The sequence below is a fragment of the Pelagibius sp. genome (genome assembly GCF_028281305.1).
Classification (GTDB): Bacteria; Pseudomonadota; Alphaproteobacteria; order Kiloniellales; family Kiloniellaceae; genus Pelagibius.
Window position 1 is genome coordinate 1 of sequence record NZ_JANQKD010000089.1, and the last position, 53,903, is coordinate 53,903.

Consider the following 53,903-nt stretch of genomic DNA (forward strand, 5'->3'; position numbering starts at 1 on the left):
CGGTCGGGCGGGGTGTGGCCGTCGACGAAGGTCTTGATGGAGATGATCACCTTCTCGCCCATGGCCAGGCGCCCCTCGATGGTGGCCGAGCCCATGTGGGGCAGCAGCACCACGTTGTCGAGACGCAGCAGCTTGGGATTGACGGCCGGCTCGTGCTCGAAGACGTCGAGGCCGGCGCCGGCGATCTCCCCGGCCTCCAGCGCGCGGGTCAGGGCGTTCTCGTCCACCACCTCGCCGCGCGAGGTGTTGACGATATAGGCTTCCTCGCGCAGCAGCTTCAGGCGCCGGGCGGAGAGCAGGTGAAAGGTCGCCGGGGTGTGCGGACAGTTGACCGAGATGATGTCCATGCGCGAGAGCATCTGGTCGAGGCTTTCCCAGTAGGTCGCCTCCAGTTCCTCCTCCAGGGAGGGATGCACCCGCCGCCGGTTGTGGTAGTGGATCGACATGCCGAAGCCGCGGGCGCGCCGCGCCACGGCGCTGCCGATGCGGCCCATGCCGATGATGCCCAGGCGCTTGCCGTTGACGCGGTGGCCCAGCATGCCGGTCGGCGCCCAGCCCTGCCAGTCGCCGGAGCGCACCAGGCGCTCACCCTCCGCCAGGCGGCGCGGCACGGAGAGGATCAGCGCCATGGTCATGTCGGCGGTGTCTTCGGTGAGGACGCCGGGCGTGTTGGTGACGGTGATGCCGCGCTGGCGGGCGGTCTTCAGGTCGATGTGGTCGACGCCGGTGCCGAAGGAGGCGATGAGCCGAAGCTGCGGACCGGCCTGGGAGAGCACCGCGGCGTCGATGCGGTCGGTGACCGTCGGCACCAGAATCTCCGCCTCTTTCACCGCCTCGATGAGCTGGGCCTGGGAAAGCGGCTTGTCCTCCAGATTGAGCTGGCAGTCGAAGAGCTCCATCATCCGCGTTTCGATGGCATCCGGCAGGCGGCGGGTGACGATGACGCGGACCTTCTTGTGGGGCATGGCTTCTCACTCGACCTGACTAAATCGACTGGGCTGGACCGACCGGGCTGGAACGGCGCAGAGGAAGGGCTGCCGCCACCCCTGGCGGGCGGCGGGCAGGGCCCGGGTCCTGGCCTTGCCATAGCAGGCGGAGCGCGGGCTTGTCCAGGGCGCGCGGCCATCCCCTACGCCGGCCCCCACGCTGACTGGCAGGGTCCGCCCTGCGGCCGATCAGCGCGCCGCCCCAGAAGAATACTTCCGCTCAGAGGGGGGCGGGCCGGCCTTACGCCCTCAGGCCGTCTTGACCGGACGCGAAGCCGGGCGATAGGAAGGAAGCCATGCGGACTCCGGCCCTGCGACCCTGCGATGCCCATCGGCCCTGCGTGGCCATGACCTGGGCGTCCCTGACCCGACGCTTGGCGGCGGCGCTGGCGCTGGCCGGCCTTGCGACCCTGGCGCCGTCCCTTGCTGCCCCTGCGGCCGCCGAGGACACCACAGCGGTCACGGCGTCACAGGCGGAAGCAGCGCGCCCCAGCCCGCCCGGGCGCACCGGCCTGCCGCTGCCGCGCTTCGTCAGCCTGCGCGCGTCGGAGGTAAATCTGCGCAGCGGACCGGGGACCCGCTACCCCATCGACTGGGTCTACCGCCGCAGCGGCATGCCGGTGGAGATCATCGACGAGTTCGACACCTGGCGGCGCATCCGCGACTGGCAGGGCACCGAGGGCTGGGTCCACCAGTCCATGGTTCAGGGCCGGCGCAGCGTGCTGATCACCGGCCAGCGCCGCACCCTGAAGCGCCGACCGGAGGCCGCGGCCCCTGGCGTGGCCATGCTGGATGCCGGCGTGATCGCGGCGCTGGAGCGCTGCCGCGACGGCTGGTGCGAGGTCTCGGCCGGCGGCTACAGCGGCTGGCTGCCGCGCGACAGCTTCTACGGCCTCTATCCGGACGAAGAGCCCCGGTAAGCGGCGCTCATGCTTCGAGACGCGTGCTCACGCACGCTCCTCAGCATGAGGAACCGTTAGCCTCTACCTCACCCTGAGGAGCGGCCGCAAGGCCGCGTCTCGAAGGGTGCGGCAGCCTTGCCTCAGGCGAAGTCCTGCGCCAGGGCGCTGCGCACGTCCTCCGGCAGGATGGTCATGTGACCGTACTCCGGGTGCGTGAAGCCCAGCACCACGCGCGTGTTCGGCGTCCTGAACTTGGCGATCTGAGCCTCGCTGAAGTGGAAATGGATGAACTGGACGGAGGACGCCTTGCCGTCGGCGGTGGTGCGGTCGACGTCTTCTTCCGGCTTGCCGACGATGCGTTCGCCGTCGACCTCGAAGAAGGCCGTCTCCTCGATGCCGCCGAGCTTCGACAGAAAGTCCTTACGCCGCAGCGGGTCGTCGATCTCGAACATCACCGTCGCCACCAGTTCGCGACCCTGGGGGATCAGCGGATTGTAGGCGCTGAGCTCGTCGGCGATCTGTTCCTCGCCGCCCTTCTCGATATAGAGCATCTCGTGGACCTGGGCCCACATGGTCTCGTAGTTCTCGAAGTAGAAGGTGCAGACGGGCCCGATCTCCTGGCGGCGGAACTTCTTCTTCTCCACCAGGTCGCGGCGCAGCTCGCGCCGCTCCTCGGCATAGGCCTTCATCGGCAGGATGTCGTCGCGGGTGATCTCTCGTTTCATCGCTAGTCCGGCATTCATGGTCGGGGGGTCCTTCTGGTCTATGCCATGGGCTGGTCTACGCCATCGGCAGGTCTCGGCTTTGGCAGGCAGCGCTCAGGCGCCGAAGCCGTAGGCCCTGGCGAAGAGTTCTATGGGGTGATAGCTGCGGTCGAAGCTGGGCTTGTCGTCCATCCTCAAGCGTTCGATGCCCTGCAGGATGTGTTGACCGGCCAGCGGGCATTCAGAGGCGACGTAGGTCTTGCCCGCCTGGGCGGTCTGGCGCGCGGCGGTGCGGCCGACCTTGATGGCGGTGTCGAAGTTCTCCTTCATCACACCCCAGGAGCCGCCGTGGCCGGAGCAGCGCTCCACCACCTTGACGTCCGCGTCCGGGACGAGGCGCAGCATCTCCGCGGCCTTGGCGCCGACGTTCTGGGCACGGGCGTGGCAGGCCATGTGCAGGGCGACGCCGCCTTCCAGGGGCGCCAGGCCCTCGGCCAGGCCTTCTTTTTTGGCGATGTCGACCACGTACTCGGTAACATCGAAGGTGGCTTCCGAGAGCCGCTTGACCGCCGCGTCTTCAGGCAGGATCAACGGCCATTCGAACTTCAGCATCAGGGCGCAGGAAGGCGTCAGGGCAACGATGTCGTAGCCCTCGTCGATCCAGCGGCCAAGCTCTGCAGAGACGCGCTTTGCGGCTTCGGCCACCTTCTCGATGTTGCCCTGTTCCAACTGCGGCATGCCGCAGCAGGAGGGATAGACCACCTCGGTCTCGACGCCGTTCTTGGCCAGCACGGCGCGCGCCGCCTCGCCGATGCGCGGGTTGTTGTAGTTGACGAAGCAGGTGGCATAGAGCGCCACCTTGCGCCCCTTGGCGGGGGCTTCGGCATTGACCTCCGGCGGCGATTCCATGGCGCGCAGGGCAAAGGTCTTGCCGTGGAATTCCGGCAACGCGGCCTCACGGTGGATGCCGGCGGTCTTTTCCAGCACCGGGCGGGTTACTTTGTTTTCGGTGGAACTGGCCCAGTTGCAAAGCGGCGCCGCCAAACCGGCCAGCTTGCCGTTGCGGTCGGTCCGCGTGAGCTGGTCGAGATTGTCGTCGATCTTGCCGCTTTTGCGCTCCGCGGCGCGGTAGCGCAGCATCAGGTGGGGGAAATCGATGTTGAACTCATGGGGCGGCACGTAGGGGCAGCTCACCATGAAGCACATGTCGCAGAGCGTGCAGGCATCGACCACCGGCTTGTAGTCGGCCTTGTCGACGCTGTCGAGCTCGCCGGTTTCCGACTCGTCGATCAGGTCGAAAAGCCGGGGGAAGGAGTCACAGAGGTTGAAGCAGCGGCGGCAGCCGTGACAGACGTCGAAGACGCGCTCCATCTCCGCGTTCAGCTTGTCCCAGTCGTAGAAGTCCGGGTCGTTCCAATCTATGGGATGGCGCACCGGCGCATTCAGACCACCTTCGCTCATTCTTCGTCCCCGCCTTCAAGATCCCCTCTCCGCACCCGGCGCAAAGACTGCGCCGCGCGCGAAGGCATGACAACGGCAGCGGCCGCGCGGGCCGTTCCTGCGGAACGGCCCTGCGGTTCTGCCCGGATTCAGGTGTCTTACGGTCCTGACAATACCGAAATTAGAGCCTGAGCTTCAGGCTCCAAGGGCATGAGCCCCCTGAGCTTACCCGTGAGCTTGGCCTTGGGCTTATCCCTTGGCCTAAAACTCCCTGAGCTTAGCGCAGAGGCTCAAGCCATCGTGTCCAGGGCTTTCTGGAAGCGCCCGGCGTGGCTTTTTTCGGCCTTGGCGAGAGTCTCGAACCAGTCGGCGATCTCGTCGAAGCCTTCTTCGCGCGCCGTGCGCGCCATGCCCGGATACATGTCGGTGTACTCGTGGGTCTCGCCGGCGATGGCGGACTTCAGATTGGCCGTGGTATCGCCGATCGGCTCGCCGGTGGCGGGGTCGCCGACCTCTTCCAGATACTGCAGGTGGCCGTGCGCGTGACCGGTCTCGCCTTCCGCCGTGGAGCGGAAGACCGCCGCAACGTCGTTGTAGCCCTCGATGTCGGCCTTCTGTGCGAAGTAGAGATAGCGGCGATTGGCCTGGCTTTCGCCGGCAAACGCATCCTTGAGGTTCTGTTCCGTCTTCGAGTCCTTAAGCGACATTGATCTCACTCTCCTGTAAACCTGCGGGCTTGTCCGCTCGCCGCCCCGCATGGCCGGCAAGCCGCCCGTCATGGGCTCTACATAGCTCGCGGACTGTTCACTGTCAACAGATTAGAACAGTTCTAATTTGTGATTTAAATCAAGGAGAGAAAAGCGACTTTACTGCGCCGTTTCCTCGTCTTCCGACAAGCGGATGATGACGTCGACGCGGGCGACGCGGGTGCCCTCCGGCGGCGTGGGCAGGCTGTCCATCTGGACCTGCTCGCCGGGAATGTCCTGCAACTGTCCGCGGCCTTCGAGATAGAAGTGGTGATGGTCCGAGACGTTGGTGTCGAAATAGGAGCGGCCGGGCTCGACCACCACCTCGCGGAGCAGGCCCGCCTCGGTGAACTGGTGCAGGCTGTTGTAGACCGTCGCCAGGGAGACCCTGACGGACTCCGACACTGCCTCGGCATGAAGTTGCTCGGCCGTGATGTGACGGTCGCCCCCTGCGGTCGGCTCGAAAAGCAGCTTGGCGAGCGCAAGCCGCTGACGCGTCGGACGAAGCCCGGCGGTCTTCAGGCGCTGCACGAGGGCGCTATAGGGACGGTCTTTGGTCATTTCACTTCCAGATATAGGTCACCACCGCTGGAATTAAAGTGTTCAAAACAGGCGATTGTCAATTTCTTTGGAACCCCTATAAACTTTGCGGAATGACGGGACCGTTAAACCGCCGTTAACCATGAAATGACAGGCTGGACGGGACGCCCAGAGGAAGCCCAGGGGACGCCCAGAGGGACGCAGCGAGGATGCCCGGAGGACGACCGCAAACCGGCGGGCGGCGGCGCGGCGGGGCCAAGCGAAGCTGTTTGACAGTGACCGGCCTGTGCTATAGTCGCCTCAGCGTTGTCTGCGCCGGTAAGGGGTCACGTGGCAACGCTTTTTGTCGTGGCATGCAGATGCCAATCGGCCTATGTAGAGACGGGCTTTGAGCTTCGGTGCCGCAGCGGCAGCCTCTCGGAAACGCAAACTGCGGCGCGGATGGGCAAAGGGCGCGCGGGGTTTGTAGTCACAAGGGCGCGGTCACAAGGGCGCGGCGCACCGCGCCCAGAACTGGCCCCAGAATTGGCCGATGGTTTGGCCGAGAATTGAAAGTGCTGGACTGGGTGGATCGCTTGAGCAAGAGACAGAACAGTTTTCGTTACGAAGAGCTGCTGCGTTGCGCGCACGGAAAGCTCTTCGGCCCTGGCAACGCGCAGCTGCCCCTTCCGCCGATGTTGATGTTCCACCGTATCACCGAGATCTCGGAAGAGGGCGGTGAGCACGGGAAAGGACATATCGTCGCTGAGTTCGACATTGACCCGAAGCTGTGGTTTTTCGAGTGCCACTTCGAGGGCGACCCCGTGATGCCCGGCTGCCTCGGGCTTGATTCGCTCTGGCAGCTGGTCGGCTTCTTCCTCGGCTGGCTCGGCGCCCCCGGCCGCGGCCGCGCGCTGGGCGTCGGTGAGGTGAAGTTTACCGACATGGTGGTGCCGACGGCGAAGCTGGTGAGCTACCACCTGGATCTGAAGCGCGTGCGCATGGGCAAGCTGGTTCTGGGCATCGCCGACGGGATTATGAAAGTCGACGGCAAGCCCATCTACGAGGCCAAGGACCTCAAGGTCGGCCTGTTTCAGCGCGAGCCGCAAACCGCTTAGGACGGGCCCAAATGGCTTCGGAAGGCTTCGGACTGCGATAGACTTCGGACATTGAGAGAACCGATAGTCGACCCAAAGCCAGCCAACCCTAAGCTAGGCGACCCTAAAGCAGAGCGCCGAAGCGGCCCGCGGAGGGCCTTTTGGCCAGAGAACGGATGAAGGAAATGCGCCGAGTCGCTGTCACCGGATTAGGCATCGTCTCCAGTATCGGCAACAACAAGGCCGAGGTGGTCGAGTCACTGCGCCAGGGCCGTTCCGGCGTCGAGTTCTGCGACACCTATGCCGAGATGGGATTCCGGAGCCATGTCCACGGCTCCCTCAACATCGACATCGCCGAGCATGTCGACCGCAAGCTGCGCCGCTTCATGGGCGACGGCGCGGCCTACAACTACATCGCCATGCAGGAAGCCATCGCCGACGCCGGTCTGAGCGAGGCCGAGGTTTCCAACGAGCGCAGCGGCCTGGTCATGGGGTCTGGCGGTCCCTCCACCTCGAACCAGGTGGCGGCGGCGGATCTGGCGCGCGACAAGGGCCCCAAGCGGGTCGGGCCCTACATGGTGCCGCGCTGCATGTCCTCGACCAACTCCGCCAATCTTTCCACGGCCTTCAAGATCAAGGGCCTCAGCTACTCGATCTCCTCGGCCTGCTCGACCTCGGCCCACTGCATCGGCAACGCCTCGGAGCTGATTCAGCTCGGCAAGCAGGACATTGTCTTCGCCGGCGGCGGTGAGGAGCTGCACTGGACCCTCACCGTCCTCTTCGACGCCATGGGTGCGCTTTCCAGCGGCTTCAACGACGAACCGGCCCGCGCCTCGCGCGCCTACGACCGCGACCGCGACGGCTTCGTGATTTCCGGCGGCGGCGGCGTTGTGGTGCTGGAGGATCTGGAGCGCGCGAAAGCCCGCGGCGCCAAGATCTACGGCGAGGTCGCCGCCTACGCCGCCACCTCCGACGGCGCCGACATGGTCGCGCCCTCGGGCGAGGGCGCGCTGCGCTGCATGCGCCTTGCCATGCAGAGCCTCGGCAACACCCCGGTGGACTACATCAACGCCCACGGCACCTCCACCCAGGCCGGCGACATTCCCGAGCTCACAGCCATCCGCGACGCCTTCGGCGCCGACATGCCGCGGATTTCTTCCACAAAGTCGCTGACCGGTCATTCGCAGGGGGCGACCGGGGTCCACGAGGCGATCTACTCCCTGCTCATGATGGACAACAACTTCCTGGCCGCTTCGGCCAACATCGACAATCTCGACCCGGAAGCTGAGGGCATGCCCATCGTCCGCGAGATGGAAGACGGCGTGTCGTTGAACTGTGTCATGTCCAACAGCTTTGGTTTCGGCGGAACCAACGCGAGCCTCGCGTTCAAGCGTTTCGAGGGATAAGGTCGGGGGAATTCGATGGCGGGGCTGATGGCCGGCAAGCGCGGCCTGATCATGGGGGTGGCCAACGACCACTCAATCGCTTGGGGTATCGCAAAGGCGCTGCACGCACAGGGCGCGGAACTGGCTTTCACCTTTCAGGGCAGCGCTTTTGAGCGCCGCGTGCGGCCGCTGGCGGAATCGCTCGGCTCCGACATCGTGCTGCCTTGCGACGTGGAACAGGAGAGCGATGTCGCCGCGACCTTCGACAGCCTGAAGGACCGCTGGGGCAGTGTCGACGTTGTGATCCACGCCATCGCCTACTCCGACAAGGAAGAGCTGAAGGGCCGTTACCTCAACACCAGCCGCGCCAACTTCCGCCGCACGCTGGCGATCTCCTGCTACTCCTTCACCGCCGTGGCCCGCCAGGCGGCCACCATCATGGGACCCGGCGGCAGCCTGGTCACCCTGACCTATCTGGGCGCCGAGCGGGTGACCCCGAACTACAACGTCATGGGGGTGGCCAAGGCGGCGCTGGAGGCCAGCGTCCGTTACCTGGCGGTGGACCTGGGCGAGAACGGGATCCGTGTCAACGCCATCTCCGCCGGACCCATGCGCACCCTGGCCGGCTCCGCCATCGGCGATGCCCGCTTCGTGTTCGGCTGGAACCGCGACCATGCGCCGCTGAAGCGCAACGTACTGCTGGAAGAGGTCGGCTCGGCCGGTCTGTACTTCGCCTCCGACCTGTCCCAGGGCGTGACGGGCGAAGTGCATTACGTCGACGGCGGCTACAATATCGTCGGCATTCCCTCGCCCGGCCGCATGGGAAGCTGACACGCACCCGCAACGACGACCTGCATCAGCCCGACGCCGGATAGCGCCGCAGCAGAGACGACTCCCGCCACTGAAGCGCCAGAAAGGCGGCCAGGCCGATCGGCCGGTGGCCGCGGTCGCGGTTGCAGGCACCGATCTCGTAGAGCAGGCGGAATTGGTCGAAGAGCACCCTGTAGGTCTCGGTCAGGCTCTGGTCCGGATCCCAGATGTGCAGCGCCTCGGCACTGGCGCCGTTCACCTCCATGATCTGAAAACCCTCGCCGCGCCTCAGGGCCTCCACCGATTCAAAACGAACGTCGAAGCGGCCGAAGTGAAACGCCGGCATCCGCCGGCTGATCTCGTCGATGCGCGCCGTCAGGGCCGGCGTCACGTAGTCCTGGCCGTCATAGTAAAAGGCGCCGGTCCTGACGCTGCCGAGGAGAGAGAGGCGCACCATCTCACCGGCCGGCGGCACCTTTGCGAGATGAGGCAGGAATGCCTTGCGGTGCCGGCGCGCCATACGCCGGGTGCGCGGGTCGGTATCGATCAGCGCGCCCAGGGTGGACCTGCCGTCGCCGACCACGTGGGGGAAGCAGCGGAACCCCAGCGAGAAGATCCGCCCCCGCGGTTCGTCCGGCCGCCTTATGTAGAAGACACCGGCCTCTCCCTGCCAATCGATGTAGCGCTGCAGGATGACCGCCTCGCCGCGGGGAAAGCGTGCCAGGTAGCCGGCGAGCGCGCCGGGCGTGGCAACCAGCCGCACGCCGTAACCCTGGGATCCGATGTCCGGCTTTGCCACCAGCGGAAAGCAGAGCCCGGCACGCTTCAGGCTCTCTTGCAGGACACGGAGGTCTTGCCGCCGGTCCGCGTCGGCGCGCAGGACAAAGCGCAGGGAGGGTGCCACCCAGCCCTGCAGGTCGTCCGGAATCTGGTCCAGGTAGGACATCTTCGACTCGCCGCGAAAGCCGCCGCACTCGATGTTGGGGTTCGCAACCGAGGGCAGGGTGAAGCCCCGGTGGCGCCAGGCAAGACGCAGGCAGTGAAGCAGCACGGGAAGATAGAACAGCACCGCGGGACAGCGCCCCGCCAGGGAGATCGTGGTGCGGATACGGCGGGGCGGCATGCCGGCAAGCGCCACCTCCGCACCGCGGCGGTACAGCCGGGCAAGGGCGTTGCGCAAGGGCGCCGACAACCCTATGGACGCAACTGAGGCGCGGTTGCGCGCCATGGTTCTAATGCGGGAGGACAGAGCCCCGGCCGCTGTCCCGAGCTGTCTTCGCGGCGTAACGGCAATCGCCGGCTCGGTATGGTTCATCTCGCCCCCCTGTCCCCGAAAATACTGCCATAAAGATGTTCTAAATCAATTGCTTGAAACGATTCCGACCACTGGCAGCGGCGCCACCAGAGCAAGATGACTACCACATAAGAGTCCCTGTAACGGCGAGCAAATGGGTGACTAGACTTATGCGCGGCAAGGGCGGGAAGAAGGGCACAAAGCCCTCAAGGACGGCCAGCCACCGTCAGGGAGACTGCAGGGAGACATGACCACTCTTTACGACTGGCTGCAGAGTCTGGGTCTGGATCGCCATGCCGCCGCCTTCGCCGAACAGGATATCGACTTCGACATTCTGGCGGATCTGACGGAGCGCGACCTGATCGAGCTGGGCCTGTCGTTCGGTGAGCGCAAGAAGCTGCGGCGCGCCATCGCGCGGTTGTCGGAAGACAACAGCGGAAGCGGCAGCCCATCGCCGGACGCTCCGCAGGAAGCGGTTTCGCGCTCCGGCGCCGAGCAGCGCCACCTGACGGTAATGTTCTGTGACCTCGTCGGATCGACGGAGCTGTCGATCCGCTACGACCCCGACGATCTGCGCACCATCGTGCGCGCCTATCAGGATGCCTGCGCCGGTGTCGTCGCGCGAATGGAAGGTTTCGTGGCGCGCTACATGGGTGACGGCGTTCTTGTTTACTTCGGTTTTCCGCGCGCCCACGAGGACGATGCGGAGCGGGCGATCCGCGCCGGGCTCGAAATCGTCAAGACAGTCGCACGGCTGCGCCCGCAGCCCGATTTGCGCCTGCAGACCCGCGTCGGCATCGGCACCGGCTCGGTGGTGGTGGGCGACCTCGTCGGTGTCGGCCCGGCACAGGAGATCGCTGCCGTCGGCGAGACCCCCAACGTGGCTGCGCGCCTGCAGGCCCTGGCGGAGCCGGACAGTGTCGTGGTCGACAGGGTGACCTGCGACCTCGCCCGCGACGTCTTCGAGCTGGAGAGCCTGGGGCCGAAGAGCCTCAAGGGCATTACCCTGCCGGTCTCGGCCTGGCAGGTGACCGGTCCCCGCCACCTGGACAGGCAGCGCGAAGCGCAGCGGGCCGACGAGCTGGTACCCTTCGTTAACCGCACCGGAGAAATGAACCTGCTGACCGACCGCTGGCAGGCGGCGCGCGGCGGCCAGGGCCAGGTCGTGCTGCTGGCCGGCGAGCCGGGCATCGGCAAGTCACGCCTGGTCCGCGCTTTCATCGAGCGGCTGAGCGCGCAGAAATCGATCACGCTCACCTATCACTGCACCGCATTTCACCAGAACAAACCGCTGCATCCGCTGATCGAGCGCATGCAGCGGCGGGCCGGTCTCTCGGACGATGATCCGCCGATGGTCGCCCTGGCGAAGATTCACGAGCAGTTCAAGAACTCCACCCTGGATGCGGAGGAGGCCGTGCGTCTCTTTGCGCCCCTCCTGTCGGTGAAGCTGGCTGAGGAAGACGGGGTCAGCACGGAACAGCAGCTCGACATGGAGCGCCTGCTTGACGTCATGCTCGCCGAGACCGAAGCGATGGCGGTACACCGCCCGCTGATGATGATCGTCGAAGACCTTCACTGGATCGACCCGACCTCTTTGGAGTTCCTGCAGCGGCTGGCACAACGGATCAGCAACCAAAGGATCATGCTGATCCTCACCCTGCGTCCGGAGGCCGAGGCGCGGATGCGCCCCCTCTTTCCGGGTACCGGCCTGTCCCTCGACCGCCTGCAACGCCCGGAGTGCGAGACCATCATCCGGCACATCGTACAGGACAAGGACTTCCCACAGGACCTCGTGGACACCATCGCAGAGCGAACCGACGGCGTGGCCCTCTTCATCGAGCAGCTCACCAAGGCGGTCCTGGAATCCAATGCGGTCGTCGACCTGGGCGACCGCTATGAGGTCGCAGCGGAGACACCGGCCACGAGCATTCCCACGACCCTGCGCGGATCGCTTCTGGCGCGGCTCGACCGCTATCCTGCAGCACGCGAGGTTGCCCAGATGGGAGCCGTCATCGGGCGTGAGTTCTCTTTCAAGATGCTGGCAACGATCTCCGACTTGTCTGAGCACGACCTGCAGCGCGCGCTGGACCGTTTGGTCGAAGCGCAGCTTCTGTACCAGGCCGGCGCGCCGCCGCGGGCGATCTACCGCTTCAAGCACGCCCTGGTCCAGGAAATGGCCTACAGCAGCCTGCTGAAGAAGAAGCGCCGGCGCGTCCATGCCCAGATCGCCGCCTTTCTGGAAGACCGCAGCCCGCACCTGACGATCACCGAACCCGAGTTGCTGGCCCATCACTATGCGCAAGCCGTACTGCCGCACCGCGCCATCGCCTTTCACCTGAAAGCGGCGGAGCGTGCGATCCTGCGCTCGGCCATGTCGGAAGCGGTGGCGGAGGTCGATCTCGGCCTCGCTCTCCTGCCGTCGATCACAGAGGCGGCGGACAACCGGGCGCTGGAGCTGCGCCTGCGTGTCGCCCAGGCAACAGCGCTGCGCGCGACCATGGGAACCGGGGCGCGGGAGACCGGTGCCGCCTGGGCGCAGGCGCTGAGGCTCTGCGAGAACGAAGCGGACAAGACCCTGCTGTTTCGGGTGCTCTACGGCAGCTTCCTTTTTCATCAAGGCAACGCCAACCTGCAGGAGGCGCGCAACTTCGGCACATCCCTGCTGGACCTGGGCGCGGAGTTGAACGACGACAACGCCCTGCTGCGCGGACACAGCGCCATTGGCCGAACCGCCTTCGGCCAGGGCGACTTCGCCGAAGCGCGGGACAACCTGGAAAAGGCCATCGCCCTGAACGGCCCGGCGCGCCCCGGCAGCGGCAGCGAGATCGGGCGGCCCGAGTCCCCGGTGCTCGATCTCTGCTATCTCTCCTGGACATCCTTCGCGCTCGGCTTTCCGGAGACCGCACTCGCCCAGGCCGGCCGCGCCCTGGCCATCGCGGAGGCCGACGACGAGGCCTATGCCCTCGTGGTCGCCAACGGCAACGCCTGCTATCTGCACCAGTTCTGCCGTGACGACGCCAGCGTCGGGCGTTGCGCCGAGCGGGTGGTCGCGCTGGCGGGCGAGAAGGGCTATCCGCACTGGCGCTCGCTGGGACAGATGTTTCAGGGCTGGCTGAAGGCGCGTGGCGGCGACAGCGCGGCGGGGATCGAGGTCTTTCGCCAGGCCCTGGCCGCCCACCGGGCCACCGGCGAGGTTCTGGAGGTCTGTTACTTCCTCGGGCTGCTGGCCGAGCTTCTGGGGGCCGACGGGGCGCCGGAAGCGGGCCTCGCCCAGATCGACGAGGCGCTGGAGATGGTCGGACAGACCGGGGAACGCTGGTACGAGGCGGAGCTTCATCGTATCCGCGGGGCGCTGCTGCTGTCCGCGGCAGAGCCCGAGCCGGCCAGGGCCGAGGCCGAGTTCCAGCGCGCGCTGGACCTGGCCGGCGCCCAGGACGCCCGGCTCTGGGCTCTGCGGGCCGCCGTCAGCCTTGCGCAGCTTCACCTGGACCATGGCGACGCAGCGGCAGCGCGCCAGGTCCTGGAGCCACGCTACGCCTGGTTCGGGGACCGTGCCGCGACCGCCGGAGACCGGACGGGAGCCGGGCAGCGGGAAGCCTATCGCCAGGGCGAAGACAGCGTCGAATACCGCAAGGCGGCAGGCATCCTGAAAGAACTCACCGCCACTGCGCGGTCCTGAGCCAAGGCACAGCGCAGCGCGACACCGCACCGCGGAGCCCGACGACCTAGTCGGTCAGTCCGGCCAGGAGGCGGTCCGGGCGGTCGGTGATGAGGCAGTCGACCCCCATCTTCACCAGGCGGCGGGCGACGGTGAGTTGGTTCACCGTATAGCTGGCGACGGCATAGCCGGCCGTCTTCACCGCCTGCACCCTGGCCGTGCCGAGATGCCGCCAGTTCACGTGCAGCGAGGCGCAGTCGTAGCGGGTCATGGCGGCCTGCCAGTCCTTGGGGAATTCGTGCGACAGCAACCCGCGGGGCCAGAGCGGAGCCATCTCTCTGGCAACCGTCAGCGCATCCCACTCAAAGGCACTGATCAGCGGCGGCAGGCGGTCTTCAGGCCAGAGCGGCAGCAGCCGCTCCAGGGCGACGGTAGCGGTTTCCTCGGCCAGGCCGGGGGTCGGCTTGATTTCCACATTGGGCGTCAGGCCGAGCGCCAGCAGGCAGGCGACGGTCTCTTCCAGAGTGGGAACACGGCAGTCGTCGCGGCCGCGGAATTCCGCCGCGGCAGCGGCGCCCCGCTTGCGGGCGAAACCGGCGCTGGCGTCCAGCCCGCTGATCACCGAAAGCGGCGTCTCGGCCATGGCGCCGGCCATACCCGTCGTGCGCTTCAGGGTCTTGTCGTGCATCAGGACCGGCTGGCGGTCGCCGGTCAGCATGACGTCGAACTCCACCCAGGTGACTCCCGCCGCGGCCGCGGCTTCGATGGAGGCGAGGGTGTTTTCCGGCGCCAGCGCCAGGGCGCCGCGATGGCCCATGACCCGCGGAAGGCGCAGCGGCGGCACAGAAAAGGCCGGCGGGGAGGTCATGAAAAGACGCCCTCCCTGCCGGCCCGTTCGCTGTCTTCTGGGTGCGGGCCTTAGCTGGCCTCGGCTTCCAGGTCCTCGCCGGTCTCCTGGTTCACCCGTTTCATGGAGAGCTTCACCTTGCCGCGGTCCATGCCGATGCACTTCACCTTGACGGTGTCGCCCTCGTTGACCACGTCGCCAACGGTGGCGACGCGCTGCGGCGCCAGCTCACTGATGTGCACGAGACCGTCGCGGGGTCCGAGGAAGTTCACGAAGGCGCCGAAGTCGACCACCTTCACGACCTTGCCGTCGTAGATCACGCCGACCTCGGGTTCGGCGACGATGGACTTGATCCAGTCGAGCGCCGCCTGCGCCTGATCCTGGTCGACGGCGGCCACCTTCACCGTGCCGTCGTCCTCGATGTCGATCTTGGCGCCGGTCTCCTCGGTGATCTCGCGGATCACCTTGCCACCGGTGCCGATGATGTCGCGGATCTTGTCCTTGGGCACCGTGATCACCGTGATCCGCGGGGCGTTTTCGGAGACGCCTTCGCGTGCGGTGGTCAGGGCCTTGTTCATCTCGCCCAGGATGTGCATGCGGCCGTCCTTGGCCTGGTTCAGGGCGACAGCCATGATCTCCTTGGTGATGGACGTGATCTTGATGTCCATCTGCAGCGAGGTGATGCCCTGCTCGGTGCCGGCCACCTTGAAGTCCATGTCGCCGAGGTGGTCCTCATCGCCCAGGATGTCGGAGAGCACGGCGAAGTCGTCACCCTCCTTGATCAGGCCCATGGCGATACCGGCCACCGGGCGCGCCAGGGGCACGCCGGCATCCATCATCGACAGCGAGGAACCGCAGACCGTGGCCATGGAGGAAGACCCGTTGGACTCGGTGATCTCCGAGACCACGCGAATGGTGTAGGGGAAGTCCTCCTTGCTCGGCAGCAGCGGACGCAGGGCGCGCCAGGCCAGCTTGCCGTGGCCGATTTCGCGGCGGCCCGGGGCCAGGCGGAAGCTGCACTCACCCACCGAGTAAGGGGGGAAGTTGTAGTGCAGCATGAAGTGTTCGCGGTAGCTGCCCTCCAGGGAGTCGATCAGCTGCTCGTCCTGGCCGGTGCCCAGCGTGGTGGTCGCCAGGGCCTGGGTCTCGCCGCGGGTGAAGAGCGCAGAGCCGTGGGTCAGAGGCAGCACGCCGACCTCCGACACGATCGGGCGGATGTCCGTGGTGGTGCGGCCGTCGATGCGCTTGGTCCCCTTCAGGATGTTGCCGCGCACGACATCGCTTTCCAGCGATTTGAAGAGGCCGGAGGCGAACTCCTTCTCCTCGTCGCTCAGCGGCTCCAGCGCCGCTTCGCGCACCGCCGCCAGCTTGGACTGGCGCTCCATCTTGTCGACCTCGGTATAGGCCTCGGCGAGCTTGTCCATGATGCCGCCGGCCAGCAGCTTCTCCTTGACCTCTTCGATCTCGGGGGCCGGCGGAGGCACCTCGCGCGGCTCCTTGGCGCAACGCTCGGCCAGGGCAATGATGCCGTCGATGACCGGCTGCATCTGCTCGTGACCGAAGTTCACCGCGCCCAGCATGACCTCCTCGGAAAGCTCATGCGCCTCGGACTCGACCATCAGCACACCTTCGCGGGTGCCGGCGAGGACCAGGTCAAGAGCCGCGTCCTCCATCTCGTCCATCAGCGGATTCAGCACGTACTCGCCGTCCTTGTAGCCGACCCTTGCGCCGCCGATGGGGCCGAGGAACGGCAGACCGGAGATGGTGAGGGCGGCCGAGGCGCCGACCATGGCCACGATATCGGGATCGTTCTCCAGATCGTGGCTGAGGACGGTACAGATCACCTGGGTCTCGTTCTTGTAGCCCTTGGCGAAAAGCGGCCGGATCGGCCGGTCGATCAGGCGGGAGACCAGCGTCTCCTTTTCAGAGGGGCGTCCCTCGCGCTTGAAAAACCCGCCGGGAATCTTGCCGGCGGCGAAGGTCTTTTCCTGGTAGTTCACGGTGAGCGGGAAGAAATCCATGCCCGGACGCGGCGCAGCCTCACCGACCGCGGTGCAGAGCACCACCGTCTCGCCATAGGTTGCCATGACGGCACCATTGGCCTGGCGCGCGATCTTTCCGGTCTCCAGGGTCAGCGTACGGCCGCCCCACTCGATTTCCTGCTTATGGATATCAAACATTCAAATCAGGTCCTTCCAACCTTACGCCGGTTGGTCATTTGCCAAAAAGCAAAGCGCCGGACCCGCGCAAGGGGCGCCCGGGACCCTGGTGTCCCAGAATCCTGACGCCCCTTACGTCGGCCCGGCCCTCCAAAGAGCCATCGTGCCGGCGTTGTCACGATGTCACATGCAGTCATTCGTACTCTTCGTCCGCGCCTGCGCCGCAGAACTCCGCAACCCTCAGAGGACGGCGGAAACCCGGCGGCGCGCAGCGCGGTCATGGTCGGCCCGCCTTAGCGGCGCAGGCCCAGGCGTTGGATCAGGCCCTCGTAGCGTGCCTTGTCCTTGCCCTTAACGTAGTCCAGCAGGCGCCGGCGCTGGCCAACCATGACCAGCAGGCCGCGACGCGAGTGGAAATCCTTTTTGTGGGTCTTCAGGTGGTCGGTCAGGTTCACAATGCGCTCGGTGAGGATCGCAACCTGAACTTCCGGCGACCCGGTGTCGCCCGTGTGGGTTCCATACTCTTCGATCAGCGCAGTCTTGCGCTCGGCAGTGATCGACATCGTCAGTCTCCATAACTCTAAAGATTCAAAACCCGGACCGGGTGAAGGCCGCCGGCTTCGTAACGGGCCAGGGCCACCGGCTTGCCGCCAGAGGTGGCGAAGACGATGGCTCCGTTCCTGAGGTCACGAATGCGTTCGCGGTGGGCACGTGCCACCATGGACACGGCCTGCCCGCAGCGCAGGCGGTTCGCCTCGGTTTCGGACAAGGCCAGCGCCGGGATGTCGTCCAGCGCGGTCTCAACCGGGAGCACCTGCTCCAAGGCGGCGGGACTATGCCCGATGGATTCCAAAGATTCCAGCGAAATCGCGTCGTCTTCGGTAAACGGACCTACGGTTAATCGCCGAAGCTCGGTGATATGGGCGACGGTGCCGGTGGCGCGCCCCAGGTCGCGGGCGAGCGAACGCATATAGGTGCCCTTGCCGCAGACCACCTCGAAAACGGCGTGGTCGCGATCGGGCATCTCCTTCAGGGTCAGCTTGTACACCGTCACCGTGCGGGCCTTCAGCTCAAAGTCCGCCTGGGCACGGGCCAGGTCGTAGGCGCGCCGACCCCCCACCTTGATGGCCGAATAGAGCGGCGGGATCTGCTCGATCTCGCCGGTGAAATCGGGCAGGACGGCCTCGATCGCCGCAGTCTCCGGACGCTGGTCCGACTCTTCGATCACCGCCCCCTCGGCGTCGTCGGTCTCCGTCGCCTGGCCCCAGCGCAGGGTGAAGCGATAGGACTTTCGTCCATCCATGACATAGGAGACCGTCTTGGTCGCCTCGCCCATGGCGATCGGCAGCAGGCCGGTGGCGAGCGGATCCAGGGTGCCGCCGTGGCCCAGCTTGCGCGGCCGCAGAACGCGGCGCACGCGGCCGACCACCTGGGTCGAGGTGATGCCGAGCGGCTTGTCGACCACCAGCCATCCGTTGACCGCCCGGGCCTGTCCCTTAGCGGCCATCGTCCTCGTCACCGCCGCGCGATCCGCTGGTGCCGGGATCGGACTCACCCGTGTCCGGCTGCTCGATATCGCGGGACACCCGCGGCTTGTGCAGCAGGGCGTTGATCTTCTGCGCCTCGTCGAAGCTGCCGTCGGCCTGAAAGGACAGCCGCGGCACGTGCCGCAGATGGACCTCGCGGCCAAGCTGGCTGCGCAAAAAGGCGCCGGCGCGGTTGAGAGCCTCCAGGGCCTCGGCGCTGTCGCCGCCGCCGAGCGGCACGACGAAGGCGGTGGCGTTCTTCAGGTCGGGGCTGATCCGCACTTCGGTGACCGTGAGGCTGAGATCGCTCAACACCGGGTCGTGCAGCTCGCCCCGCGCAAGGATGCGCGACAGCGCGTGCCGCAGTTCCTCGCCGACCCGAAGCTGGCGTTGGCTGGGTGCGCGTTGCCCGGCCCCGCGTTGCCCGGCCCCGCGTTGATTGGGCGCGCGCTGGCCCGATGACGGAGCGCGGCCGCGCCTGGATTGATGTCGCTGTGCAGCCATGGCCTTTACCGGCTCTTCGCCTGCTGCGGGCCGCCGCCCCTGACCTCAAGGCCAGCAGGCGGCGGAAACGCTAGAGGGCGCGGGCCACCTCTTGGATCTCGTAGCACTCGATCTGATCGCTTACCTGGATGTCGGTGTAGTTCTCGAAGGCCATGCCGCACTCATAACCTTCCTTCACTTCCCGCACCTCGTCCTTGAAGCGCCGCAGGGTCTTCAGCGTGCCGTCGTGGATGACCACGTTGTCGCGCAGCAGGCGCACCTTGGCGCCACGCTTGACCAGGCCCTCGGTGATCATGCAGCCCGCCACCTTGCCGACCTTGGAGTTGGAGAACACCTGACGGATCTCGGCGTAGCCCAGGAACTGCTCCTGCTGCTTGGGCGCAAGCAGGCCGCTGAGGGCCGCCTTCACATCGTCCACCACGTCGTAGATGATCGAGTAGTAGCGGATATCGACGGAATCGCGGCGCGCCAGTTCGCGGGCCTGCGGATTGGCGCGCACGTTGAAGGCGACGATGATGGCCCCGGTCGCCCCGGCCAGCGTGACGTCGGACTCGTTGATGCCGCCGACGCCGCTGTGCAGCACGCGCACCTTGACCTCTTCGTTGCCCAGCTTCTCGAAGCTGCTGACAATCGCTTCCATCGAGCCATGCACGTCGGACTTGACGACGACCGGCAGTTCGCTGGCCTCGCCCTCCTTGATGCGGCTCATCATCTGTTCCAGCGTGCCGCGGCCGGATGCGGTGATCTCGCTCTCGCGCCGGGTGCGCTGACGGTACTCGGCGATTTCGCGGGCGCGGCTCTCGTTCTCCATGACCGTGAAGTCATCGCCCGCAAAGGGGGTGCCGTTCAGGCCGAGCACTTCCACCGGAACCGCCGGGCCGGCTTCCTTGACCTGCTCGCCGCGCTCGTTCACCAGCGCGCGTACACGCCCCCACTCGCTGCCGGCCACGAAGATGTCGCCGACCTGCAGGGTGCCGCGTTGCACCAGGACGGTGGCCACCGATCCGCGGCCGCGCTCCAGCTTGGCCTCAACCACCACACCCTCGGCCACGCGGTCGGGGTTGGCCTTCAGTTCCAGAAGCTCGGCCTGCAGCAGGATGGCTTCCTCGAGCTTGTCGAGGTTGGTTCGCTCCGTGGCGGAAACATCGATGGCCAGGATGTCGCCGCCCATGTCTTCGACGATGAGCTCGTGCTGCAGCAGTTCCTGCTTCACCCGCGCGGAATCGGCGCCCGGCTTGTCGATCTTGTTGATCGCCACGATGATCGGCACCTCGGCGGCCTTGGCGTGGTTGATCGCCTCGACCGTCTGCTCCTTGATGCCGTCGTCGGCGGCAACCACCAGGATCACGATGTCGGTGACGTTGGCACCGCGCGAGCGCATCTCGGTGAAGGCGGCGTGGCCCGGCGTATCGACGAAGGTGATCCGCTCGCCGGAGGCCAGGCGCACCTGATAGGCCCCGATATGCTGGGTGATGCCGCCGGCCTCGCCGGAGACGACGTCGGTCGACCGCAGGGCGTCGAGCAACGATGTCTTGCCGTGGTCGACGTGGCCCATGACGGTGACCACCGGCGGCCGCGCCTGCAGGGCCTCGGGGTCGTCGTCGGCGCCGCGCATGCCGATTTCCACGTCGGAAGCGGAAACGCGCTTGATCTTGTGGCCGAATTCCTCGACCACAAGCTCCGCCGTGTCGGCGTCGATCGACTGGGTGATGGTCGCCATAACCCCCATCTTCATCAATGCTTTCACCACGTCTGCGCCGCGCGCGGCCATGCGGTTGGCCAGCTCCTGCACCGTGATGATTTCCGGCACGACGACCTCGCGGATGACCTTCTGCGGCGGCTGGTGCGGCTGATGGCCGGCACTGGCACGCAGCTGCTTTTCGCGCTGGCGCTTGACCGAAGCCAGGGAGCGCTGGCGCGTCTCCTGGCCGTCCAGGGCCTGGCTGATGGTCAGCTTGCCGGAGCGCCGGCGCTGCTCGCCGCGGCGGCCTGGCGTCGCCTTGGGAGGGGCAGCGGGTTTGCGCTTTACGCGCCCGGCCGCATCGTCGCTTTCACCCGTTTTGGCCTTGGGCGCCGGCTTGGCCGCCGGGGTTGCGGCCGGCGCCGCTGCGGGTTCCGCCGGCGCTGCGGCCGCAGCCTGCTCAGCCGCACGTTCGGCTTCGAGCTCGGCCTGACGCTTTGCCTCTTCGGCAGCCTTGGCGCGCTCGGCCTCTTCCTCGGCCTCGCGGCGCTCCCGCTCCTCAGCGGCCAGCTTGGCCTGCTCGGCGCGGCGTTCCGCCTCTTCAGCCTCGCGCTCGCGCCGGCTGGCCTCTTCCTCCTTGGCAATCTCCAAGGCCCGTGCGCGGCTCGCCCGCTCCTCGGCGGAGAGGTGATGCTTGCTGCTCGGCTTTTCCTCGACCGTCTCGACGGGGGCGGCGTCCGCGGCTTCGGCGAGGACGTTCTCCGCTTCCTTGCCGGACTCGGTGACCTCCTTCATGCGGCCGGAAGAGCCGCGCTCGAAGGTGCGGCTGCGCTTCACCTCAACGGTAACCGCCTTGCTCCGGCCATGGCTGAAGCTCTGGCGCACCTGGCCCGTCTCAACCGTCTTCTTCAGCTGCAGCTTGCCCGGCCGGTTCAGCTTCAACGGCCTCTTGGCTTCGCTTTCCTTGCTTGTCGTCATGTGCTCCAGCGCTCACCTTCGGTTGGGCGCCCAACCCCGTTTCCTCGATCCTGACCGCCCCGCAGACCCGCAAGGCGCTCCACATCCCTCTCCAGGGCCGCCGCAAAGCGGCCCCGCATCACGCCGACATGAACGGCCGCAGACCGCCCCAGGGCAGCGCCCAAAGCCGCAGCGTCGCAGAACGACTGGACGGCCGTTCCTTTGCCCACCGCCTGCGCCAGGGCACGCAGCTTGTCGGTTCCGTCCGCGGCGCCGTCTTCGGCCTGCAGCAACAGCCCGATGCGGTCCGCCTTCAACGCCGCCTTGACCTTCTCATAGCCGACGACAACGGAACCCGCCCGCCGTGCCAGCCCAAGCTGATCGAGACACCGCCGCAAGGCCAAGAGCTCGACTTGCTCGACAAGATCGGAAGGCACACGAAGCTGCCTTTTCGCCGCCCTGGCAAAAAGGTTCTTTTTGCACGCCTTTTCCATCATATCGCGGCGCGGCTGCAACCACAAACCCCTGCCGGGCAGGCGCTCGCCAAGATCGGGAACCACCTGGCCCTCGGGGTCGACGGCAAAGCGCAGCAAGTCCGCCTTGGGCAAGACGGCGCCACTGGCCAGACAGCGCCGCAGCGGTTGCCGCGGCGCCTTGGCGGTGGCGCCCGCGCCGCCCGCGGGGCGGCGGCTGTGCTTGCTTTCGGCGGTCGTTGCCAACATGCCTCCTTCGCTTAACTCCTTCAGCCGCTTAGCTTTCCGGCTGAGTCTCTGCCTGGCTCTCTGCCTAACTCTCTGGCTGACTTTCCGCCTGGGCGGCGTCTTCGCCCTCCGGGGCTGCATCCCCTGGGGCGCCTTCTCGGGCGCCTTCTGCGGCGTCTTCTGGGGCGCCTTCCTCGTCCTCGAACCAGTGGGCGCGGGCGGCCATGATGATGCCGTTCGCCTGGTCCTGGCTCATCGGGCTGCCGGCCAGCACCTCTTCGACTTCCTTCTCGGAAAGCCCGGCCATGCCCTCCAGCGTCGTCTCGCCCCGCAGGCTCGACGAGGCGAAGCGCAACTCGTCCGCCGAGAGATCGGCAAGATCGTCCAGGGTCAGCACGCCCAACTCGCCGAGCGTGACGAGCAGCGAGGGCGACAGGCCCTCCAGTTCCGTCAGCTCGTCGGTCACGCCCAGCTCGCGCCGGCGCTCCTCGTTGATGCGGTCCATTTCCTCGAGATAGGAGCGGGCCCGGGCACGCAGCTCTTCGGCCACCTCCTCGTCGAAGCCTTCGATCTGCGCCAGTTCCTCGACCGGCACGAAGGCCACCTGCTCCAGGGCCGTGAAGCCCTCGGCAACCAAGAGGTGGGCAATCACGTCGTCGACATCAAGGGCGTCGATGAACATCTGGGAGCGGGCGCGGAACTCGTCCTGGCGGCGGCGCGACTCCGTCTCCTCGGTCATGATGTCGATGTCCCAGCCGGTGAGGATGGACGCCAGGCGCACATTCTGACCGCGCCGGCCGATGGCCAGCGAGAGCTGATCGTCGGGCACCACCACCTCGATCCGGCCCTGGTCCTCGTCCAGCACCACCTTGCTCACCTCAGCCGGCGCCAGGGCGTTGACCACGAAGGTCGCGGTGTCTTCCGACCAGGGGATGATGTCGATCTTCTCGCCCTGCAGCTCGCTGACAACGGCCTGGACCCGGCTGCCGCGCATGCCCACGCAGGCGCCCACCGGATCGATAGAGGAATCGTAGGAAATGACGGCGATCTTGGCGCGGCTGCCGGGATCGCGGGCGACGGCCTTCAGTTCGATGATTCCGTCATAGATTTCAGGAACTTCCTGGGCGAAGAGCTTGGCCATGAACTGCGGATGGCTGCGCGAGACGAAGATCTGCGGGCCGCGCTGCTCCTCGCGCACGTCGTAGATGTAGCCGCGCACCCGGTCGCCGGTGCGGAAGGACTCCCGCGGCAGCGTCTCGTCGCGGCGCATCAGCGCCTCGGCGCGGCCGAGGTCGATGGTCACGTTGCCGAACTCGTTGCGCTTGACGATGCCGTTCACCACCTCGCCGACGCGATCCTGGTACTCGTCGTACTGGCGCTTGCGCTCGGCCTCACGGACCTTCTGCACGATGACCTGCTTGGCGGTCTGCGCGGCGATGCGCCCGAGGTCGATCGGCGGCAGTTCCTCGATGATGAAGTCGCCGGGGCCGACACCGTCCTGGCGCGCCTGGGCGTCCTTGGTCAGGATCTGCGTGAACTCGTTCTCGACCTCGTCGGTCACCTCGCGGTAACGCCGCAGGCGAACCTCGCCGGACTTGCGGTCGATCTCGGCGCGGATGTCGTGCTCGTGACCGTACTTGGCCCGGCCCGCCTTGGAGATGGCTTGCTCCATCGCCTCAAGAACTTCGTCCCGCTCGATAGACTTCTCACGGGCCACGGCATCGGCGACCTGAAGAAGTTCGGTTCGTGCAAGAGCGCTGGTATCCATCGCGTTTCTCAATCCCAAGATGTCTTGTCGTCAGTCAGCGGCGCGCCCGCGACAGGGCGGCACCACCGCTAGTTCTTTTCCGCCACGGCCCCCTCGGCCAGCGGCGACTCCGCCGGCACATCCGGGTGCCGGCTGGCCGCGATCAACTCGTCTGTCAGCACCAGCTTCGCCTTTTGCATGGCGGCAAAGGGCAGGGCAATCTCGCCCTCTTCGCAGTCCAGCACCACCGACTCGCCGCGGGTGCCCAAAAGACGGCCGGAGAACCGCCGGCGCCCGTCGATCGGATTGACCATCTCAACCCGGCCTTCGAAGCCGGCAAAGCGGTCGAAATCCACCAGTCGTGTGAGCGGCCGGTCGATCCCGGGAGAGCTCACCTCAAGGGTGTAAGCCGACTCGATCGGGTCTTCGACGTCCAGAATCGCCGCCACCGCGCGGCTGACTTCGGCACAGTCGTCGACGTTCATGCCGCCGTCGGTATGGCGCTCGGCCATGATCTGAAGGCGCAGGCGCTCGCCGCCGGACAGCAGAACCCGGACAATGTCGTAACCCATCGCCTGCAGCGCAGGGGCGATCAGGGCTTCGACTTCCGCAGCCTTGCCTTCGCTGGTCTTGGCCAGCCCTGAGGAGGCCGGTTCCAAGGCCTGGGGCACTGCCCACTCTCCCATCGACGTGATGCTCGAACAAAAAAGGGCGGGCCAGAGGCCCACCGCTCGGTAGCCCGACGATCCCTGTTACTCCGGTATCGCCACTTTGACAGAGCCGGACTTTACGCCTGCAACCCGCAGCCCGCAAGGCATTTCTCTGGATTCCGTGCCCCGCCAAACCCCCCGCCAAACCCCCTGCCAAACCCCCTGCCGGGAGCCCTGTCGGCTGCCCTGCCAGACGCTCTGACGGCCGCCCGCCCGCAAGCGCTTAACGGCCGGTCTCTGCCTCCCGGCGGGGCCGGCGCCGAAAACGCAGAAAGGCCGGCCTGCGTCCGGCCGCAAGAGCCTTCTGTTCGTAGCGGGTCGCCGGCCAGTCATCCGGGCGCTGGCGCCAATCGCCAGGCCGCCGCGCCTGCCACTGCAGGGCCGGGTGGGCGGTCAGGCGCTGCAGCGCCCAGGCGAGATAGCCGGGGTCATCGCTGGCAAACCGCAGCTCGCCGCCGTCTTTCAGGAGCCGGGCCAGAAGGTCGACCGTGGCCGCCTGGATCAGGCGGCGCTTGTGGTGACGGCGCTTCGGCCAGGGATCAGGAAAGAGGATGAAAATCTTATCGAACAGAGCATCCGGCAGGCACTCCATGAGGTCCCGCGCATCGCCGATGTAGAGCCGCAGGTGCGGCGGCGGCTCGGCCGGCAGCTGGTCGAGCAGACTGGCCACGCCGGTGATGAAGTATTCGGCCGCTATAAAGCCGGCGTCGGGATGCCGCCCCATCTGCCAGGCCAGATGCTCACCGCCGCCAAAACCGATCTCCAGAAACAGGCGGTCCGGCAAGGGATCGAAGAGGGCCCCGGCAGCCAGCCGGCCCGGCGGATCGGGAAGCCCGACCTGCAGGTCCGGAAGGCGCGCTTCCAGAAGCGCCCGCCGGCCGGCACGCAAGGGGCGCCCCTGCCGACGGCCATAGAGGTTGCGCCGCTGACCGTCGCGCGCCATCGACGCCCTCAAACCCTCGGAAGGGAGCGCCCGCAGAAACCGCTACAGGCCGACGGCGCTGCGCAGCGGATCGACGAGATCGGTACGCTCCCAGGAGAAGCCGCCGTCGGCGTCCGGCGCGCGCCCGAAATGGCCGTAGGCGGCGGTGCGGGCATAGATCGGTCGCGACAGCGAGAGGTGTTCGCGAATACCGCGCGGCGAAAGGTCCATCAGATCTTGCAGAGCCTTTGAGAGCTTCGCTTCGTCAACCCTGGCCGTGCCCTGGCCGTCGACATAGACCGACAGCGGTTTGGAAACGCCGATGGCGTAGGAGAGCTGGATCACGCAGCGGTCGGCGAGGTCGGCGGCGACCACGTTCTTGGCCAGATAGCGCGCAGCATAGGCCGCCGAACGATCCACCTTGGTGGGATCCTTGCCCGAGAAGGCGCCGCCGCCATGCGGCGCGGCGCCGCCGTAGGTATCGACGATAATCTTGCGGCCGGTCAGGCCCGCATCGCCGTCCGGTCCGCCGATCACGAAGCGGCCCGTCGGATTGACGTAGAAGTCTTCCTCCGCACACATCCAGCCGTCCGGCAGCACGTTGACCACGTGAGGCCGCACGATCTCGCGCACCTCGTCCTGATCCAGGTCACCGCTGTGCTGCGTGGACACCACAATGGAGGTGGCCCGCACCGGCTTGCCGTCGACGTACTCCAGAGTGACCTGGCTCTTGGAGTCCGGCAGCAGCCCCGGCTCGGCGCCGGAGTGGCGCGCCTCGGCCAGGGATCGCAGGATGTTGTGGGAGAGATAGATCGGGGCGGGCATCAACTCTTCGGTTTCACGGCAGGCATAACCGAACATGATGCCCTGGTCGCCGGCGCCTTCATCCTTGTTGCCGGCGGCATCGACGCCCTGGGCGATGTCGGCCGACTGTTCGTGGATGAAGTTTTCCACCGTCATGCGGTCCCAGTGGAAGCCCTCCTGCTCGTAACCGATTTCCTTGACCGCATGGCGGGCGACCTGCTCGATCAGGTCGCTGGTGACCGCGGCGGGACCGCGCACCTCACCCGCAAGGACGATGCGATTTGTCGTGGACAGTGTTTCAACGGCGACGCGAGAAAACGGATCGTGGGTGAGGAAGGTGTCGACAATGGCATCGGAGACCCGGTCGCAGACCTTGTCGGGGTGACCTTCCGAAACCGATTCACTGGTGAAGAGATAGCTGCCGTTACGCACTGTTTTGCTCCCGCTCGTTCGGGCCCTAAGACCATTACAGCCCGCTGGGAATAGCGATGCCGTCAGGCAATTGCAAGAAACAAGCTGAAGAGCATTGCAAGGAACGCACCCGATACGGGTCGGGCGGCCGCCAAAGGATGCCGGGCGGCCTCAGCGACACCGAAGCATCGCAGGCCGAAAAAGACAGTGGTTCTGCTTTGTACCGAAAGACCTTTACGCAAGCGCCGTGGGAAAGGGGCGCTACTCGTCTTCTTTGGCGGAGTCCTTGCTGGCGGCAGCGGCCAGGGCCTTCGTCATCTCGAAAAGGCGTTTGCGCACACTGGGATCTTCGATCTTGTAGTAGGCCCTGACCAGCTCCAGGGTCTCCCGCTTCACGAGAGGATCGAGTTCCTGCTCGGGAGGTTGGGTCACACCCGGACGCTGCGCCGGCGAACTCGCGGCGACGTCGCTGGGCATCTCATCGAAGAAGAAACCCACCGGCACGTCGAGCACACGCGACAGATCGAAGAGGCGGCTCGCGCCCACACGGTTCGCGCCCCGCTCGTATTTTTGAACCTGCTGGAATGTCAGCCCGATCGCTTCGCCGAGCTTCTCCTGACTCATGCCAAGGAGTGTCCGCCTCAAGCGAACCCGGCCCCCCACATGCACATCGACCGGATTTGGCCCGCCTGTCCGGCGGTCACCCAGCGCCGCACCCTGTCGCGCCATTCGCACCTTACCTTAGTTTCAGGAATCAACAGAACCGTAGGACTTTAGGCATACACCTGTATGCCAACAGCCGGTTGATTCGTCAAGGGCTCTATGTCTTAGTCGGTTAAACGAAACGCCGCAACACAAATATAACACAAGTAGATAGAAACAATTCTACCAAGTAGAGCCAATTACCCGCATGGGAATAAATGGTTCGACCTGTAGCAGCCTCGGGTAGTTCTGTATCAATAATACCTCGATCATTGAGATTAATTTGATCGAGAATTCGACCGTAAGAGTCCACCACTGCCGAAATTCCGTTATTGGCAACACGAATGAGAGGTATTCCTTCTTCAACTGCACGCATTCGCGCAGAGGCGAAGTGTTGATAGGGACCGCTGGAGTCGCCGAACCAGGCATCGTTAGTCACATTGAGCAGCCAGCGCGGCGCGGCCCTGTCCCCCTCTGCACCCCCCTCTGCACCCCCCTTTGCGCGCCCCTGTGCGGTCGGGGCGGTGACCTTGCCCGGAAAGATGATCTCGTAACAGATCAGCGGACTGAAGGCCGGCAGCCCGGGCAGGTCGATGGTCTGCAAACCCGGGCCGGGTGAGAAGTCGCGGCTGCCGGCGGTAAGCTTGGCGAGGCCCAGGAGATCGCGCAGCGGGGTGTACTCTCCGAAGGGCACCAGGTGCACCTTGTCGAAGGTCGCCGCGATCCGCCCGCTGTCGTCGAGCGCGTAGAGGGAGTTCCAGATCCGTCCTTCCGGCTTGTCCGGCTCGACCCGGGGCGCACCGGCAATGAGAAAGCCGCCCGGCGGAACCACGGCGGTGAGTTCGCGCTGCAGCACCGGCTCGGCAGACAGCAGGTAAGGGATCGCGGTCTCCGCCCAGATGATATGGGTGCGGTTCTCGAAGCCAGGGGCCAGCGACATGCGCATCTGGGTGCGGACATGCTCGGCGCGCAGATCGCGGCGCCACTTCAGCGCCTGAGGAATGCTCGGCTGCACGAGGCGCAGGCGCACCTCCTCCACCATCGCCGTCCCGGCTGCCGGCGCGCCAGCCAGGCGCCAGGCCCCGTAGCCCCAGGAGAGCGCGGGCAGCAGCAGCGCCACGGCGACAAAGCCGCGGATACGGTGGCGGCGCCCCGGCCGCCCGGCCAGCAGGGCCGGCGCCGTCGCCGCGGTCACCGTGATCAGGCTGAGCAGCCAGACGCCCCCCAAAGCGGTGAGCTGTATCGTCTCGGACGAAAAGGCCCAGACCGACCCCATCAGGTTCCAGGGAAAGCCGGTGAGCACCCAGCTGCGCAGACCTTCGCCCAGCAGCCAGGCGGTCGCGAAACAGACGACGCGGGCCGGCCCCGTCAATCTGCTGCGCGCGGTGATCCAGAAGGCCAGGGCGGGAAAAAGCGCCAGACCGGCCGCCAGGCCGCCAACCGCGAAGGGCATGGCAAAGCCGAAACGCTCCGCATCCACCAGAAAGGCGTGACCCACCCAGTAGAGGCCGACGGCGAAATGACCGGTGCCGAAAGCCCAGCCGGTGAGCGCCGCCTGACGCCCCGTCCTTGCGCCATCGAGGAGCCAGAACGCACCCACGAAAGCCGGCACCAGGAGCGGCAGGAGATAGAGCGGCGGCATCGCCAGGGACGCAAGTCCGCCGCAGACCGCGGCCAGGCCCAGGCGGCGCCATCCGCTGAGCGCGGCCAGGCGCTGCGGCCAGGCCCGGGCTTCGCCCTGCGGGCCGCCGGCGCCGGTCTCAGCCGTCATTGCCGTGACGGGCAAGACGGTCAGCGACATTGTGAACGCGCAGACGCTTCACCCGGCGCGGATCGGCCTCCAGAACCTCGAAGCTGACACCGCTGCTTTCGTGTTCGACCAACTCGCCACGGCCGGGCACACGCCCGGCCAGAGAGAACAGCAACCCACCCAGGGTGTCGATGTCCTCTTCGCGTTCCTCCTCCGACAGCACCGGACCGATCTTGGCCTCGAATTCCTCGATGGTGGCCCGGGCGTCGGCCAGCAGACTGCCGTCCGCGCGTTCGATCAGCTTCGGCCCTTCGGCGACGTCGTGCTCGTCTTCGATTTCGCCGACGATCTCCTCGACCAGGTCTTCGATGGTCACCAGCCCGTCGATCCCGCCGAACTCATCCACCACCAGCGCCATGTGAACGCGCGAGAGGCGCATCTCCAAGAGCAGGTCGAGCACGCGCATGGAGGGGGCGACGACGAGAATGCGGCGCACGAGGTCGACCAGATCGAAGGTGCGCTCGCCCTTCATGTAGGTCAGCACGTCCTTGATGTGGACGATGCCGACCACCTCGTCCAGGGTCTCGCGGTAGACCGGCAGGCGCGAGTGTCCGGCCTCGCTCATCACATCGATGAGCGCCTCGATAGGCGTGTCGAGATCGACCGCGACGATATCGGCGCGCGGCACCATGACGTCATAGGCGGTGAGGTGGCGCAGCCGCAGGATGTTGGAGAGCATGACCCGCTCGTCGCTGCTGATCGGCGCAACGACCTCCTCCTCGCCCTCGACCTCCTTGATCTCGTCGATGATCTCTTCAAGGGTTTCGCGCAGCTGGGCTTCGCTCTGCCGCGACTTCACCAGCCCGCGCAGACGCTGCCAGAGCCCTATGCCGTTCTGGCCGTTGCCCCGGGGACTTCGTCCGTTGCCGGAAGGTTCGGCCATGGCTCAGCTCCCGCCGCCAGAGACAGAACGACCGGAGGCGGAATGCGCAGGGATATCGTTACCGTGGACGTCTTGACCGGGGACATCCTGACCGGGGACATCCTGACCCGCCGGGCCCCCGCCCGGCCCGTCCGGCGCCTGCAGGTCCGCGGGGGTGTAAGGGTCGGCGGGGGTGTAAGGGTCGGCGGGGGTGTAAGGGTCTGCGGGGGTGTAAGGGTCGGCCACCCCCAGGCCGGCCAGCACTGCCACCTCCAGGGACTCCATGATGTCGGCTTCCGCGTCGGTGGTGTGATCGTAGCCGAGTAGATGCAGAAAGCCGTGCACGAGCAGATGCGTGCTGTGATCGGCGATACTCTTGCGCTGCTCCGCGGCTTCGCGCAGCACCGTTTCACGGGCCAGGACGATATCGCCCAGCAGGCGCGGCGGCGCGCCCGCTGGGTCCCGGGCCGGCGGGGCCTCTCCCATCATGGTCGGGGCCCCGTCCATGTTCGGAAAAGACAGAACGTTGGTCGGGCCTTCGCGCCCGCGGTAGCCCTTGTTCAGGGCGGCGACAGCGTCGTCGTCGGCGAAGACCAGGCTCACTTCGAGCCGCTCGCCAGCCGTATGGCCGGGGTCGCGCCGCGCCGCGCCCTGCAGCCCCGCCTCGATCGACCGCCGGGCGATCGCCTCCAGTCCGGCGACATGCTCTTTCCACGCCTCGTCCTGGACGATGATGGCGATCTCCAGCCGGCCCGTTCCGGTTAAGGCGTTCCCAGATGCGTCGTTGCCAGATGTTTCGTTCATTGTCTCGGCCATCGGTTCCGGCGGCGGCAGCCCCTGATCCCAGTGCCCCAGATGAGGTCCCGGGGAGGGCCAGTCCTATCGCTGCGGACCGAAAAGATCTCCCTCCCCGGATCTGCTGGCGTCGTAGGCGGCATAGGCACGCACGATGCGTGTCACCAGGGAATGGCGCACGACATCTGCTGCCGTGAACTGGACAAAGGCGACCCCTTCCATATCGGCCAGGATGCCGGCGGCCTCGCGAAGGCCCGAGGGCGCACCCCTGGGCAGGTCGATCTGCGAGAGATCGCCGGTGATCACCATGCGGCTGTTCTCGCCCAAACGGGTCAGGGCCATCTTCATCTGCACCGGCGTGGTGTTCTGCGCCTCGTCAAGAATGATGAAGGCGTTGGAGAGTGTGCGGCCCCGCATGAAGGCAAGCGGCGCCACTTCGATCTCACCGTTCGACAGGCGGCTGGCGACCTGGGTGGCGGGCAGCATGTCGTAGAGCGCGTCGTAGAGCGGCCGCAGATAGGGATCCACCTTTTCGGTCAGATCGCCGGGCAGGAAGCCAAGCCGCTCGCCGGCTTCGACGGCCGGGCGCGAGAGGATGATCCGCTCGACCACGCCGTCGATCAGCATCGAGATCGCCATCGCCGCGGCCAGATAGGTCTTGCCGGTGCCGGCCGGCCCGATGCCGAAGACCATCTCGTGGCTGCGCAGGGCCTGAACGTAGGCCTTCTGCCCCGGCGACCGCGGCGTCAGGCGCCGCTTGCGGGTCACAATCGCCAGCTCGTCGGAATGCACCGCCGCCGCGGCATGATGGCCGCTTTCGTGGTCAGGCGCCTGGACCGCCATGCGGATCACCGCATCGACCTCGCCGTCGCCGACGTCGAGACCCTTGCGCAGCCGTTCGTAAAGCGCGGTGAGGGCGGCGTTGGCGGCCTCTACGGAATCCGCCGGACCGGTGATCGCCAGGCGGTTGCCGCGCGAGGCAAGGCTCACGCCGAGCTGTTGCTCGATGCGCAGCAGGTTCTGATCGTGCTCGCCGTAGAGCAGCGGCAGAAGACTGTTGTCATCGAACTGCAGGAAGATCGGCTCACCCTTGCGGCCCTCGGCCGCGCCGCTGAGACTGTCTGAGCTCAAGCTGAGATCCTTGCGCTTGCCGGGGCCTGTGCGGGGCCTTCTGCCAGAGAGTCGACCGCAGCGGCAACGGCTTTGGAAGCACGGCGGTCCTCGGCGATCAGGTCCTCGGCCATGACCAGGCGGCCGGAGAGGGAGTTGGCGGTGGCACCCTCGATGGCGACGTCGAGCAGCGCGCCGGTCAAGCGGCCCTGGCCGACGGAAGAGACCGGCACGTGGACGGATTGCATGTAGGGGCTGCGGCCGACCAACTGGCCGGCCTTGCGCCCCGGCCTCTCGAGCAGCACCGGAAGCGTCTTGCCGACGCAGGCCCGGTTGAAGGCCATGGCCTGAGCGCCGAGCAGTTGCTGCAAAGCCGCCAGGCGTTCGGTCTTGACCTCTTCGGGCACCTGATCGGCCTCGACCGCCGCCGGAGTGCCCGGGCGCGGGCTGTATTTGAAGGAGTAGGCCTGGGCGTAGCCGACCTCGGTGACCAGGCGCAGGGTTGCGGCAAAGTCGGCATCGGTTTCGCCGGGAAAGCCGACGATGAAGTCCGACGACAGGGCGATGTCGGGCCGTGCCAGCCGCAACCGGTCGACGATGCGCAGATAGTCGTCGGCGCTGTGCTGGCGGTTCATGGCGGCCAGCACCCGGTCGGAGCCCGATTGCACCGGCAGATGCAGATAGGGCATGACCTTGGGGTCTTCGCCGTGGGCGGCGATCAGTGCATCGTCCATGTCACGCGGGTGCGAGGTGGTGTACCGCAGGCGGGTGACGCCCTCGATCTCTGCGACCGCCCGCAGCAGCCGGCCGAGACCCCAGGTTCCGCCGTCGGCGGCCTCGCCGTGATAGGCATTGACGTTCTGGCCGAGCAGCGTGATCTCCTGCGCGCCGGCAGCGGCGAGACGCCGGGCCTCAGCCAGCACCGCGGCGACCGGCCGCGAGAACTCCGCCCCGCGGGTATAGGGAACCACGCAGAAGCTGCAGAATTTGTCGCAGCCCTCCTGGATCGACAGAAAGGCGGCGGCCCCGGGATCGGCGCTTTCTTCCGGCAGGTGATCGAACTTCGACTCCACGGGAAAGTCGATATCCAGATGGCCGCCGGCGCGCGCGGCCCGGACTACCATCTCGGGCAGGCGGTGATAGGTCTGCGGACCGAAGACCAGATCCACCTGGGGCGCGCGGCGCAGGATCTCATCGCCCTCGGCCTGGGCCACGCAACCGGCGACCGCCAGCACCATCTCGCCACCTGCGGCGCGGCGCTCCTCCTTGAAGGCACGCAGACGGCCCAGTTCGGAGAACACCTTTTCCGAGGCTTTCTCGCGGATGTGGCAGGTGTTGAGGATCACCATGTCGGCGCCGCGCGGACTGTCGGCCGGCGCATAGCCGAGCGGCGCCAGGACGTCTGCCATCCTCGCGGAATCGTAGACGTTCATCTGACAGCCGTAGGTCTTGATGAAGAGGCGTTTTTTGCGGTTCTGCTTCACACTCGTCCTAATCTGGCGTCCTGTATCCGGCCCGACCCTGCAGATCGTCGGCGCCGCCCGGAAACTGCGGCCCACGATGCGCGGCCTGAGCCGATACCCCTCTCTCCGACAACCCTTTCTATAGTACCATATTTCGCCCCGGCGAACCCCCGCCTAAAGCGGCGCAAGCCCGCGCTCATCCCGCCTCCAGCAGGCCCGCAGGGCGCTGCGGGCGCCCGGACAGCGCCGAAGCCACACCGCCGGACACCACGGCATGACAGTGGTCGCAGAGCGCCTTGCGGGAGCCGAAGCCCTCAATGGTCACCGGCTCATGATACTCCACAACCACCGTTACATAGCCGAGGCTCAGCGCGTGCCAGAGATGGGGGCCCAGCTCCATATCGCCGTACCAGGCAAAAAACGGCCTTAGATAGCGCCCCAGAGGCACGCCGTCGAGTCTCGTATAGCTGATGGAAACCGGCTGGATGGTAAGGGCCTGCCCGCGCGGACGGCGCTCGGCAACCGAGAAGAGGGCGCTCTTGAACGGCAGAATACCGTTGCCGTCGCCGGAAGTGCCTTCGGCGAAGAGCACCAGATCGTCGCCCTCCTCCAGCCGCCGGGCGATTTCATCGCGGTGCTCGGCGGTGCGCTGGGCGCGGCGTTCGACGAAGACGGTCTCCTGCAGCCTGGCGAGCCAGGAGAAGAAGGGCCATGTGGCGACCTCCGCCTTGGCGACGAAGGAAACCTTGGAGAGCGCCCCCAGGATCTCCACGTCGAGGTAGGAGACATGATTGGCGACGAAGAGCGTCGGATGCGCCTGGGAGACCTCGCCGCGCGCCTCGATCCGAATGCCCAGAATCCGGCAGGAGTGGCGGTGGTACCAGTGCGGCAGTGTCTTGCGCAGCGGCCAGCGCAGGCTTACCGCCAACCACTGCACCGGCATTACGGCTGCGGTAAAGGTGAAGTAGACCAGCATGCGGCCGACGGCGGTCGTCGGCGAGCCGAAGTTCGGGGCAGTCATAGGCTGAGAGGCGTCATGGGCTAGGAGGCCGTCTTGGAACCAGAGAGATCCTAGCGGGCGCTTCCGGGGCCCTGCCCAGCGCCGGAGGACACGCCCTGTGCCAGGGCGCCGGCCGACGAACCGGGCTCCTCGCGCTTATAGTGGCGCAGGTACTTTTCGGTGACCCAGTCGGTCTTCACGACGATGCAGACATCGGTGGTGCCGAAGTCGTGGTCGACCACCGCGCCATCGCCGACGAAGCCGCCGAGCCGCAGGTATCCTTTGATCAGCGGCGGCAGGGCCTGCCGCGCCTCGGAAATCTGGACCTCTTCGATGGGTAGCAGATCCATGGCCACCCGCCGGTCGTCCACCGCCCGGGCCCGCAGCGCCGGCGGCGCCAGGTGGTGATGGTAGAGATAGGACAGCGGCAGTTTCAGTTGCTGCGGGTCGGTACCCGGCAGGCTGGCGCAGCCGAACATGATGCTGATGTTGTAGTAGAAGACATACTCCGCAATGCCGCGCCAGAGCAGTTGCATGGCCGCACCGCTGCGGCAGGTGGGATCGACGCAGGACCGCCCGAGTTCCAGGATCTCGCCGGGATAGGACTCGATTGCGGCGATGTCGTACTCGTCGACCGAATAGAACTGTCCGCGCCGGGTCGCACCCTCGCGGCGCATCACCCGGTAGGTCCCGACCACCGACTCCGGCCCGCTGCCGCGCTCTTCGTCGAACACCAGAAGATGATCACAGAAATCGTCGAAGGAATCGAAGTCGCGCCGGGCCGCGCGCATTTCCGCTGTCGGCTGGGCCGCCATCTGCTCGTAGAAGATACGGTATCGCAAGGCCTGCGCCGCAAGGATCTCGGCAGGGTCTTCCGCCAGGCGGATACGCAGATTGCCGACGGCGACGTCGACCGGGCGATCGGCTTTTGATTCCGCAAGGCTCATGCAACATCCATACAACTATGCGTTAACACTGGCAAAGACTCATCCGCCTGTGCCGCGCGATGCAGCTTCCGCCGAGGTCTCGACGCAGCCCCTAGCCCTTGGACCCGGACGATTTGGGAGCGTCTTTCTCCTCTTCGCGGCTCAGGCGCACGCCATAGAGTTCAAGACGGTGGTCCACCAGCCGATAGCCCAGCGCCTTGGCAACCTCGTTCTGCAGGCGCTCGATCTCCTCATTGGTGAACTCGACGACCTCGCCGGTTTTCACATCGATCAGATGGTCATGATGCTCGTCCGGACGCTCTTCGTAGCGCGCACGCCCGTCGCCGAAATCGTGGCGCTCCAGGATACTCGCTTCCTCGAACAGCTTGACGGTGCGGTAGACCGTCGCGATGGAGATCCGCGGGTCGCGCTCCACGGCCCGCTGGTAGACCATTTCCACATCCGGATGGTCGGTCGATTCCGACAGCACACGCGCTATCACGCGCCGCTGCTCGGTCATCTTCAGACCCTTTTCAATACACAGTTTTTCCAGGCGATCCGGCATACTTTCCCCAACCCATAATCGGCCACCAAGCGTCGCAGAGCCCGGCGGCCGCTCGCTCCACGGTCCGCAGCGCCGTTTGACGGAACACCCTCACTTGCGCACCCGAGCCCTGTCCCTAACCGACCAGTATAACGGAAGAGACGCCACCCACCTAATAGGCGGAGGCGCCTTCTTTCATAGAGATATCCAATTGGGAAGACCGCTTCGGCGCCCGGCAGCGCCGCGCAGTGCAGCGAAGCCGAACCGCCCCGGACACTGCGCCTACTTCCGGCGCGCGCGCGTACCCAAGCCAATCTGCTTGGCCAGCTTGCTGCGCTGCTTGGCATAGTTGGGCGCGACCATGGGATAGTCGGCCGGCAAGCCCCAGCGCTCGCGGTAGTCCTCCGGCGACATGTCGTAGGCGGTCTTCAGATGCCGCTTCAGCATCTTGAGCTTCTTGCCGTCTTCGAGGCAGACGATATGGTCCGGCGTCACCGACTTCTTGATCGGCACGGCCGGCGACGGCCGTTCCGGTTCACGCTCCCGCGCGGTCCCGACGTTCGACAGCGTCTCGTAGACGTCACGAATGATCATCGGCAGGTCGGTAACCGCAACCGAGTTGTTGGAGACGTGCGCAGCGACGATGTTCGTCGTCAAGGAAAGCAATTCGCTTTGCTTCGCTTGCTCAGACATTGACCTCTTGAACTCCTCCACATTGCTGTGGCCTATATAAAAATTCTTCGAAAGAGAATCAACAATTATTCAATACGAAAATAATAAATAACCGAACTGGCAAGGCGTTGACTTCTCTTTTCCAAATGACCCAGAAGATATACATCAAAGACGCGCCAATTGCGCCAAGACCGGCGGGTTCCAGGCCGGGCGCTGCAGAGTTGCGCCCGATAAGGGCCCCGGCGCCGCAGCAGGCGGCAGACTGCAGGCGCAATCGTAGGACTCCTGGGGTTTAGGCGAGGGGTTTCCGCAGAATCAGCGCATCCACGGCCTTGCCATCGCCCAGCCCATAGTAGGCGGAACGACGCCCGACCAAAGAAAAACCGGCTGAAACGTAAAAGTTCTGCGCGCGGCGGTTGTTCTCTGCGACTTCTAGCTGAATCCGCTCTGCGCCCTGACGTTGTGCAACCGCAAGTCCCTCGGCCAGCAGCCGCCGCCCGTAACCGCGGCGGCGGCACAGGGGGACGACGCCGAAGCTGAGCAGCTCGCCGTCCGCAAAGAGCACCTGTGCGAGAAAAAACCCTATCGGCTCATCCTCTGCGTTGTGGCCCCCTGCGTTGGGAGTCGGCCCCGCCCGGGCCGCCAGCAGGGCGAAGCTGCCCGGCATCGCCAGGACCTCAGCCCAGGAGCGCAGGCTCCAGGCCGCCCCGATGTGGCCCGTTTCCTGGGGCCCCTCTTGTGATCCCACGGCACTTTCGGCGGCGCCGTCAGGCCGAAAACAGGCCGCCTGCAAGGCCGACAGCAGGGCCACATCGCAGGCCGTTGCCGGGCGAATCGAAAGGTCTGTCATCGCCGGCGCCGCGGCTGGGTGCCGTCCGCAGAGTTGCCGCTTGGGGACCTGCGGGCAGCGGCGGGGCCGGAGACGGGGCCGGAGACGGGGCCGGAGACGGATCCGGGCGGCGTGACATCGGGTGCACGCAGATAGAGCGGCTGGGCCGAATCGGCCTCCACCGCGCCCGCCACAAGCCGCTGCGCCGCCCGCGCCGCCAGGACCCCGGCATCGCCCGGCCCGGCTGCGGCCGCCACGGCAACATCGCCGCGCCCGGCGGCAGCCAGCGCGGCGGCGGCCTGGGCCGCCGCATCGCCGGCCAGCAACAGGGGACCTGCGGGCAGCGCGGCGGACAGGCGCTCCAGGCTCAGTTCGCGCGGCCCGTCCTGCGGCTCGAGCGCCGAATCGAAACACTGCAGAAAGACGTCCGCGCGCTTGGAGTCGATGAGACTCGCCACCACACGGCCGGAGCGTTCCGCCTCGGTCGCGGCGGCGGCGGCCACTTCAAAGGACGACAGGCCCAGCAGCGGCAGACGCCGCGCCAGCGCCAGACCGCGCGCGGTCGCCAGGCCGATTCGCACGCCGGTGAAACCGCCAGGCCCCGTTGTCACGGCGATGGCATCCAGCGCGGAAAAGCCGCCGTCCCACGCGGCCATCACCTCGGCGATCATGGGCACCAGATGTTCCGACTGACCGCGCAGCATGGGGGCAAAGCGCCGCGCGGCAACCCGACCGCCGGACCAGATCGCCGCCGAACAGGCGGCGCCCGCCGCCTCCACGGCAAGCAGGTGGGGCGCGGCGACTTTCACCGCCACCCCTGCCGGCCTACCGGCGATACGAAAGCCGTGCTACCAAGGGCCCTTCTGATTAAAACCCGCCTGCCAAAACCCAGCCTGCCCAAAACCAGCCTGCCCAAAACCAGCCTGCCGAGACCCAGCCCGCCATGAGCCTGATCGCGATCGCTCCGCCCGCCTTCGATGTCGACATTGATCTGGCCTACGCCACTACGGAGAACTTCACCGGAGAACCGATCTACGGACGGGCGGTTGCGCAGCTGCACCCTGAAGCCGCCACCACCCTGACGCGCGCGATCGGGCTGGCTGCCGCCCTGGGCCTGCGCTTCAGGGTTTTCGACGCCTTCCGGCCGGTCGAGGCGCAGTGGCGGCTCTGGGAGGCCTATCCCGACCCGGAGTTCATCGCCGATCCGCAGCGTGGCTCCAACCATTCCCGCGGGATCGCCGTCGATCTGACGCTGATCGATGGGGCAAGCGGGGCGGCGCTGGATATGGGCACGCCCTTCGACGACTTTGCACCTGCTGCCCACCATGGTCATCCCGACCTCTCGGCCGAGGTCCAGCGTAACCGGGCGATCCTGCTGGGGCTGATGACTGCCGCCGGGTGGGATTGGTATCGCTATGAATGGTGGCACTACCAGCTCTTCGATTCGCGGCGCTATCCGCTGCTGTGCGACGCCGCGGCGCCGCTGCCAATGATGACGCCGGCGCCGGATCGCGAAGCCGCGGCCCAATAGGCCAACTGCCGCCTCACAGCAGCTGACAGGCCTCATCGAATTCAAGCCGCGGCGAACGCGGGAACAGCGTGTCGGGATCGCCGTGGCCGAGGTTGCACAGAAAGTTCGAGCGCCAGGGCTTGCCGGCAAAAAACTCGGCGTCGACCTTGGCCCGGTCGAAGCCCGACATCGGTCCGCAGTCCAGCCCCAGGGCGCGGGCGGCGACGATGAAGTAGGCGCCCTGCAGGCTGCCGTTGCGCCAGGCCGTCTCTTCGATCTTGGCCGCGTTGCCGGCGAACCAGGCCCGCGCGTCGGCGTGGGGAAAGAGCTTCGGCAGATGCTCGTAAAACTCCAGGTCGTAGGCGATGATCGCCGTCGCCGGGGCCGCCATGGTCTTGTCCACATTGCCCTTGTCGAGCGCCGGCCGCAGACGTTCCTTGGCTTCCGCACTCCGAAGGAATAAAACCCGCATCGGGCTGCAATTTGCGCTTGTAGGCCCCATCTTGGCGAGGTCGTAGATGGCCTCCAGCAGCACATCGCTGATTTCCGCGTCCTTCCAGGCCGAATGGGTTCTGGCGCTACGGAAGATTTGGTCCAGGCCCGCATCGCTCAAGATTTCATTCACGGCTTATCCCTTTCTTAAGCTCCGAGCGCCACCCTCTACCCTTGCGGGAACCGCCCCCGCGGACGCGTCGGGCCATACCTTGGCCTCTGGGCGTCATGGGGGCAAGTCCATGGGACAGCGGTGGCTGCCGCGAGGCGGCCGAGGCCCCAGATCCGGGATGCGGAACGCCGCAGCCGCCAGCTTGCCGACCCAGACACCTTGGAAACCCCGCAAGCGTTCCCCGGCCGGCAAGGCGCCCGCCGGGGAGAGCATTAGGAGGATGCTGTCATGGTGGATGACATGGTGATCGCGAGAAAAGCCCAGTCGGATCCCGGCTTGCGGCCGCTGAGAACGCTGCGCGCGGCCGGCGGCCGGATGGCGCTGACCGCCGCCCTGCTTGGCATCGGCTTGCTTGCTATCGGCGTGGTGGGCGCCGCCAGCGCCCAGGAAGCCAAGCCGGCACGCGACACGAACCTGAGCGGCATCACCCGCAGCGCCGACGGCGGGGCGGTTATCCTGATGTACCACCGCTTCGGCGAGGATCATCTGCCCTCCACCAGTGTCCGGCTGAGCCAGTTCGAAGCCCACCTCGACGAGCTGGTGAACGGCGGCTACCGCGTGCTGCCACTGCCGGAGATCGTCAGCGCCCTGCGCGAGGGGCGCGCGCTGCCGGACCGCAGCGTCGCCATCACCATCGATGACGGCGTGCGTTCGGTCTACGAGGAGGCCTGGCCGCGCCTGCGGGACCGCAATCTGCCGTTCACCATCTTCATCTCCACCGCGCCCCTGGACCGGGGGCTGCCCGGCTATGTCTCCTGGGACGAACTGCGCGAGATGGTGCAGGGCGGCGGCGTGACGATCGGCAATCACGGCCACCGCCATTCCCACATGGTGCGCCTGAGCGCCGAGGAGCAGCGCGCCAACATCGACAAGGCCGCCGTCCGGCTGTTTGCCGAGCTGGGGGCCGCGCCGGAGATCTTCGCCTATCCCTACGGCGAGATCTCGGCCGAGTTGCGGTCTGCGGTGCGCGATGCCGGCTTCGAGGCGGCTTTCGGGCAGCACTCCGGCGCTGCCGGGCCGATGGGCGACCACCTCGCCCTGCCGCGCTTCCCCATCAACGAGGCCTATGGCGACATGGAGCGCTTCCGCCTGGTCGCCAACACCCTGCCGCTGCCGGTGCGCGAGGTGACGCCGAACGACCTTTTCCTGCGCACGGCTTCGCAAAACCCGCCGAGCTTCGGTTTCACCGTTGCCGGTCCGATCGAGGATCTGCGCAACCTGAACTGCTTTGCCCGCGGCGACGAGCCGGCGATCACGCTGCTGGACAACCGCATCGAGCTGCGGCTGTCCCGGCCCCTGGCCGCCGGCCGGGCGCGCATCAACTGCACGCTCAGGGCCGACAACGGGCGCTGGCGCTGGTTCGGGACACAGTTCGTGGTAAGCAGCGAGGCCGCGATCGCGCCGCCGGCCCCGACGGCGGGCCCTGCTGCCGCCCCCGCTGCCGCACCTGCGACCGCTACGAGCGAGTAAGCCGCTCCAGCCGCAGCCCGTCGAGGGCGCGCAGGTCGTTACGGGAGATGAGGCGCCGCAGCGCCGCCACGTAATCCGCCCCTTCCTCCGAGTACTGGGAGAGTGAGCCGGCCAGATCGATGGCATCGGCGCGCCGTCCGCCGGCGCGGGATTGCGCGCGCAGCTCGCGGAAGCGCTGGTAGGCGCGGTGGCTGTTGAGGTTGTGCAGGTAGGACCGCACACCGGTCATCAAATCGGGAAAAGCACGCACACGGAAGTTCGCCTCGTCCACCTCCTTGGGTGCCAGGCCCGGCTGGTGCTCGCTCCAGACCCTCTGGCCGAACAGCGCATTGGCATCGCGGGCGAAGCGCGAGCGGCCCCAGCCGCTCTCCTGCGCCGCCTGGGCGAGGGCGAGGCTGGGCGGGACCTGATCGATACGGCTCAACAGGTCGGCGGCATCGCCGGGCGCCGCGCCATACCAGTCGGCCACGTGCTCCAGCCACACCGCGTCGGTGGCGCCCAGCCGGCCGGCCGCCTTGGCATCCAGCGCCGCAATCACCTGGCCGCGGATGCGGGCGATTTCGGCATTGGCCTGCAGGACCAGCGGCAGAAGGCTGCGCAGAAACAGCGCCTTGCGCCGGTCGCTGTCCGCCACGTCATCCATGTCCCGCGGCAGGCGGGCCACCGCCAGGCGTGGCACCGCCGCGCCACTTTGCAGGCGCGCCAGGGTGTAGCCGTTGGAGTCGAAGAAGGCGGCGAGATCGTCTGCGTTGCGCGGCGGCAAGCGGCGCAGGGCCGGCCCCTCCGCCAGCAGACCCAGTTCCTGCCAGGCCGAGGGCGGCAGCGGCTGCGCACCCTGCCAGAGCCCGAGCACCAGAAAGACCCCAAGCGCAGCGCCCAGGACCGTCGTCCGGCCCAGCAGGCTGCGATTCACGCGCGCGCCGTGATGGAGCAGCCCAGGCTGCCATCTGCGCCAGTGCCGCAGGATCGTATCAGGCATTCGTGCCACCATTGCCTCAAGGCCTCCCGATAGAGTGCAACGTAGCCCCGACGGCGGTGAAGATAGCGGCGCCTTCCCCAAGAATTCGTTATCGCCGGCCCGCAGGCGGCGCCGGCCAGGAAATGACACAGAGCCGGAAAGCGACGAAGCTTTCCGGCTCTGTGCGTCTGGAGAAAATGAGATCCGGCGCTGGCGCCTCTGCGGCCGTCAGGTCATCGTCAGACGACCGGGGTCAGACGACCGGGCGCACCTCGACGACTTCGGGGATGTAATGCCGCAGCATGTTCTCGATGCCCATCTTCAGGGTCGCCGTCGAGCTGGGGCAGCCGGAGCAGGCGCCCTGCATGTGCAGGTAGACCACACCCTTGTCGAAACCGCGGAACACGATGTCGCCGCCGTCTTGAGCCACCGCCGGGCGCACACGGGTATCCAGCAGTTCCTTGATCTGGCTGACGACCTCGTTGTCCTCGGCATCGCCGCTGTGACCCTCGTCACCGGCGCCGGCATCGGCATTGAGCACCGGACGGCCCGCGGTGAAGTGTTCCATGATGACGCCGAGGATCGCCGGCTTCATAAGATACCACTCGCGCTGGTCTTCCTTGGTGACGGAGACGAAATCGGTGCCGAAGAACACGCCGACGACGCCCTCGACCTCGAAGAGGCGCTCAGCCAGGGGCGAGCGGCCGGCCGAGGCAGCGTCGGGGAAATTCGCGGTTCCGCTTTCCAGCACCGCGCGCCCGGGCAGGAACTTCAAGGTCGCCGGGTTCGGCGTCTGTTCGGTTTGGATGAACATCGCAGATCACTCCTTGGTCTTCGCCCCAAGGCCGCGGCCATCACCATGGCCCTGCTAAACCTGTGGGTATCTGGGAGGTTTTCTCCCAATCTTGGGTTTCCGGTCTTGGCTTCAATGTGGCGCCCTCGGCCCCGGCCTTCAAGCGCTATCCACCAAATCTGACCAAATTACTCAGGTTTTGCTTACCCTGATCGACCGGCTCTGGCAAGGGCCGGCGTTTTTGGCCCGATCCGCCCTAGGTCACCGCGTCGATTTCCTCGACGGTCATGGAGTCCGGGACAACGGTTACGGGAATGTGCAGACGCCCCAGGAACTTGCCGGTCATGGCGGAAACCAGGGGTCCGGGTCCGCGCTTCTGCGTGGCGGCACCCAGAACCAGGATGGAGATGTTGGGCTCCTCGTCCAGCAGGGCCAGGAGTTCGTCCCGGCGGTCGCCTTCGCGGACATAGAGGATCGGCAGGGAGCCCGAGAGCTCGCTGACCTCGGCGGCCATGCGTTGCAGCACCTGTTCGGCCTCGGTGCGCGCCTCCTCGCGCATGATATCGCCGACCGCCATCCAGTGCTGGAACTCAGAGGGTTCCACCACGTAGAGCATGGCCACCTTGCCCCCGGTACGCCGGGCGCGGAGAGCCGCAAAACGCAGCGCCACGCGCATCTCCTCGGTCTCGTCGACCACGACCAGAAAGACCCGGTTGCTCGCTTCCCGCGATTCCTCCTGGCCCGATGTCTCCTGGCCCGGTGTTTCCTGACCCTGTGTTTCCTGCGCCTCAGACATGGCAGATCCCTCTCGCGCGGTGCCGGCACCGGGGCGCGGCCAGGCGGTCCTCGACCTGCCCGCAGCCCTCCGCGGCCCCGATCACCTGAACCCTGCCACTACCCGGCTGGGCCACGCAATCGCCGCATTTTTCCCACGATTTGGGGGAGAATTCGTCCCACTGCGCCCAGGGCCGCCTCAGAACCGCCTTAGGGCCGCAGAAACCCGACGATGTCATAGACCTCGGCCAGGACCGGATCGGCCAGGGCACGGGCCCGCTCGGCGCCCTCGCGCAGCACCGAATCGACGTAGCCGGGATCATCGACCATGCGCTTCATTTCCGCGCCCATGTGGCCGAGACCGGCCACGGCCACCTCGGTCATGGCCTGTTTGAAGTCGGCGAAGCCCTTGCCCTCGAATTCCGTCACCACCTCGGCCAGGTCCCGGTTGGTGAGGGCGGCGAAGATGGTCAGCAGGTTGGCCGCCTCCGGACGTGCCTCCCGGAATGCCGCGGTGAACTGGCCCTCCGCACCGACCACAGAGGCATCGGGCAGCAGCTCGGAATCGCTGGTTGCGCGGCGGACCTTCTTGGCCACCGCATCGGCATCGTCGGTCATGTTGATACGCGCCGCGTCCGAAGGATCGGAGCTGCTCATCTTCTTGGTTCCGTCGCGTAGCGACATGACCCGTGTAGCAGTGCCCTGGATCAGCGGCTCGACGATGGGAAAGAATTCGACGCCGAAGTCGTTGTTGAACTTCTGGGCGATGTCGCGGGTCAGCTCCAGGTGCTGCTTCTGGTCCTCGCCGACCGGCACGTGGGTGCCCTTGTAGGCCAGGATGTCAGCGGCCATGAGGTTGGGATAGACGTAAAGCCCGGAGGACGCCTTTTCCCGGTTCTTGCCGGCCTTGTCCTTGAACTGGGTCATGCGGTTCAGCCAGCCCAGGCGGGTCACGCAGTTGAAGACCCAGGCCAGCTCCGCATGGGCGGCGACCTGCGACTGGTTGAAGATGATCGACTTCTCCGGATCGATGCCGGCGGCAAGATAGCCGGCGGTCACCTCGCGCGTGCGCCGCCGCAACTCCGCCGGGTCCTGCCAGACCGTGATGGCATGCAGGTCGACGACGCAGTAGATGCAGTCGTTGTCGCTCTGCAGATCCACGAACCTGCGGATCGCCCCGAGGTAGTTGCCGAGGTGAAGGTTGCCGGAGGGCTGGACGCCGGAAAAGATGCGTTTCATCGCGATGGGTCTGTTCAGAAATGCCGTTCTGGAGGTGAGGCGCGGTTATCGCTGGAGCGCCGCCGGGGGTCAAGCCCGCCGAAGATGATGCGGAGCGTTCCCGACTTGTCGCGGATCGGCACCGGCCCGCTAATCGCCAGAGACCTGGATCAGTCGGCCGTCTCGCCGCCCTTGGGCCGGCGGCGCAGCGCGGCGCGCAGCTCGCTACGGGACACGGCCCCCAGTGCGAAGGCAGCGGCGGCATAGACCGCAAGCCCTGCGGCCACCAGAACCACCAGCGCCAGCACCCGCTCGGAGAAACCGCCGCCCAGCCAGCCGGCGAGCAGGGTCTGCAGCCCCCAAAGGACGAGCGCCATGACGACGGCCGCGGCGGCGATACGCGGCAGGCGCCGGCGAAAGCGGTCATCCAGCGCCCAGAAGCCGCGCCGCCGGAGCGAGACCACCAGCAGCAGGGTGTTCAGCCAGGCCGCCAGCGCCGTCGCCAGCGCGATCCCGACATGGGCGAGGGTCAGGAACAGCAGCAGACTGAGCACGATGTTGGCGACCACCGAGACGACGGAGAAGCGGAAGGGCGTCACCGTGTCTTCGCGCGCGTAAAAGGCGGGCTGCAGGATCTTCACCAGCACGTAGGCCGGCAGGCCGCCGGCGAAGGCGGCCAGCGCGGCGGCGGTTGCGGCCGCGTCGTCGGGGCCGAAGGCGCCGTGCTGGAACAGCCCGCCGACGATGGCGCCGGGAATGACCAGCAGTGCGAGGGTCGCCGGCAGGGTCAGCAGCAGCGCGAATTCCAGGCCGCGGTTGAGGCTCTGCATCGCCGCGGCCTCGGCGCCGCCGCGCAGCTTGCGCGCCATGTCCGGCAGCAGGACGATGCCGATGGCGATGCCGATCAGCCCCAGGGGCAGCTGATAGACCCGGTCGGCGTAGTAGAGGTAGGAAAAGGCGCCTTCCTGCCAGCTGGCGATGGAGGAGCCGACGAAGATGTTGATCTGCAGCGCGCCGGCGGAGAGCACCCCGGGCACCAGCAGCACCAGGAGGCGGCGCACCCCGGGGGTGAGGCGCGGGCGCGGCAGGCGCAGCGCCATGCCGGCGCGCGCGGCGGCCACCGCCAGGAAGATCATCTGCGCAGCCCCGGCCAGGCAGACCGTCCAGGCCATCAGATAGCCGGGCGCGCCTGTGAAGGGCAGCACCACGACCAGCGCCAGGATGAAAAGGATGTTCAGCAGGATCGGCGCGGCCGCGGCCGCCGCAAAGCGGTAGAGCGAATTGAGCACGCCGGAGAGCAGGGCCACGACCCCCATGAAAAGGAGATAGGGGAAGGTGATGCGCGACAGCTCCACGGCCAGGGCCAGCTTCTCCGGGTCCTGGGAGAAGCCGGAACCGATCACGTAGATGAACCACGGCATGCCGGCCATGGCCGCGGCGGAGAACACCAGGAGGCCGGTAATCAGCATCGAGAGCGCCTGCTCCGCAAAGCGCCGGGCGGCGGCCTCCCCCTCCTGCTCCAGGCGGCGGGCGAAGAGCGGCACGAAGGCGGCGTTGAAGGCACCCTCGGCGAAGAGCCGGCGGAACAGGTTGGGCAGGCGGAAGGCGGCGAAGAAGGCGTCGGCCACCGGGCTGGCGCCGACCACGTTGGCGATCAGAATATCGCGGAGAAAGCCGAGGACCCGGCTGATGCCGGTGTAGCCCCCGACGGTCGCAACGGAACGAACAAGGCTCATGCCCGTCCCTTCTAGAGAATTGCGGCGGGCTTAGGAAGCCTTGGGGTCCCGGCGGGAGTAGGCTCCGGGGCTGTCCGGGAACCTACTTTCGCGCTTCCTTGCCGGCTTTGACCGTTTTGGCGGGGAGCTTGGCGGCGGCCTTGGCCTTTGTCTTGGCCTCGGCGCCTTTCGCCGGCTTCTTTTCGGCCGGCTTCTTTTCTGCAGGCTTCCGGGCGAGGCTGCAGTCGCCGTCCTGCAAGGCGGCGATCAGCTTTTTCTCGATGTTGCGCAGCTTCACCTTGTTCTCGATCTTGCCGCCGAGGGCGTCCTGCACATAAAAGACGTCGACCGCCCGCTCGCCGAAGGTGGCGATGCGCGCCGACTTGATGATCAGGTTGAGGCGGGTGAGCGCCTGGGTCACCTGATACAGCAGCCCGGGCCGGTCGCGCCCGTTCACCTCGACCACGGTGTGGTTGCGGCTCGCCTTGTTGTCGATCAGCACCTGGGGCGAGACCTTGAACACCCTGAGGCGGCTGGGAATGGGCGACTTCTGCGCCTCCAGTTCCTGCAGCGGCTTCATCCGCCCGGCAAGACTCTGCTCGATCGCCGCCGAGAGGCGCGCCAGCTTGCCCGGCTGGTCGAAGGGGCCGCCGGTGGCGTCCTCCACATAAAAGGAGTCCAGCGCCATGCCGTTGCGCAGGGTGAAGATCCGCGCTGCGGTGATGGAGGCGCCGGCGACGGCCATGGCCCCGGCGATGCGGCTGAAAAGCCCGGGGTGGTCGGCGGCATAGACCGTCACCTCCGTTGCTTCGCGGTAGCGGTCGACCCGGGTGTCGATAGTCAGCGGCCGCCCGCTCTGGTCGGCCTCGCGCAGCAGGCTGGCGTGGCGCATGTGCGTGTCGGCGTCCAGGCCGGTCCAATAGGGCGGATAGCCGCGGCGCAGATGGGCGGTGATCGCCTTGGCGCTCCAGCCGGCCTGCTGCAGCCGCTCGCGCAGCCCGGCCTTGGCCGCCTTGACCCGCGCGTCGCGGCTGTCGGCGGCCAGCCCGCCGGACAGCAGGGCCTCGGTTCCCCAGTAGAGGTCGCGCAGCAGCGCCGCCTTCCAGGCCGTCCAGACCCCCGGACCGACGGCACGGATGTCGGCCACGGTGAGAACCAGCAGCAGGCGCAGGCGCTCCGGCGACTGCACCAGGTCGGCGAAGTCCTGCAGGGTCTTGGGGTCGTTGATGTCGCGCTTGAACGCGGTATCGCTCATCGCCAGGTGGTGCAGCACCAGCCAGGCCACGGTCTCGGTCTCCGCCTCGCTGAAACCGAAGCGCGGGCAGACCTTCTCGGCCACCTTCGCGCCGAGGACGGAGTGATCGCCCTGGCGGCCCTTGGCGATGTCGTGCAGCAGCACCGCCATGAAGAGCACGCGCCGGGACAGCACCTTGTGCACCACGTCGCTGGCAATCGGCGCCTCGGTGGCCAGCCGCCCCTCCTCGATGGCATGCAGCACGCCGATGGCAAAGATGGTGTGCTCATCCACCGTGTAGTGGTGGTACATGTTGTACTGCATCTGCGCGACGACGCGCCCGAAGTCCGGCAGGAAACGCCCGAAGACCCCGGCTTCGTTGAGGCGCCTGAGCGTCGTCTCCGGGTCGTGCTTGGAGGTCAGCATCTCCATGAAGAGCTCGTTCGCGCGCTCATCGGCGTGCAGCGCCTTGTTCACCCGCTTCAGGTTGCGGGTGATCCAGCGCAGCGCATCGGGGTGGATATCCAGTTCATGTTTCTGGGCGACCCGGAAGATGCGCAGCATCTCCACCGGGTCCTCGGCGAAGACTTCGCCGGAGGGGACGCTGAGGCGGTCGCCCTCCAGCGCGAAGCCCTCGACCTTGCGGCGGCGGCGCAGGCTGGGCAGGCGAAAGCGCGAACGCCGGTCGTGCTCGGCCTCGATGGCCGAGCAGAAGATCCGTGTCAGGTCGCCCACCTCCTTGGCGACCAGGAAGTAGCGCTTCATGAAGCGCTCGACATCCATCAGCCCGGCGTGGGCGGTGAAGCCCATCAGCGGCGCGAGCTGCTTCTGCATGTCGAAGGTCAGGCGCTCCTCGGCGCGGCCGGAGCTGTAGTGCATGTAGCAGCGCAGCGTCCAAAGATAGTTCTGCGCCTTTTCGAAGCGCCGCACCTCGGCCGCGGTAAAGACCTTGCGCTCCACAAGCTTGGCGATGTCGTCGACGTTGTAGAGATACTTTGCGATCCAGAACAGCGTGTGCAGGTCGCGCAGCCCGCCCTTGCCTTCCTTGATGTTGGGCTCCAGCGTGTAGCGCGAGCCGCCGAAACGCCTGTGGCGGCCGGACCGTTCCTTTAGCTTGGCCTCGATGAATTTGGCCCCGCCGCCGTTCTGCACGTCCTTTGCGAAACGCCGGCGCAGTTCGCGGTAGAGCTCCTGATCGCCCCACAGCCAGCGCGCCTCCAGCAGCGCCGTGCAGATCGTGATGTCGTCCTTGGCAAGGCGCAGGCATTCGCGCACCGAGCGGGTCGCATGGCCGACCTTGAAGCCGAGGTCCCAGAGAAGATAGAGCATCTCCTCGACCACCTGCTCGCTGCGCGGGGTCAGCTTGTAGGGCAGCAGGAACAGCAGATCGATGTCGGAGTGCGGCGCCAGTTCGCCGCGGCCGTAGCCGCCGAGCGCGACCAGGCAGAGACGCTCGCCGGTGGAGGGGTTGGCCAGGGGGTAGAGCCGCTGGCCGACGTGGTCGTAGATCACGCGCAGGACCTGGTCGACCAGATAGGACTCGGCACGCACCGTCGCCGTGCCCGAGGCACCGGCCTCCAGCCGCCGGCGCACCTCGGCCCGGCCGTCCTTCAGCGCCTGTTTCAGAAGGTCGAGCACCGCGGCCCGCAGGGCCGGGCCCGGAGCCTGCCGCTCCGCCAGGTCGTCGATCGCCGCCAGCAAGCGGCGGCGGGAGACGATGGCGCGGCGGTCCTCGACCCGCAGATCGTCCTCGAACCCCCCCTCTTCGAGGCCCGGGCCCGAGGCTTTCGGCGCTGTCTTGCCCGGCTTTGCGGCCTTTCCGGGCACGGTTATGTCAAGGCTTGCAGGCATGCTATCCTTCACATCGCCTTTTGCGGCGGCCCTGTCCAGTCCCTGGGTCTGATTCACCGGCCCGAGCCCCGGCCCCATCCCGAAGAGAACAGAGGGCCAAGAGCGAGAGTATGGCACGAATCCTTGGCACGGTCCTAAAGACCGTCTGTGTACTGGCGATCCTCGGCGCCTGCGCCAGCCCGGTCGAGCCGCCGCTGATGCGCGCCAGCGCGAGCGCCGAGGCCGAGACGCTGAAGCTCCGGGTTGACGACATTCCGCCGGGGCGCCAAATCCTGGCGCTGGTGCTGGTCGACCCCCAGGGCGGCGAAACCCCGGCCCGCGACCGCGAGGTCGTCACCCGCCAGACCGGCAGCGGCGGCGCCGCCGGCCCCGGCATCGGGGTGGGCGCCACCGGCGGGTCCTCCAGCGGCATCAGGCCGTACATCTCCCTCGGTTACCTCTTCCGCGGCAGCCGCGAAGAACGGCGCAGCCAGTATCTGACGGCCGAGATTCCCGTGGCCGAGCCGGAGCGTTACCGCAGCGGCTACCGCGACTGGCGTATCGAGGTGCGCTACCGCGACCCGGAAGGCCGCGACGGCCTGCTCACCCTGGCGGCACCGCCGCTTTAGGACTCGTCCGGGTCCGACAGCTCCTTCAGGCGATAGATCAGCTCCAGCGCCTCCCGCGGACTGAGGCTGTCCGGCTCGACCTCCGACAGCGCCGTTTCGACGGGGGAGGGCTCGGGCCCGGCGGCCGGCTGGCTGAGCGTCGCCGCGAAGAGCGGCAAATCGTCGGCCAGGCGCGAAAGCGCACCGGCCTGCTCGCCCTGCTCCAGGGTCGCCAGGACCGCCTCGGCCCGGTCGATGGCCGCCTTGGGCAGGCCAGCCAGCTTGCCGACATGGATCCCGTAGGACCGGTCGGCAGCCCCGGCCACCACCTCGTGCAGAAACACCACGTCGTCCTGCCACTCCTTCACCCGCATGGCATGGCAGGAGAGGGAGTCCAGTTTCGCGGCCAGCGCGGTCAGCTCGTGGTAGTGGGTGGCGAAGAGGGCGCGGCAGCGGTTCACCTGATCCAGGTGTTCGATGCAGGCCCAGGCGATGGAGAGTCCGTCGAAGGTGGCCGTGCCGCGGCCGATCTCGTCCAGGATCACCAGCGCGCGCGGCCCCGCCTGATTGAGGATGGCGGCGGTTTCCACCATCTCCACCATGAAGGTCGAGCGGCCCCGGGCCAGATCGTCGGCGGCCCCGACGCGGCTGAACAGGCGGTCGACCAGCCCGATGTGGGCGGCGGCGGCGGGCACATAGCTGCCCATCTGGGCGAGCACGGCGATCAGCGCGTTCTGGCGCAGGAAGGTGCTCTTGCCCGCCATGTTGGGGCCGGTGATCAGCCAGATGCGGCCGACACCCGAGTCGGGATCGGGGTCGTCCTCAAGGCGGCAGTCGTTGGCGACGAAGCCGCCTTCCTGCGCGCTCGCCAGCGCGGCCTCCACCACCGGGTGGCGCCCCTCGCGGATGTCGAAGGCCGCGCTGTCGTCGATGCGCGGGCGGCACCAGCGCTGTTCCACCGCCAGCTCGGCGAGGCCGGCGGCAACATCCAGTGCCGCCAGCACCCGGGCGCTGCGCGCAACGGCTTCGGCCTGGCCCAGAACCTCGGTCACCAGGCGCTGAAAGATCTCCAGCTCCAGCGCCAGGGCGCGCTCCGCCGCCGAGGCGATCTTCTGTTCCAGCTCGGACAGCTCCACCGTGGTGAAGCGCATGGCCGAGGCGAGGGTCTGGCGATGGATGAAAGGTCCCTCGGCGCCGGTCCTGATCTTGCCGGCGTGGGTCGGCGTCACCTCGATGAAGTAGCCGAGCACGTTGTTGTGTTTGACCTTGAGGCTGGGCACGCCGGCCTCTTCGGCGTAGCGGCTCTGCAGCCCGGCCATCAGCTTGCGGCTGTCGTCGCGCAGGCTGCGCAGTTCGTCGAGAGCGGCGTCGTAGCCGGCGGCGATGCAGCCGCCGTCGCGGGCCTGAAACGGCGGTTCCGCCGCCAGGGACGCGTCCAGGGACGCAACGAGGTCCGCATGGGCGCCGAGACTTTCCAGATCGCCCGCCGCCAGGCTCGGCGGCGCAAGACCGGCGCGGGCGACGATGAGCCGCGCCAGATCCCCCGCCACAGAGAGGGCACCACGCACGGCGGCGAGGTCGCGCGGCCCGCCGCGCCCGAGACTGAGGCGGGAGAGGGCCCGCTCAATGTCCGGGCAACGCCGCAGCGCCGCCCGCAGGTCGGCCCGCAGCCCGCCGTCTTCGATGAGCCAGGCAAGCTGGTCGTGGCGCGCGGCGATGGCCGCCGGATCGGTCAGCGGTGCGGCAAGACGGGTCGCCAGCAGCCGGGCCCCGGCGCCGGTGACGCTGCGGTCGATGGTGGCGAGCAAAGTGCCGTCGCGCCCGCCGGAGAGGGACTCGGTCAGTTCCAGGTTGCGCCGCGTGGCGGCGTCGATCTCCATCACCGCGCCCCCGGCCAGCCGCCGCGGCGGCTGCAGGCGGGGCATCTTCCCTTTCTGGGTAAGCGCCAGGTAATCGATCAGCGCGCCCGCCGCGGCCAGTTCGGCGCGGCCGAAGGTGCCGAAGGCGTCGAGGGCCTTGACCTGAAAGACCTCCTCCAGACGGCGGCGGGCGTTGCCGCTGTCGAAGCGGGGGGCCGGCAGCGGGCTCAGCCGCTCCCGCAGGTCGGCCAGGACCTCCGCGGCGGCAGGCTGGGCCAGCAGGCTTTCCGGCAGGATGATCTCGCCGGGATCGAGGCGCGCCAGTGCCGCCGCCATATCCCCGGTGCCAAGCGCCTGGGTCTGGAAGTCGCCGGTCGAGATGTCGAGCCAGGCCAGCGCCAGTCCGCCGCCGGCGCTCGCCAGCGCGGCCAGGTAGTTGTGGGCGCGCGCGTCCAGCAACGCGTCTTCGGTGAGGGTGCCCGGCGTGACGATGCGCACCACCGCCCGGCGCACCACCGACTTGCTGCCGCGCTTCTTGGCCTCCGCCGGGTCCTCCGTCTGTTCGCAGACCGCGACCTTGAAGCCCTTGCGGATCAGGCGCGCGAGATAGCCGTCCGCGGAGTGCACCGGCACGCCGCACATGGGAATGTCGGTGCCCTGGTGCTGGCCGCGTTTGGTCAGCGCGATGTCCAGGGCTGCGGAAGCCTGTTGCGCGTCCTCGAAGAACAGTTCGTAGAAATCCCCCATGCGATAGAACAGCAGGACGCCCGGATGCTCAGCCTTGATCTCCAGGTATTGGGCCATCATCGGAGTTACGGCAGCCGCCTTGGCGGGCTGGGCCGAGCGGGTCGCCTGGACCGCCGGGGCAGGCTGGGCCGCAGCGGTCTGCGGATCCTGGTCCTGCTGGTTCTGGTCCTGCTGGTTCTGGTCCTGCTGGGGGGCGGGTTTTGCGGTCATCGATCCAAGACGCGAATGCGGGCGCGCAGGTTATCACAGGCGACCCGACCGGGGGCAAGCCGGGCGATCGGGCGCGGCAGCAAATGAACCACGGGTCTGGGCAAGCCGCGCCGCAGCGGTCAAAATGGGAAAAAGGGAGAACGGAATGCAGGACCGGAGTTCAGAGAGCGGCGTCTTCGCCGCCGGCCAGCCCGTCGAGGTGGTCGGACGCTTTTCCCAACGCGTCGCCTTTACCGAAGCGGTCGAGGCGCTGCTGGCGGAGGGCTTTGCCCGCGACGATCTTTCCGTGCTCGATACCCACGAATCGCTCAGCGCCAGCGGCTCGCCCGGGGAGGCCTGGCAGGAGTCCCTCGCCGGTCTCGTCGGCGAAATCAACTACGTCGGCCCGCTGACCGCTGCCGGCCTGATCGCCATTGCGACCGGCCCGGTGGGCGCGGCGGTGGCCGGCGCGCTGGCCGCCGGCACCAGCGTCGCCGCCGTGGTGGAGCTGCTGGAGAAACTCCGCGCCACCCCCCATACCGAGGCTTTCGCCCGCGCCCTGGAGGCCGGGGCGATCCTGCTGTGGGTGCGGGTCGCAGATCCGGCCGCGGCGGAGCGGGCGGAGGAAATCCTCAGCAAGGCCGGAGGCGCCGACGTCCACCGTCATGTGCGAACGCAGTGAGGGTCAGGCCGCGTCGCGCCCAGTCGTAAGCCCGGGTCCTCAGCCCCGGTCCTTTGCCATGATCTTTGACGCTTGCAGGACGTCTCTCTAAGATTTCCGGAAAAACAAGGCCCTAAGCCAACTGTGCCGAGGGAAAGCGGAGGGTCCGCCGCTCCGCCCCAGGGTACCCCGGCGTTTTGGGCGAGACCGTAATGCAGGCGCCCGAGACACGTGCCCAAGGGGAGGACAGCATGGACAGAACCCGCATCACCGAAGAAGAGGCGCTGGATCTGCATGCCTCCGGCCGGCCCGGCAAGTTCGAGATCCAGGCCACCAAGCCGCTGACCACCCAGCGCGACCTCTCGCTGGCCTACTCCCCCGGCGTCGCCGTCCCCTGCCTGAAGATCGCCGCCGACGAGGCCAAGGCCTACGACTACACCGCCAAGGGCA

At 67.1% G+C, this 53,903-nt stretch carries 46 protein-coding genes and 1 pseudogene; 10 read left to right on the top strand and 37 right to left on the bottom strand.

Annotated elements, in window-relative coordinates:
• Positions 1–965, bottom strand: a 965-nt coding sequence (locus Q0982_RS17470; protein ID WP_299397617.1) for a D-glycerate dehydrogenase, incomplete at its 3' end; no start/stop codon positions are given.
• Between the two features lie 317 nt (positions 966–1,282).
• On the opposite strand from Q0982_RS17470, the gene Q0982_RS17475 reads away from it, so the two are divergent.
• Complete coding sequence (locus Q0982_RS17475; RefSeq protein WP_299397619.1) at positions 1,283–1,906, top strand: SH3 domain-containing protein; 624 nt, start codon at positions 1,283–1,285, stop codon at positions 1,904–1,906.
• 122 nt (positions 1,907–2,028) lie between these two features.
• Here the strand turns inward: Q0982_RS17475 and Q0982_RS17480 are convergent, their stop codons facing one another.
• The 4 genes from Q0982_RS17480 to irrA all read right to left on the bottom strand — a co-directional run bounded on the left by Q0982_RS17480 (position 2,029) and on the right by irrA (position 5,339).
• Positions 2,029–2,631, bottom strand: coding sequence for a DUF3501 family protein (locus Q0982_RS17480; RefSeq protein ID WP_299397620.1), 603 nt, complete (start codon positions 2,629–2,631; stop codon positions 2,029–2,031).
• Between the two features lie 75 nt (positions 2,632–2,706).
• Positions 2,707–4,053: a heterodisulfide reductase-related iron-sulfur binding cluster gene (locus tag Q0982_RS17485; RefSeq protein WP_299397622.1), complete on the bottom strand. Its 1,347-nt coding sequence runs from the start codon at positions 4,051–4,053 to the stop codon at positions 2,707–2,709.
• A 269-nt stretch (positions 4,054–4,322) separates the two neighbouring features.
• Complete coding sequence (locus Q0982_RS17490; RefSeq protein ID WP_299397623.1) at positions 4,323–4,739, bottom strand: rubrerythrin family protein; 417 nt, start codon at positions 4,737–4,739, stop codon at positions 4,323–4,325.
• A 159-nt stretch (positions 4,740–4,898) separates the two neighbouring features.
• A complete protein-coding gene (gene irrA, locus Q0982_RS17495) occupies positions 4,899–5,339 on the bottom strand; it encodes an iron response transcriptional regulator IrrA (protein WP_299397625.1) in 441 nt (146 codons plus the stop codon).
• Between the two features lie 554 nt (positions 5,340–5,893).
• Here irrA and fabA point away from each other — a divergent pair.
• From fabA to Q0982_RS17510, 3 genes are all read left to right on the top strand, one after another.
• The gene (gene fabA, locus Q0982_RS17500; RefSeq protein ID WP_299397679.1) at positions 5,894–6,415 is read left to right on the top strand and encodes a 3-hydroxyacyl-[acyl-carrier-protein] dehydratase FabA; all 522 of its coding nucleotides are present in this window, start codon (positions 5,894–5,896) and stop codon (positions 6,413–6,415) included.
• Positions 6,416–6,579: 164 nt separating this feature from the next.
• Positions 6,580–7,800 carry a beta-ketoacyl-ACP synthase I gene (gene fabB / locus Q0982_RS17505; RefSeq protein WP_299397626.1) on the top strand — a complete coding sequence of 407 codons (1,221 nt, stop codon included), beginning with the start codon at positions 6,580–6,582 and terminating at the stop codon, positions 7,798–7,800.
• 15 nt (positions 7,801–7,815) lie between these two features.
• On the top strand, positions 7,816–8,610 hold the full coding sequence (locus tag Q0982_RS17510; protein WP_299397628.1) for an enoyl-ACP reductase: 795 nt from the start codon (positions 7,816–7,818) through the stop codon (positions 8,608–8,610).
• A gap of 25 nt (positions 8,611–8,635) precedes the next feature.
• Here the strand turns inward: Q0982_RS17510 and Q0982_RS17515 are convergent, their stop codons facing one another.
• The gene (locus tag Q0982_RS17515; protein WP_299397630.1) at positions 8,636–9,904 is read right to left on the bottom strand and encodes a hypothetical protein; all 1,269 of its coding nucleotides are present in this window, start codon (positions 9,902–9,904) and stop codon (positions 8,636–8,638) included.
• A gap of 226 nt (positions 9,905–10,130) precedes the next feature.
• On the opposite strand from Q0982_RS17515, the gene Q0982_RS17520 reads away from it, so the two are divergent.
• Positions 10,131–13,562, top strand: coding sequence for an AAA family ATPase (locus Q0982_RS17520; protein ID WP_299397631.1), 3,432 nt, complete (start codon positions 10,131–10,133; stop codon positions 13,560–13,562).
• A 46-nt stretch (positions 13,563–13,608) separates the two neighbouring features.
• Here the strand turns inward: Q0982_RS17520 and Q0982_RS17525 are convergent, their stop codons facing one another.
• The 23 genes from Q0982_RS17525 to tsaB form a co-directional block, all read right to left on the bottom strand.
• Positions 13,609–14,409: a glycerophosphodiester phosphodiesterase family protein gene (locus Q0982_RS17525; protein WP_299397632.1), complete on the bottom strand. Its 801-nt coding sequence runs from the start codon at positions 14,407–14,409 to the stop codon at positions 13,609–13,611.
• Positions 14,410–14,459: 50 nt separating this feature from the next.
• Complete coding sequence (gene pnp, locus Q0982_RS17530) at positions 14,460–16,568, bottom strand: polyribonucleotide nucleotidyltransferase (protein ID WP_299397634.1); 2,109 nt, start codon at positions 16,566–16,568, stop codon at positions 14,460–14,462.
• Positions 16,569–16,840: 272 nt separating this feature from the next.
• Complete coding sequence (gene rpsO / locus Q0982_RS17535) at positions 16,841–17,110, bottom strand: 30S ribosomal protein S15 (RefSeq protein ID WP_299397635.1); 270 nt, start codon at positions 17,108–17,110, stop codon at positions 16,841–16,843.
• 17 nt (positions 17,111–17,127) lie between these two features.
• Positions 17,128–18,054 (bottom strand): tRNA pseudouridine(55) synthase TruB, encoded by a 927-nt coding sequence (gene truB, locus Q0982_RS17540; RefSeq protein WP_299397637.1) that lies wholly within the window; start codon positions 18,052–18,054, stop codon positions 17,128–17,130.
• Positions 18,044–18,577 carry a 30S ribosome-binding factor RbfA gene (gene rbfA / locus Q0982_RS17545; protein WP_299397638.1) on the bottom strand — a complete coding sequence of 178 codons (534 nt, stop codon included), beginning with the start codon at positions 18,575–18,577 and terminating at the stop codon, positions 18,044–18,046. The genes truB and rbfA overlap by 11 nt, the downstream gene beginning before the upstream one ends.
• Positions 18,578–18,647: 70 nt before the next feature.
• On the bottom strand, positions 18,648–21,236 hold the full coding sequence (gene infB / locus Q0982_RS17550) for a translation initiation factor IF-2 (protein ID WP_299397639.1): 2,589 nt from the start codon (positions 21,234–21,236) through the stop codon (positions 18,648–18,650).
• The gene (locus Q0982_RS17555; RefSeq protein ID WP_299397640.1) at positions 21,233–21,937 is read right to left on the bottom strand and encodes an RNA-binding protein; all 705 of its coding nucleotides are present in this window, start codon (positions 21,935–21,937) and stop codon (positions 21,233–21,235) included. Before Q0982_RS17555 ends, infB begins: the two co-directional genes overlap by 4 nt.
• Before the next feature lie 64 nt (positions 21,938–22,001).
• Positions 22,002–23,684 (bottom strand): transcription termination factor NusA, encoded by a 1,683-nt coding sequence (gene nusA, locus Q0982_RS17560; RefSeq protein WP_299397641.1) that lies wholly within the window; start codon positions 23,682–23,684, stop codon positions 22,002–22,004.
• Between the two features lie 68 nt (positions 23,685–23,752).
• Positions 23,753–24,334 carry a ribosome maturation factor RimP gene (gene rimP / locus Q0982_RS17565; RefSeq protein WP_299397642.1) on the bottom strand — a complete coding sequence of 194 codons (582 nt, stop codon included), beginning with the start codon at positions 24,332–24,334 and terminating at the stop codon, positions 23,753–23,755.
• A 262-nt stretch (positions 24,335–24,596) separates the two neighbouring features.
• Positions 24,597–25,316, bottom strand: a complete 720-nt coding sequence (locus Q0982_RS17570; RefSeq protein ID WP_299397651.1) for a tRNA (guanosine(46)-N(7))-methyltransferase TrmB — start codon at positions 25,314–25,316, stop codon at positions 24,597–24,599.
• A 42-nt stretch (positions 25,317–25,358) separates the two neighbouring features.
• Positions 25,359–26,531, bottom strand: a complete 1,173-nt coding sequence (gene metK / locus Q0982_RS17575; protein WP_299397653.1) for a methionine adenosyltransferase — start codon at positions 26,529–26,531, stop codon at positions 25,359–25,361.
• A 240-nt stretch (positions 26,532–26,771) separates the two neighbouring features.
• Positions 26,772–27,239: a helix-turn-helix domain-containing protein gene (locus tag Q0982_RS17580; RefSeq protein ID WP_299397654.1), complete on the bottom strand. Its 468-nt coding sequence runs from the start codon at positions 27,237–27,239 to the stop codon at positions 26,772–26,774.
• Positions 27,240–27,345: 106 nt separating this feature from the next.
• Positions 27,346–29,013 (bottom strand): apolipoprotein N-acyltransferase, encoded by a 1,668-nt coding sequence (lnt, locus tag Q0982_RS17585; protein ID WP_299397656.1) that lies wholly within the window; start codon positions 29,011–29,013, stop codon positions 27,346–27,348.
• Complete coding sequence (locus tag Q0982_RS17590) at positions 28,973–29,905, bottom strand: hemolysin family protein (protein ID WP_299397657.1); 933 nt, start codon at positions 29,903–29,905, stop codon at positions 28,973–28,975. The genes lnt and Q0982_RS17590 overlap by 41 nt, the downstream gene beginning before the upstream one ends.
• 3 nt (positions 29,906–29,908) lie before the next feature.
• The gene (ybeY, locus tag Q0982_RS17595; protein WP_299397658.1) at positions 29,909–30,688 is read right to left on the bottom strand and encodes an rRNA maturation RNase YbeY; all 780 of its coding nucleotides are present in this window, start codon (positions 30,686–30,688) and stop codon (positions 29,909–29,911) included.
• 75 nt (positions 30,689–30,763) lie between these two features.
• Positions 30,764–31,810 (bottom strand): PhoH family protein, encoded by a 1,047-nt coding sequence (locus tag Q0982_RS17600; protein WP_299397659.1) that lies wholly within the window; start codon positions 31,808–31,810, stop codon positions 30,764–30,766.
• On the bottom strand, positions 31,807–33,273 hold the full coding sequence (gene miaB / locus Q0982_RS17605; protein WP_299397660.1) for a tRNA (N6-isopentenyl adenosine(37)-C2)-methylthiotransferase MiaB: 1,467 nt from the start codon (positions 33,271–33,273) through the stop codon (positions 31,807–31,809). Before miaB ends, Q0982_RS17600 begins: the two co-directional genes overlap by 4 nt.
• A 175-nt stretch (positions 33,274–33,448) precedes the next feature.
• Positions 33,449–34,273, bottom strand: a complete 825-nt coding sequence (locus Q0982_RS17610; RefSeq protein ID WP_299397661.1) for a 1-acyl-sn-glycerol-3-phosphate acyltransferase — start codon at positions 34,271–34,273, stop codon at positions 33,449–33,451.
• Between the two features lie 50 nt (positions 34,274–34,323).
• Entirely contained in the window at positions 34,324–35,199 is an 876-nt protein-coding gene (locus Q0982_RS17615; protein WP_299397662.1) for a GNAT family N-acetyltransferase, read from the bottom strand.
• A gap of 91 nt (positions 35,200–35,290) precedes the next feature.
• Entirely contained in the window at positions 35,291–35,743 is a 453-nt protein-coding gene (locus tag Q0982_RS17620) for a Fur family transcriptional regulator (RefSeq protein ID WP_299397663.1), read from the bottom strand.
• 261 nt (positions 35,744–36,004) lie between these two features.
• Positions 36,005–36,415 (bottom strand): MucR family transcriptional regulator, encoded by a 411-nt coding sequence (locus Q0982_RS17625; protein WP_299397664.1) that lies wholly within the window; start codon positions 36,413–36,415, stop codon positions 36,005–36,007.
• Between the two features lie 271 nt (positions 36,416–36,686).
• Complete coding sequence (locus Q0982_RS17630) at positions 36,687–37,061, bottom strand: GNAT family N-acetyltransferase (RefSeq protein ID WP_299397665.1); 375 nt, start codon at positions 37,059–37,061, stop codon at positions 36,687–36,689.
• Between the two features lie 179 nt (positions 37,062–37,240).
• A complete protein-coding gene (gene tsaB / locus Q0982_RS17635; RefSeq protein ID WP_299397666.1) occupies positions 37,241–38,038 on the bottom strand; it encodes a tRNA (adenosine(37)-N6)-threonylcarbamoyltransferase complex dimerization subunit type 1 TsaB in 798 nt (265 codons plus the stop codon).
• Positions 38,039–38,166: 128 nt separating this feature from the next.
• Between tsaB and ddpX the strand changes: the two genes are divergently transcribed.
• Complete coding sequence (ddpX, locus tag Q0982_RS17640) at positions 38,167–38,754, top strand: D-alanyl-D-alanine dipeptidase (protein WP_299397667.1); 588 nt, start codon at positions 38,167–38,169, stop codon at positions 38,752–38,754.
• 13 nt (positions 38,755–38,767) lie between these two features.
• Here ddpX and Q0982_RS17645 read toward each other — a convergent pair whose 3' ends face one another.
• Positions 38,768–39,349 carry a malonic semialdehyde reductase gene (locus Q0982_RS17645; protein ID WP_322097058.1) on the bottom strand — a complete coding sequence of 194 codons (582 nt, stop codon included), beginning with the start codon at positions 39,347–39,349 and terminating at the stop codon, positions 38,768–38,770.
• 276 nt (positions 39,350–39,625) lie between these two features.
• Here Q0982_RS17645 and Q0982_RS17650 point away from each other — a divergent pair, with 276 nt between their 5' ends.
• Positions 39,626–40,867: a polysaccharide deacetylase family protein gene (locus Q0982_RS17650; RefSeq protein ID WP_299397669.1), complete on the top strand. Its 1,242-nt coding sequence runs from the start codon at positions 39,626–39,628 to the stop codon at positions 40,865–40,867.
• On the opposite strand, the gene Q0982_RS17655 is transcribed toward Q0982_RS17650, so the two are convergent.
• From Q0982_RS17655 to Q0982_RS17680, 6 genes are all read right to left on the bottom strand, one after another.
• Positions 40,854–41,846: a glucosaminidase domain-containing protein gene (locus Q0982_RS17655; protein ID WP_299397670.1), complete on the bottom strand. Its 993-nt coding sequence runs from the start codon at positions 41,844–41,846 to the stop codon at positions 40,854–40,856. The two genes, Q0982_RS17650 and Q0982_RS17655, sit on opposite strands and share 14 nt — an antisense overlap.
• Positions 41,847–42,078: 232 nt before the next feature.
• On the bottom strand, positions 42,079–42,639 hold the full coding sequence (locus Q0982_RS17660; protein WP_299397671.1) for a NifU family protein: 561 nt from the start codon (positions 42,637–42,639) through the stop codon (positions 42,079–42,081).
• A 235-nt stretch (positions 42,640–42,874) separates the two neighbouring features.
• Positions 42,875–43,414, bottom strand: a complete 540-nt coding sequence (locus tag Q0982_RS17665; RefSeq protein ID WP_299397672.1) for a universal stress protein — start codon at positions 43,412–43,414, stop codon at positions 42,875–42,877.
• A 188-nt stretch (positions 43,415–43,602) separates the two neighbouring features.
• A complete protein-coding gene (gene trpS / locus Q0982_RS17670) occupies positions 43,603–44,631 on the bottom strand; it encodes a tryptophan--tRNA ligase (protein ID WP_299397673.1) in 1,029 nt (342 codons plus the stop codon).
• Positions 44,632–44,780: 149 nt separating this feature from the next.
• Positions 44,781–46,346, bottom strand: a complete 1,566-nt coding sequence (gene murJ / locus Q0982_RS17675) for a murein biosynthesis integral membrane protein MurJ (protein ID WP_299397674.1) — start codon at positions 46,344–46,346, stop codon at positions 44,781–44,783.
• An 82-nt stretch (positions 46,347–46,428) separates the two neighbouring features.
• Positions 46,429–49,410, bottom strand: a complete 2,982-nt coding sequence (locus Q0982_RS17680; RefSeq protein ID WP_299397675.1) for a [protein-PII] uridylyltransferase — start codon at positions 49,408–49,410, stop codon at positions 46,429–46,431.
• Positions 49,411–49,520: 110 nt separating this feature from the next.
• On the opposite strand from Q0982_RS17680, the gene Q0982_RS17685 reads away from it, so the two are divergent.
• Positions 49,521–50,018, top strand: a complete 498-nt coding sequence (locus Q0982_RS17685; RefSeq protein ID WP_299397676.1) for a hypothetical protein — start codon at positions 49,521–49,523, stop codon at positions 50,016–50,018.
• Here Q0982_RS17685 and mutS read toward each other — a convergent pair.
• Positions 50,015–52,663 carry a DNA mismatch repair protein MutS gene (gene mutS / locus Q0982_RS17690; protein WP_322097059.1) on the bottom strand — a complete coding sequence of 883 codons (2,649 nt, stop codon included), beginning with the start codon at positions 52,661–52,663 and terminating at the stop codon, positions 50,015–50,017. The two genes, Q0982_RS17685 and mutS, sit on opposite strands and share 4 nt — an antisense overlap.
• Positions 52,664–52,958: 295 nt before the next feature.
• Here mutS and Q0982_RS17695 point away from each other — a divergent pair, with 295 nt between their 5' ends.
• Together Q0982_RS17695 and Q0982_RS17700 are read left to right on the top strand one after the other, a co-directional pair.
• Positions 52,959–53,474 carry a hypothetical protein gene (locus Q0982_RS17695; protein ID WP_299397678.1) on the top strand — a complete coding sequence of 172 codons (516 nt, stop codon included), beginning with the start codon at positions 52,959–52,961 and terminating at the stop codon, positions 53,472–53,474.
• A gap of 230 nt (positions 53,475–53,704) precedes the next feature.
• A pseudogene (locus Q0982_RS17700) lies at positions 53,705–53,903 on the top strand (hypothetical protein); the annotation flags it as partial.

Coding starts and splice junctions, on each gene's coding strand:
- Q0982_RS17475 (WP_299397619.1), top strand. CDS start 1,283: ATGCGGACTCCGGCCCTGCGACCCTGCGATGCCCATCGGCCCTGCGTG.
- Q0982_RS17480 (WP_299397620.1), bottom strand. CDS start 2,631: ATGAATGCCGGACTAGCGATGAAACGAGAGATCACCCGCGACGACATC.
- Q0982_RS17485 (WP_299397622.1), bottom strand. CDS start 4,053: ATGAGCGAAGGTGGTCTGAATGCGCCGGTGCGCCATCCCATAGATTGG.
- Q0982_RS17490 (WP_299397623.1), bottom strand. CDS start 4,739: ATGTCGCTTAAGGACTCGAAGACGGAACAGAACCTCAAGGATGCGTTT.
- irrA (WP_299397625.1), bottom strand. CDS start 5,339: ATGACCAAAGACCGTCCCTATAGCGCCCTCGTGCAGCGCCTGAAGACC.
- fabB (WP_299397626.1), top strand. CDS start 6,580: ATGCGCCGAGTCGCTGTCACCGGATTAGGCATCGTCTCCAGTATCGGC.
- Q0982_RS17510 (WP_299397628.1), top strand. CDS start 7,816: ATGGCGGGGCTGATGGCCGGCAAGCGCGGCCTGATCATGGGGGTGGCC.
- Q0982_RS17515 (WP_299397630.1), bottom strand. CDS start 9,904: ATGAACCATACCGAGCCGGCGATTGCCGTTACGCCGCGAAGACAGCTC.
- Q0982_RS17520 (WP_299397631.1), top strand. CDS start 10,131: ATGACCACTCTTTACGACTGGCTGCAGAGTCTGGGTCTGGATCGCCAT.
- Q0982_RS17525 (WP_299397632.1), bottom strand. CDS start 14,409: ATGACCTCCCCGCCGGCCTTTTCTGTGCCGCCGCTGCGCCTTCCGCGG.
- pnp (WP_299397634.1), bottom strand. CDS start 16,568: ATGTTTGATATCCATAAGCAGGAAATCGAGTGGGGCGGCCGTACGCTG.
- rpsO (WP_299397635.1), bottom strand. CDS start 17,110: ATGTCGATCACTGCCGAGCGCAAGACTGCGCTGATCGAAGAGTATGGA.
- truB (WP_299397637.1), bottom strand. CDS start 18,054: ATGGCCGCTAAGGGACAGGCCCGGGCGGTCAACGGATGGCTGGTGGTC.
- rbfA (WP_299397638.1), bottom strand. CDS start 18,577: ATGGCTGCACAGCGACATCAATCCAGGCGCGGCCGCGCTCCGTCATCG.
- infB (WP_299397639.1), bottom strand. CDS start 21,236: ATGACGACAAGCAAGGAAAGCGAAGCCAAGAGGCCGTTGAAGCTGAAC.
- Q0982_RS17555 (WP_299397640.1), bottom strand. CDS start 21,937: ATGTTGGCAACGACCGCCGAAAGCAAGCACAGCCGCCGCCCCGCGGGC.
- nusA (WP_299397641.1), bottom strand. CDS start 23,684: ATGGATACCAGCGCTCTTGCACGAACCGAACTTCTTCAGGTCGCCGAT.
- Q0982_RS17570 (WP_299397651.1), bottom strand. CDS start 25,316: ATGGCGCGCGACGGTCAGCGGCGCAACCTCTATGGCCGTCGGCAGGGG.
- Q0982_RS17580 (WP_299397654.1), bottom strand. CDS start 27,239: ATGGCGCGACAGGGTGCGGCGCTGGGTGACCGCCGGACAGGCGGGCCA.
- lnt (WP_299397656.1), bottom strand. CDS start 29,013: ATGTCGCTGACCGTCTTGCCCGTCACGGCAATGACGGCTGAGACCGGC.
- Q0982_RS17590 (WP_299397657.1), bottom strand. CDS start 29,905: ATGGCCGAACCTTCCGGCAACGGACGAAGTCCCCGGGGCAACGGCCAG.
- ybeY (WP_299397658.1), bottom strand. CDS start 30,688: ATGAACGAAACATCTGGCAACGACGCATCTGGGAACGCCTTAACCGGA.
- Q0982_RS17610 (WP_299397661.1), bottom strand. CDS start 34,273: ATGACTGCCCCGAACTTCGGCTCGCCGACGACCGCCGTCGGCCGCATG.
- Q0982_RS17615 (WP_299397662.1), bottom strand. CDS start 35,199: ATGAGCCTTGCGGAATCAAAAGCCGATCGCCCGGTCGACGTCGCCGTC.
- Q0982_RS17620 (WP_299397663.1), bottom strand. CDS start 35,743: ATGCCGGATCGCCTGGAAAAACTGTGTATTGAAAAGGGTCTGAAGATG.
- Q0982_RS17625 (WP_299397664.1), bottom strand. CDS start 36,415: ATGTCTGAGCAAGCGAAGCAAAGCGAATTGCTTTCCTTGACGACGAAC.
- Q0982_RS17630 (WP_299397665.1), bottom strand. CDS start 37,061: ATGCCGGGCAGCTTCGCCCTGCTGGCGGCCCGGGCGGGGCCGACTCCC.
- ddpX (WP_299397667.1), top strand. CDS start 38,167: ATGAGCCTGATCGCGATCGCTCCGCCCGCCTTCGATGTCGACATTGAT.
- Q0982_RS17650 (WP_299397669.1), top strand. CDS start 39,626: ATGGTGGATGACATGGTGATCGCGAGAAAAGCCCAGTCGGATCCCGGC.
- Q0982_RS17655 (WP_299397670.1), bottom strand. CDS start 41,846: ATGCCTGATACGATCCTGCGGCACTGGCGCAGATGGCAGCCTGGGCTG.
- Q0982_RS17660 (WP_299397671.1), bottom strand. CDS start 42,639: ATGTTCATCCAAACCGAACAGACGCCGAACCCGGCGACCTTGAAGTTC.
- Q0982_RS17665 (WP_299397672.1), bottom strand. CDS start 43,414: ATGTCTGAGGCGCAGGAAACACAGGGTCAGGAAACACCGGGCCAGGAG.
- trpS (WP_299397673.1), bottom strand. CDS start 44,631: ATGAAACGCATCTTTTCCGGCGTCCAGCCCTCCGGCAACCTTCACCTC.
- murJ (WP_299397674.1), bottom strand. CDS start 46,346: ATGAGCCTTGTTCGTTCCGTTGCGACCGTCGGGGGCTACACCGGCATC.
- Q0982_RS17680 (WP_299397675.1), bottom strand. CDS start 49,410: ATGCCTGCAAGCCTTGACATAACCGTGCCCGGAAAGGCCGCAAAGCCG.
- Q0982_RS17685 (WP_299397676.1), top strand. CDS start 49,521: ATGGCACGAATCCTTGGCACGGTCCTAAAGACCGTCTGTGTACTGGCG.
- mutS (WP_322097059.1), bottom strand. CDS start 52,663: ATGATGGCCCAATACCTGGAGATCAAGGCTGAGCATCCGGGCGTCCTG.
- Q0982_RS17695 (WP_299397678.1), top strand. CDS start 52,959: ATGCAGGACCGGAGTTCAGAGAGCGGCGTCTTCGCCGCCGGCCAGCCC.